Origin of the sequence: Glutamicibacter sp. NPDC127525, assembly GCF_042672105.1 — a bacterium.
Taxonomy (GTDB): Bacteria; Actinomycetota; Actinomycetes; order Actinomycetales; family Micrococcaceae; genus Glutamicibacter.
In genome coordinates this window covers 56373-112737 of sequence record NZ_JBHXVN010000008.1, presented here as the reverse complement: position 1 = coordinate 112737, position 56365 = coordinate 56373, and the positions used below count along the sequence as shown (strand labels likewise).

The 56365-nt window shown below is 62.4% G+C and carries 56 protein-coding genes, 1 tRNA gene and 1 other RNA gene (2 of these 58 only partly in view); 40 read left to right on the top strand and 18 right to left on the bottom strand.

Features of this window, described 5'->3' with window-relative positions:
- From ACFVHU_RS16525 to ACFVHU_RS16460, 14 genes are all read left to right on the top strand, one after another.
- Positions 1 to 287: the 3' end of a CpaF family protein gene (locus tag ACFVHU_RS16525; protein ID WP_105662564.1), read on the top strand. The gene continues 934 nt to the left of window position 1, outside the view; the window shows 287 of its 1221 coding nt (coding positions 935–1221); its start codon lies beyond the left edge, outside the window; it ends in the stop codon at positions 285 to 287.
- A gap of 2 nt (positions 288 to 289) precedes the next feature.
- Positions 290 to 1141 carry a type II secretion system F family protein gene (locus ACFVHU_RS16520; protein WP_388025386.1) on the top strand — a complete coding sequence of 284 codons (852 nt, stop codon included), beginning with the start codon at positions 290 to 292 and terminating at the stop codon, positions 1139 to 1141.
- Entirely contained in the window at positions 1138 to 2079 is a 942-nt protein-coding gene (locus tag ACFVHU_RS16515) for a type II secretion system F family protein (protein ID WP_388025385.1), read from the top strand. Before ACFVHU_RS16520 ends, ACFVHU_RS16515 begins: the two co-directional genes overlap by 4 nt.
- A gap of 63 nt (positions 2080 to 2142) precedes the next feature.
- Entirely contained in the window at positions 2143 to 2376 is a 234-nt protein-coding gene (locus tag ACFVHU_RS16510) for a hypothetical protein (RefSeq protein ID WP_388025383.1), read from the top strand.
- 6 nt (positions 2377 to 2382) lie between these two features.
- On the top strand, positions 2383 to 2802 hold the full coding sequence (locus ACFVHU_RS16505) for a TadE family protein (protein WP_105658363.1): 420 nt from the start codon (positions 2383 to 2385) through the stop codon (positions 2800 to 2802).
- Entirely contained in the window at positions 2795 to 3241 is a 447-nt protein-coding gene (locus tag ACFVHU_RS16500) for a hypothetical protein (protein WP_105658364.1), read from the top strand. The genes ACFVHU_RS16505 and ACFVHU_RS16500 overlap by 8 nt, the downstream gene beginning before the upstream one ends.
- A 49-nt stretch (positions 3242 to 3290) precedes the next feature.
- Positions 3291 to 3689 (top strand): hypothetical protein, encoded by a 399-nt coding sequence (locus tag ACFVHU_RS16495; protein ID WP_388025381.1) that lies wholly within the window; start codon positions 3291 to 3293, stop codon positions 3687 to 3689.
- Positions 3690 to 4080: 391 nt separating this feature from the next.
- Positions 4081 to 5196 carry a peptide chain release factor 2 gene (gene prfB, locus ACFVHU_RS16490; protein WP_105658366.1) on the top strand — a complete coding sequence of 372 codons (1116 nt, stop codon included), beginning with the start codon at positions 4081 to 4083 and terminating at the stop codon, positions 5194 to 5196.
- Positions 5197 to 5476: 280 nt separating this feature from the next.
- Entirely contained in the window at positions 5477 to 6274 is a 798-nt protein-coding gene (ftsE, locus tag ACFVHU_RS16485; RefSeq protein WP_105658367.1) for a cell division ATP-binding protein FtsE, read from the top strand.
- Complete coding sequence (gene ftsX, locus ACFVHU_RS16480; RefSeq protein ID WP_105658368.1) at positions 6271 to 7185, top strand: permease-like cell division protein FtsX; 915 nt, start codon at positions 6271 to 6273, stop codon at positions 7183 to 7185. The genes ftsE and ftsX overlap by 4 nt, the downstream gene beginning before the upstream one ends.
- Positions 7186 to 7238: 53 nt before the next feature.
- Positions 7239 to 8702: a M23 family metallopeptidase gene (locus tag ACFVHU_RS16475; protein ID WP_105658369.1), complete on the top strand. Its 1464-nt coding sequence runs from the start codon at positions 7239 to 7241 to the stop codon at positions 8700 to 8702.
- A 54-nt stretch (positions 8703 to 8756) separates the two neighbouring features.
- Complete coding sequence (gene smpB / locus ACFVHU_RS16470) at positions 8757 to 9236, top strand: SsrA-binding protein SmpB (RefSeq protein ID WP_105658370.1); 480 nt, start codon at positions 8757 to 8759, stop codon at positions 9234 to 9236.
- Between the two features lie 113 nt (positions 9237 to 9349).
- Positions 9350 to 9718, top strand: a transfer-messenger RNA (tmRNA) gene (gene ssrA / locus ACFVHU_RS16465).
- A 177-nt stretch (positions 9719 to 9895) separates the two neighbouring features.
- Positions 9896 to 10369, top strand: a complete 474-nt coding sequence (locus ACFVHU_RS16460) for a DUF2568 domain-containing protein (RefSeq protein ID WP_166650814.1) — start codon at positions 9896 to 9898, stop codon at positions 10367 to 10369.
- 47 nt (positions 10370 to 10416) lie between these two features.
- Here the strand turns inward: ACFVHU_RS16460 and crcB are convergent, their stop codons facing one another.
- The 7 genes from crcB to aroA all read right to left on the bottom strand — a co-directional run bounded on the left by crcB (position 10417) and on the right by aroA (position 15687).
- Positions 10417 to 10797, bottom strand: a complete 381-nt coding sequence (crcB, locus tag ACFVHU_RS16455; protein ID WP_105658372.1) for a fluoride efflux transporter CrcB — start codon at positions 10795 to 10797, stop codon at positions 10417 to 10419.
- Positions 10797 to 11258, bottom strand: coding sequence for a CrcB family protein (locus tag ACFVHU_RS16450; RefSeq protein ID WP_105658373.1), 462 nt, complete (start codon positions 11256 to 11258; stop codon positions 10797 to 10799). The genes crcB and ACFVHU_RS16450 overlap by 1 nt, the downstream gene beginning before the upstream one ends.
- The gene (locus ACFVHU_RS16445) at positions 11255 to 11740 is read right to left on the bottom strand and encodes a universal stress protein (RefSeq protein WP_166650813.1); all 486 of its coding nucleotides are present in this window, start codon (positions 11738 to 11740) and stop codon (positions 11255 to 11257) included. The genes ACFVHU_RS16450 and ACFVHU_RS16445 overlap by 4 nt, the downstream gene beginning before the upstream one ends.
- Before the next feature lie 74 nt (positions 11741 to 11814).
- A complete protein-coding gene (locus tag ACFVHU_RS16440; protein WP_105658375.1) occupies positions 11815 to 12444 on the bottom strand; it encodes a metal-dependent transcriptional regulator in 630 nt (209 codons plus the stop codon).
- Between the two features lie 14 nt (positions 12445 to 12458).
- Complete coding sequence (locus tag ACFVHU_RS16435) at positions 12459 to 13265, bottom strand: inositol monophosphatase family protein (protein WP_105658376.1); 807 nt, start codon at positions 13263 to 13265, stop codon at positions 12459 to 12461.
- Positions 13266 to 13279: 14 nt separating this feature from the next.
- Positions 13280 to 14371 carry a ribosome small subunit-dependent GTPase A gene (locus tag ACFVHU_RS16430; protein ID WP_105658377.1) on the bottom strand — a complete coding sequence of 364 codons (1092 nt, stop codon included), beginning with the start codon at positions 14369 to 14371 and terminating at the stop codon, positions 13280 to 13282.
- Positions 14371 to 15687 (bottom strand): 3-phosphoshikimate 1-carboxyvinyltransferase, encoded by a 1317-nt coding sequence (gene aroA, locus ACFVHU_RS16425; protein ID WP_388025423.1) that lies wholly within the window; start codon positions 15685 to 15687, stop codon positions 14371 to 14373. Before aroA ends, ACFVHU_RS16430 begins: the two co-directional genes overlap by 1 nt.
- Positions 15688 to 15982: 295 nt before the next feature.
- Here aroA and ACFVHU_RS16420 point away from each other — a divergent pair, with 295 nt between their 5' ends.
- Together ACFVHU_RS16420 and rsrA are read left to right on the top strand one after the other, a co-directional pair.
- A complete protein-coding gene (locus ACFVHU_RS16420; RefSeq protein ID WP_166650812.1) occupies positions 15983 to 16636 on the top strand; it encodes a sigma-70 family RNA polymerase sigma factor in 654 nt (217 codons plus the stop codon).
- Position 16637: 1 nt separating this feature from the next.
- The gene (rsrA, locus tag ACFVHU_RS16415) at positions 16638 to 16898 is read left to right on the top strand and encodes a mycothiol system anti-sigma-R factor (RefSeq protein ID WP_105658379.1); all 261 of its coding nucleotides are present in this window, start codon (positions 16638 to 16640) and stop codon (positions 16896 to 16898) included.
- 70 nt (positions 16899 to 16968) lie between these two features.
- Here the strand turns inward: rsrA and ACFVHU_RS16410 are convergent, their stop codons facing one another.
- The 3 genes from ACFVHU_RS16410 to ACFVHU_RS16400 form a co-directional block, all read right to left on the bottom strand.
- On the bottom strand, positions 16969 to 17043 hold the full coding sequence (locus ACFVHU_RS16410; RefSeq protein WP_369299107.1) for a 50S ribosomal protein bL37: 75 nt from the start codon (positions 17041 to 17043) through the stop codon (positions 16969 to 16971).
- 98 nt (positions 17044 to 17141) lie between these two features.
- Complete coding sequence (locus tag ACFVHU_RS16405; RefSeq protein ID WP_105658455.1) at positions 17142 to 17747, bottom strand: GDSL-type esterase/lipase family protein; 606 nt, start codon at positions 17745 to 17747, stop codon at positions 17142 to 17144.
- Positions 17748 to 17962: 215 nt separating this feature from the next.
- Positions 17963 to 21721, bottom strand: coding sequence for a multifunctional oxoglutarate decarboxylase/oxoglutarate dehydrogenase thiamine pyrophosphate-binding subunit/dihydrolipoyllysine-residue succinyltransferase subunit (locus ACFVHU_RS16400; protein WP_105658380.1), 3759 nt, complete (start codon positions 21719 to 21721; stop codon positions 17963 to 17965).
- A 429-nt stretch (positions 21722 to 22150) separates the two neighbouring features.
- On the opposite strand from ACFVHU_RS16400, the gene ACFVHU_RS16395 reads away from it, so the two are divergent.
- The 5 genes from ACFVHU_RS16395 (at position 22151) to ACFVHU_RS16375 (ending at position 27072) form a co-directional block, all read left to right on the top strand.
- Positions 22151 to 23467: a hemolysin family protein gene (locus ACFVHU_RS16395; RefSeq protein ID WP_133834481.1), complete on the top strand. Its 1317-nt coding sequence runs from the start codon at positions 22151 to 22153 to the stop codon at positions 23465 to 23467.
- The gene (locus ACFVHU_RS16390) at positions 23460 to 24533 is read left to right on the top strand and encodes a hemolysin family protein (RefSeq protein ID WP_166650811.1); all 1074 of its coding nucleotides are present in this window, start codon (positions 23460 to 23462) and stop codon (positions 24531 to 24533) included. The genes ACFVHU_RS16395 and ACFVHU_RS16390 overlap by 8 nt, the downstream gene beginning before the upstream one ends.
- Before the next feature lie 130 nt (positions 24534 to 24663).
- On the top strand, positions 24664 to 25497 hold the full coding sequence (locus ACFVHU_RS16385) for a metal ABC transporter ATP-binding protein (protein ID WP_388025376.1): 834 nt from the start codon (positions 24664 to 24666) through the stop codon (positions 25495 to 25497).
- 9 nt (positions 25498 to 25506) lie between these two features.
- On the top strand, positions 25507 to 26364 hold the full coding sequence (locus ACFVHU_RS16380) for a metal ABC transporter permease (protein WP_388025374.1): 858 nt from the start codon (positions 25507 to 25509) through the stop codon (positions 26362 to 26364).
- A gap of 78 nt (positions 26365 to 26442) precedes the next feature.
- Positions 26443 to 27072 carry a maleylpyruvate isomerase family mycothiol-dependent enzyme gene (locus tag ACFVHU_RS16375; RefSeq protein WP_388025372.1) on the top strand — a complete coding sequence of 210 codons (630 nt, stop codon included), beginning with the start codon at positions 26443 to 26445 and terminating at the stop codon, positions 27070 to 27072.
- Between the two features lie 45 nt (positions 27073 to 27117).
- Here the strand turns inward: ACFVHU_RS16375 and ACFVHU_RS16370 are convergent, their stop codons facing one another.
- Complete coding sequence (locus ACFVHU_RS16370; RefSeq protein WP_388025371.1) at positions 27118 to 28578, bottom strand: HNH endonuclease; 1461 nt, start codon at positions 28576 to 28578, stop codon at positions 27118 to 27120.
- A 114-nt stretch (positions 28579 to 28692) separates the two neighbouring features.
- Positions 28693 to 29118: a Fur family transcriptional regulator gene (locus tag ACFVHU_RS16365; protein ID WP_105658386.1), complete on the bottom strand. Its 426-nt coding sequence runs from the start codon at positions 29116 to 29118 to the stop codon at positions 28693 to 28695.
- A 152-nt stretch (positions 29119 to 29270) separates the two neighbouring features.
- Here ACFVHU_RS16365 and ACFVHU_RS16360 point away from each other — a divergent pair, with 152 nt between their 5' ends.
- The 4 genes from ACFVHU_RS16360 to ACFVHU_RS16345 are packed head-to-tail and all read left to right on the top strand — an operon-like array spanning position 29271 to position 31650.
- Entirely contained in the window at positions 29271 to 29975 is a 705-nt protein-coding gene (locus tag ACFVHU_RS16360) for an MBL fold metallo-hydrolase (RefSeq protein WP_133834478.1), read from the top strand.
- Positions 29972 to 30808: a sulfurtransferase gene (locus ACFVHU_RS16355; RefSeq protein WP_388025369.1), complete on the top strand. Its 837-nt coding sequence runs from the start codon at positions 29972 to 29974 to the stop codon at positions 30806 to 30808. The genes ACFVHU_RS16360 and ACFVHU_RS16355 overlap by 4 nt, the downstream gene beginning before the upstream one ends.
- Positions 30809 to 30837: 29 nt before the next feature.
- Entirely contained in the window at positions 30838 to 31266 is a 429-nt protein-coding gene (locus ACFVHU_RS16350) for an HIT family protein (RefSeq protein ID WP_105662573.1), read from the top strand.
- A 3-nt stretch (positions 31267 to 31269) separates the two neighbouring features.
- On the top strand, positions 31270 to 31650 hold the full coding sequence (locus tag ACFVHU_RS16345; protein WP_105662574.1) for a hypothetical protein: 381 nt from the start codon (positions 31270 to 31272) through the stop codon (positions 31648 to 31650).
- On the opposite strand, the gene ACFVHU_RS16340 is transcribed toward ACFVHU_RS16345, so the two are convergent.
- Positions 31647 to 32081: an Lrp/AsnC family transcriptional regulator gene (locus ACFVHU_RS16340; RefSeq protein ID WP_105658391.1), complete on the bottom strand. Its 435-nt coding sequence runs from the start codon at positions 32079 to 32081 to the stop codon at positions 31647 to 31649. The two genes, ACFVHU_RS16345 and ACFVHU_RS16340, sit on opposite strands and share 4 nt — an antisense overlap.
- A gap of 81 nt (positions 32082 to 32162) precedes the next feature.
- On the opposite strand from ACFVHU_RS16340, the gene ACFVHU_RS16335 reads away from it, so the two are divergent.
- Together ACFVHU_RS16335 and ACFVHU_RS16330 are read left to right on the top strand one after the other, a co-directional pair.
- The gene (locus ACFVHU_RS16335; RefSeq protein ID WP_388025366.1) at positions 32163 to 32939 is read left to right on the top strand and encodes an AzlC family ABC transporter permease; all 777 of its coding nucleotides are present in this window, start codon (positions 32163 to 32165) and stop codon (positions 32937 to 32939) included.
- A 44-nt stretch (positions 32940 to 32983) separates the two neighbouring features.
- Positions 32984 to 33247, top strand: coding sequence for an AzlD domain-containing protein (locus tag ACFVHU_RS16330; protein WP_388025422.1), 264 nt, complete (start codon positions 32984 to 32986; stop codon positions 33245 to 33247).
- Here ACFVHU_RS16330 and hrpA read toward each other — a convergent pair.
- Positions 33242 to 37201 (bottom strand): ATP-dependent RNA helicase HrpA, encoded by a 3960-nt coding sequence (gene hrpA / locus ACFVHU_RS16325; RefSeq protein WP_388025365.1) that lies wholly within the window; start codon positions 37199 to 37201, stop codon positions 33242 to 33244. The genes ACFVHU_RS16330 and hrpA overlap by 6 nt on opposite strands.
- A 398-nt stretch (positions 37202 to 37599) precedes the next feature.
- Between hrpA and ACFVHU_RS16320 the strand changes: the two genes are divergently transcribed.
- The 3 genes from ACFVHU_RS16320 (at position 37600) to ACFVHU_RS16310 (ending at position 40396) form a co-directional block, all read left to right on the top strand.
- A complete protein-coding gene (locus tag ACFVHU_RS16320) occupies positions 37600 to 38595 on the top strand; it encodes an ABC transporter substrate-binding protein (RefSeq protein WP_105658395.1) in 996 nt (331 codons plus the stop codon).
- A gap of 99 nt (positions 38596 to 38694) precedes the next feature.
- Entirely contained in the window at positions 38695 to 39612 is a 918-nt protein-coding gene (locus tag ACFVHU_RS16315) for an ABC transporter permease (protein ID WP_105658396.1), read from the top strand.
- Positions 39605 to 40396, top strand: a complete 792-nt coding sequence (locus tag ACFVHU_RS16310) for an ABC transporter ATP-binding protein (protein ID WP_133834474.1) — start codon at positions 39605 to 39607, stop codon at positions 40394 to 40396. The genes ACFVHU_RS16315 and ACFVHU_RS16310 overlap by 8 nt, the downstream gene beginning before the upstream one ends.
- A 262-nt stretch (positions 40397 to 40658) precedes the next feature.
- On the opposite strand, the gene ACFVHU_RS16305 is transcribed toward ACFVHU_RS16310, so the two are convergent.
- From ACFVHU_RS16305 to ACFVHU_RS16290, 4 genes are all read right to left on the bottom strand, one after another.
- Complete coding sequence (locus tag ACFVHU_RS16305; RefSeq protein ID WP_388025363.1) at positions 40659 to 40784, bottom strand: hypothetical protein; 126 nt, start codon at positions 40782 to 40784, stop codon at positions 40659 to 40661.
- Positions 40785 to 41610: 826 nt separating this feature from the next.
- Positions 41611 to 42093, bottom strand: a complete 483-nt coding sequence (locus ACFVHU_RS16300; RefSeq protein WP_133834473.1) for a hypothetical protein — start codon at positions 42091 to 42093, stop codon at positions 41611 to 41613.
- 276 nt (positions 42094 to 42369) lie between these two features.
- Positions 42370 to 43206, bottom strand: a complete 837-nt coding sequence (locus ACFVHU_RS16295) for an SDR family NAD(P)-dependent oxidoreductase (protein WP_332487232.1) — start codon at positions 43204 to 43206, stop codon at positions 42370 to 42372.
- Between the two features lie 182 nt (positions 43207 to 43388).
- Positions 43389 to 43464: transfer RNA gene (locus ACFVHU_RS16290), tRNA-Arg, on the bottom strand.
- Positions 43465 to 43630: 166 nt separating this feature from the next.
- Between ACFVHU_RS16290 and argS the strand changes: the two genes are divergently transcribed.
- The 10 genes from argS to ACFVHU_RS16240 all read left to right on the top strand — a co-directional run.
- The gene (argS, locus tag ACFVHU_RS16285; protein ID WP_388025361.1) at positions 43631 to 45274 is read left to right on the top strand and encodes an arginine--tRNA ligase; all 1644 of its coding nucleotides are present in this window, start codon (positions 43631 to 43633) and stop codon (positions 45272 to 45274) included.
- Between the two features lie 6 nt (positions 45275 to 45280).
- Positions 45281 to 46702, top strand: a complete 1422-nt coding sequence (gene lysA, locus ACFVHU_RS16280; RefSeq protein ID WP_105662580.1) for a diaminopimelate decarboxylase — start codon at positions 45281 to 45283, stop codon at positions 46700 to 46702.
- Positions 46703 to 47989 (top strand): homoserine dehydrogenase, encoded by a 1287-nt coding sequence (locus tag ACFVHU_RS16275; RefSeq protein WP_388025358.1) that lies wholly within the window; start codon positions 46703 to 46705, stop codon positions 47987 to 47989. It begins immediately after the preceding gene.
- 1 nt (position 47990) lies between these two features.
- Positions 47991 to 49091 (top strand): threonine synthase, encoded by a 1101-nt coding sequence (thrC, locus tag ACFVHU_RS16270; RefSeq protein ID WP_388025357.1) that lies wholly within the window; start codon positions 47991 to 47993, stop codon positions 49089 to 49091.
- Positions 49092 to 49221: 130 nt separating this feature from the next.
- Positions 49222 to 50154 (top strand): homoserine kinase, encoded by a 933-nt coding sequence (thrB, locus tag ACFVHU_RS16265; protein ID WP_388025356.1) that lies wholly within the window; start codon positions 49222 to 49224, stop codon positions 50152 to 50154.
- 335 nt (positions 50155 to 50489) lie between these two features.
- The gene (gene rho / locus ACFVHU_RS16260; RefSeq protein ID WP_388025355.1) at positions 50490 to 52730 is read left to right on the top strand and encodes a transcription termination factor Rho; all 2241 of its coding nucleotides are present in this window, start codon (positions 50490 to 50492) and stop codon (positions 52728 to 52730) included.
- Positions 52731 to 52918: 188 nt separating this feature from the next.
- Positions 52919 to 53992 carry a peptide chain release factor 1 gene (gene prfA / locus ACFVHU_RS16255; protein WP_105658405.1) on the top strand — a complete coding sequence of 358 codons (1074 nt, stop codon included), beginning with the start codon at positions 52919 to 52921 and terminating at the stop codon, positions 53990 to 53992.
- Positions 53993 to 53999: 7 nt separating this feature from the next.
- Entirely contained in the window at positions 54000 to 54857 is an 858-nt protein-coding gene (prmC, locus tag ACFVHU_RS16250; RefSeq protein WP_388025353.1) for a peptide chain release factor N(5)-glutamine methyltransferase, read from the top strand.
- Positions 54858 to 54891: 34 nt separating this feature from the next.
- Complete coding sequence (locus ACFVHU_RS16245; protein ID WP_388025351.1) at positions 54892 to 55575, top strand: L-threonylcarbamoyladenylate synthase; 684 nt, start codon at positions 54892 to 54894, stop codon at positions 55573 to 55575.
- Positions 55572 to 56365 carry the 5' portion of an MraY family glycosyltransferase gene (locus tag ACFVHU_RS16240; RefSeq protein WP_332488148.1) on the top strand. 328 nt of this gene lie beyond the right edge of the window, so the window shows 794 of its 1122 coding nt (coding positions 1–794); it begins with the start codon at positions 55572 to 55574; the stop codon falls past the right edge of the window. The genes ACFVHU_RS16245 and ACFVHU_RS16240 overlap by 4 nt, the downstream gene beginning before the upstream one ends.

Sequence of the window (56365 nt, the reverse complement as noted above, 5' to 3'; positions counted from 1 at the left end):
TTTGCACTTTGCCGTTGCTTGCAGGACCAAATATCACCAGCGACTTCACCATCAAGACCGTGGCTGCATGCATTGACCTTGTGGTTCATTGCGTGCGGAGTCCACAGGGCCATCGCTATGTCAACGAGATTCTCAGCGTGCGCAACCGCGTGGAGGAAGGGCAAATTGAGTCCTCGACGCTATTCGAGCGGCAAGCCGATCGCCTGCTGCCGGCTCGGGGAGCCGATTGGTCCCATGAAAAGTTTGATGTCGCTGGAATCAATATTGCCGAATTGATGGCGGTGTAGCGGTGGTTGCTTTCTTTGCTCTCCTTGGCGGGCTAGGCATTGCCCTCATGGTTGACTGGTTGCTCTTCGCCCCGTGGGCAAAATCGCCCAAACGTAGCTCGGCCATCAAGAATGCTCTTTTGCATGCAGGAATGAGCAATCTGGCTCCGGCAAAATTCATCGTGATTTGCCTGGTCTGCGGGCTGACTTCCGCGTTGGTGACGTTGGGACTCACCGCTTCGTGGCTCTTCGCCTTGGTGTTTAGCATCTTCGGTTCATTCGCACCATGGGTCTACCTGCGCCATCAAGCCACCAAGCGCCGCACAGAATTGCAAGAACAATGGCCAGAGGTGGTTGATCACTTGCGAAGTGCCATCCGGGCGGGCCTATCTCTTCCCGAAGCATTGAGCCAATTGGCTGTCGTCGGCCCGCAGGTATTGCGTCCGCTATTTCGGGATTTCGCATTGGACTATCGAGCCACAGCGAACTTCTCCGTGGCGCTGGACCAGCTGGGCGAACGCTTGGCAGACCCGGTAGCCGACAAGATTCTCACGACATTGCGGATTACGCGTGAAGTCGGGGGCACCGACTTGGGGCATACGCTCACAACTTTGTCGGCATTCTTGCGCGATGACGTGAGAACACGAGGGGAACTCGCTGCCCGCCAATCATGGATTGTCTCGGCAGCGCGTTTGGCAGTCGCCGCGCCATGGATCTTGCTGTTGGTCTTGGGCACCCAGGAAGCTGCGAAGGATGCATATATGACGTTCGGGGGAGTGATAGTGCTATGCCTGGGCATGCTGGTTTCCCTCGTTTGCTATCGAATCATGCTCCGGCTGGGCACCTTGCCAGTAGAAGAACGAGTCCTGGCATGAACAGCTATACACCGTGGGCGGCGCTTTGCGGTTTGGGACTTGGCATAGGCCTTTGGCTGGTCTTTGTGAACCTGCCGGGCTGGCGAAGAATGGCCTTCGCTGATCGTATTGCGCCCCATGTTCGCGTTGGCGTTCGAAGCTCACGCATGCTGGAAGACGCATGGCACTCTGACTCCGGGCACTCGGCTTTAGGCCAACTCGCTGCCCCCATGTTGCTGCAAATCAAGAAGCTGGCTAGCCTACACAGTCCTTCGGCAAGTACTCTTCGGAAGCGTCTGAACGCTGCCGGATTGGACATGAGCGTAATTGACTACCGGTCTCAAGAAATTGTTTATGCTCTGGCAGGCCTAGTAGCAGGATCTGCGCTCATGGCCTTTGCCGCCGTTCAGTATCATGTCTCTTTGATCCTATCGGTGCTAGTCGTTATTGGTTTCGGGATTGTTGGCTATGCATTGCGTGGTTGGTGGCTTGGCGAACAGATCCATCGGCGGGCCAGGAAAATATTGACTCAGTTTCCAACCGTGGCCGAAGTGCTGGCGCTAACTGTCGGCGCAGGCGAATCAACCACCGGGGCCATCGAAAGAATTTCACGAATCTGCCACGGGGTGATCGGTGACGAATTCACCAAGACTTTGAACGACATTCACGCAGGCACACCGATGGTCCAAGCGATGCAGAATATGTCCGACCGGATGCAAGTTGGAGCCATGACGCGATTTGTCGATGCAATCGTTGTTGCAACAGAGCGAGGCACACCATTGGCTCAAGTGCTCAGAGACCAAGCACAAGATGTCCGCGATGCGTCCAAACGAGAACTTATGGAAGTTGCAGGAAAACGCGAGATTTCCATGCTGGTACCGGTCGTGTTCGGAATTCTTCCTCTCACGATCGTTTTCGCCGTATTCCCCGGTCTGGCGTTATTGGAGATGAGTTATTGATCGGAGCATAGAAAAGCTTGAATCTCCCACTTTGAAATCCTTTAGCAAGTTAGAAGGGCCGTCATGAATCACATACAAGAAATGATGCTCAAACTGGTATTGCAAATCACTGCAACCGGTGAACTACTCTTTCGTAAGGTTTCCCCGAAACTCAGGGATAGCAGAGGCGACGTGCCCGGATGGGTCATGATTACACTCATGTCCGCGTTGCTGGTTGCCGCCTTGCTGGCCATTGCAGGGCCTAGGCTGCAGGACCTGTTCAACCAAGCGATCGATCGAGTTTCCGGATTGGGATGACCGCGCATGTGGTCGAGTGCGGGGTCTCCTGGAAATTCGGAATCTGCGGAACTTGTAGATTGCGAGAACGGGTCTGCTGTAGCCGAATTTGTCATGGTCACAACGTTGCTTGTGGTCATCGCAATGACGCTCATCCAACTCGCGTTGGTACTGCATGTGCGCAACACCCTGATTGACGCAGCATCGAACGGCGCCCATTACGGTGCTTTGGCCAATCGGTCAGTATCCGACGCTCGAAGCAGAACTCGGATGTTGATCACCGAAAGCTTGCATGGCGGATTTGCCCGTGACATTGCTGTGAGCACAACCCGCGTTGGTGATAGCCAGTTGGTAACCGTATCTGTTAACACGAGGGTGCCCTTAATCGGGTTCTTGCCCAACGGGTGGGATTTGCAGGTTCAGGGAGAAGCTGTGCGTTATGGGTAGAGCCAAGTATCTCGCTGCCGCGATGCACAAGAGAATCCGGGCCGAAGATCGCGGCAGCGCGATAGTGGAGTTTATTTTTGCTTCAACTGTCTTGCTGATTCCCATGGTGTACCTGATTCTGGCCGTCGGACAGCTGCAAGGCGGTAGCTATGCCGTGGTTGGAGCTGCTGATCATGCAGCGAAGGTTTTCGCCGCCGCCGATAACCCCGCCCAGGCAAGGTCAGATGCGCACGCAGTCGTACGAAGAACCATGAACAACTTTGGATATGCCGACGCTCGCACATCGATTAGTTGCGACAAGGAATGCTTGAGTCCGGGCAGTGTCGTCACTGTGACGGTAGCGTTGGATGTTCCCCTTCCTTTCGTTTCCGACTGGGCAGAGGTATCTGCTTTCACCGTGGATTCTTCAGCCTCGCAAAGGACTGATCGCTTTGGCTAGGACAAAACGCGCTGCCCTGAATCCACGGGACGAGGATGGACAATCCTTAGTGCTGGCAATCGGCTTGTGCGCCATCACTTTGCTGACAATTTCAGTGGTGCTAGCAGTCAGCGCAGTCAACCTCAAAGCGCGTCAGCTGTTGTCAATTGCCGACGGGGCGGTCGTGGCTGCCGTGGATGAATTCGAATTTTTTGCGGACAATGGCGACCCGAGGATTCAGTTGGACCAGCAGCGCGTGCAACAAGCCGTGCAACAGTACCTTTCGGATGTGGGTGCGGCCGGCCGCGTCGACAATTTACGCATTGGCCGGGTGCAGATCACGCCTGATGGGCAAGGCGCGAATCTCGTGCTGCAGGGCTCGGTGCAACCGCCGATAGTGGGGTGGATCGTTCCAGACGGAGTACCAATATCTGTAGATTCATCAGCAAGAACTGTACTGAGCAGGTGAACACCTCCGCGCAGAGCAGCATGGATGTTCCAGGGAAGCGGGAAATGCACAAGTACGGGGAAGCAAGAGAAAGAACGTGTCAGCGAGCAACGCTGCTGCATGCCCCAGGAGCGGAATCCAAGAAGGATGGATCCAGCGCAACCGGATCCATCATTTTTGCGGTAGTTCGGGCTTCTTTGGAAGCTTGCGGACCCCACCTCCAAATCCCAGTTCAGAAATACTGTTCGAGAACTGACTGGCCGGATTCCCGATCGACCCGTGGATGCAAGCCTTGCAAGTTGGCTAGGGGTTCCACAGCGCGATTTTCAGTGAAAACCTTGATTGGAACTTCTTTTCGGCGATAGCACCGGACTCATTGATCAATGGCTAAATGACGTAGTCTTAGAGGACCATGGCAAAAACTGACTTCTCCGCTGAAATCCGCTCACTGCGTTCTACATTCTCCGCAATTGAAGACGTGAGCGATGTCGAGCAGATCAAAGCTGACATCGCAGTCCTCTCGGAGGAAGCTGGCGTTCCGAACCTCTGGGATGATCCGGCCGCCGCGCAGATCGTTACCAGCAAGCTATCGCATCGCCAGTCTGAGCTGGAACGGCTGACCCGGCTGAAGACCCGCATCGACGATTTGGAAGTCTTGGTTGAGCTTGCTGAACTTGAAGACGACGATGATACGTTGCACGAAGCGGATAGAGAGCTCGTCAGCGTCCAGAAGTCCCTTGCCGAACTCGAAATTGTTACCCTTCTCAACGGTGAATTCGATGCTCGCGGAGCGGTTGTCACGATTCGCTCCGGTGCCGGCGGCGTTGATGCCGCCGATTTCGCAGAGATGCTTTTGCGCATGTACCTGCGCTGGGCTGAACGCCGTGGTTACAAGGCCACCGTTATGGATACCTCGTATGCCGAGGAGGCCGGCCTTAAATCGGCAACCTTCGAAATCGACGCACCGTATGCCTTCGGCACACTCTCGGTAGAAGCCGGCACGCACCGTCTGGTTCGTATTTCACCATTCGATAATCAGGGACGTCGCCAGACGTCGTTTGCCGCAGTGGAGGTCGTGCCGCTGATTGAGCAGACTGACACCATCGAAATCCCTGAATCTGAAATCCGCGTGGACGTCTTCCGTTCCTCTGGCCCTGGCGGACAGAGCGTTAACACCACCGACTCTGCAGTACGCATGACGCATATTCCTACCGGAGTTGTCGTCTCGATGCAGAACGAAAAGTCGCAGATCCAGAACCGTGCTGCCGCACTTCGAGTTCTGCAATCGCGGTTGCTGCTTCTGAAGAAGGAACAAGAAGACGCCCAGAAGAAGGAATTCGCCGGAGATGTGAAGGCATCTTGGGGCGATCAGATGCGATCCTATGTGCTTAATCCGTACCAAATGGTCAAGGACCTGCGTACCGAACATGAAGTCGGCAATACCCAGGCAGTACTTGATGGTGAAATTGACGATTTCATTGATGCAGGCATCCGCTGGCGTGCAGGACAGCGTCGCCCTAGTAAGTAAGCGAAATCGCGAATTCCAGCTGGTCTAAACGCTTTTGCCACAGAGGGTGTAAGTATCATCACCGTTACGAACTCCGTTTCGCTAATTCCAGCTAGTCATGCCTAAGCTGGGCATTCTGCGTTAGCTGTATGTACGGCATGAATCTCGCAACACACCTTATATTTCGGCTGGTTAGCTACCTGGCACCGATAGTGTTTGGAAGACTGGCGCACCAAAAGACGTTTGATCTCGAGATTGGTATTCGTGGGTCGCGCCCCGACGAAGACTAGCGATTGAAGACATGATTAAATTCGAAAACGTCTCGATGGTTTACGAGCCAAAGCAGCAGAATGCAGCTTTGGACGATATAAACATCGAGATAGACCGTGGCGAGTTCGCCTTCTTGGTTGGCGAATCCGGTTCGGGTAAGTCGACCTTCCTCAGCTTGGTGCTGCGCGAAAAGCGCTCCACCGACGGATCCGTCTACGTGGCGGGACAGAACCTCAACCGCATTCCGAGCCGCCGTGTGCCTAAGCTGCGCCGTGACATCGGTTTCGTTTTCCAGGACTTCCGCCTGCTGCGCGAGCGCACGGTCTTCGACAACGTCGCGTTCGCCATGGAGGTCATTGGAGCTTCACGGGCCCAGATCCGCGAGCGTGTGCCAGATGCACTTAAAATGGTCGGCCTTGAAGATAAGGCGCGTCGCAAGCCAACTGAACTTTCCGGTGGCGAGCAGCAACGCGTCGGCATTGCCCGCGCCATTGTGAACAGGCCCTCGATCCTGCTTGCCGATGAGCCTACGGGTAACCTCGACCGCAAGAACAGCATCGAAGTCATGAACGTGCTCAACCGCATTAACCAGAACGGTACGACTGTCCTGATGGCTACGCACGCACATGAACTGGTGAGCGAATACCGCCACCGCGTTATTGAACTGAGTCGCGGGCAGGTCATCCGCGATGAAATTGATGGACAGTACGCCCCGATGACCACCGTGGTGAACCAGGACGGTTCGCGCGAACTGCTCGTCGGCGATTCCGCCGTGGAGTACGACGAAGAGTCACAGGTTGCTGAGGACAAGAAAGACGAGGACCAGTGAGACTAGGATTTATTCTCCGCGAAGCGGCGAAGGGCCTGCGGCAGAATGTCGTCATGGTCGTCTCTGTGGTGCTGGTGACTTTCGTATCGTTGACCTTCGTCGGTGCCTCGGTATTACTGCAGCTCCAGATCAACCAGATGAAGGGCTACTGGTACGACCGCATGGAAGTTGCGGTGTACCTCTGTGATGACACGAGCACTTCGCCCAACTGCGCTGGTAGCGCGGTTTCCGAAGAGCAGCGCCAGAGCATTGAAGAGATGCTCAAATCAGAGCAGCTTGCGCCGTATATCAAGGAATTCGCCTACGAGTCGAAGGACCAGGCATACGAAAACTTCCTCGACCAATACGAGAACTCGGCATTGGTTGACCAGGTCACTGCTGAGCAGCTGCCCGAATCATTCCGCGTCGCACTGGTAGATCCGGAGAAGTATCCGGTGATCAACGAAGCGTTCTCCACGGTACAAGGCGTTGACTCGGTCATTGACCAACGGGAACTGCTTGAAAAGGTCTTCCAGTTGGTGCGCGTGGCATCCGCCGCCGCTGCTGTCGTTGCAATCGTGATGATTGTTTGCGCGGTGCTGCTGACCGGTACGACTATCCAGCTCTCAGCCATGCACCGGCGACTCGAAACAACGATCATGCGACTGGTTGGTGCATCGAAAGCAACGATTCAGCTGCCGTTCATTATCGAAGGAGTCATCGCGTCGCTGATTGGTGGATTGCTGGCTTCTGGCACCTTGTGGTTGCTGCTGAAGTTCCTCGTCGAGGATAAGTTGGCCAATGAAAACGTCGGTGTAGCGTTCATCTCCACCAGCGAAATATGGCTAGTTGCTCCGATACTCTTGATTATTGGTATCGTTTTGGCCACAATTTCATCAGTGGTAACGTTGAAGCGTTACCTGAAGGTTTAGCTGAAACGTTATCTAGGCTTGAACTGAAGTACGCAATTTCTAAAAGGAGCTTTATGCTGTCGAACGCAGTGCGACGTAAATTCTTACGCGCCTCCATCGGTGGAGCAATGGCTCTCGCGCTCACGCTGCCCGCAGGGTTGGTAGCCGCCGATGAGCTGGACGACAAGAAAGCTCAAGTCGAAAAGAACATCGATACCCTCGAGAACGACATGGAATTCTTGGATGCCGACATTCAAGAAACCGACAGGAAATTGCGTGACCAGCAAGCACAGGTTCCTGTAGCCCAGCAGGCATTGGCTGACGCGCAAAGCCGCGTAGCCAATGCGCAGGCCACCCTTTCCGATCTCAACAACCGCTTAATCAGCGCGCAAGCGACTCGTGATGAAGTGGCTAAGCAGATCGAGGAAAACGCGGCTAAGCTTTCCGACGCTCAAGATGCGATGGCGCAGATCGCTTCTGAGGCTTATAAGCGCGGCGGCGTTTCTGGCGGGCTGGACATGATCCTCAACATGGATTCGGCGACCAAGATGGCCGATGGCCTGGACATGGCCAACCGCGCCATGGAATCCCAGAATGCCGCATACAATGACCTGGCCCAGGAACAAGCCAGCAATGAAAGCAACAAGCTTCGCCTGGTTGCTGTTGAAAAGGAAATTTCCTCCCTGAAAGCCCAGGCTGAGGAAGCCTTGGCGCAGGAGCAGGCGGCGCGAGATGCTGCGCAGAACGCCAAGAACGAACTGGATGCGCTGGTTGCCAGCACCGAAGAACTCAGTGCTGAACTTGAAGCGCAGAAGCCGCGTATCCAGGCGAAACTGCAATCGCAGCAGAAGGAATACGCCGCGGTCAACCAGCAGATCAAGGAACGCCAGGAGCGCTTGATCAGGGAAGCTGCCGAACGCAAGCGCAAGGCAGAAGAAAAAGCGCGCCGCGAAGCAGAAGCCGAGCGAAAGCGCATCGCCGAGGAAAAGGCGGCCTACGAAGCTGAGCAGGAGCGCAAGGCAGCAGAAGCTCGCGCAGAGAAAAAGGCCTACAAGAAGAAGGCCTATGTAGCACCCAAATCCGAGCCAAAGGCACCGACATATGCCGAGCCAAGCAGCTGGGGTTTGGTTAAGCCCACTACCAGTAACCGATTGACCTCGACCTTCGGGTGGCGCCCGACTCCAGCTGGAACAATCGACTATGGCGGCCGTGGCGGCTATGTCCACGCAGGCATTGACTGGGGATTCGGCGGCCAGTGCGGCTCGCCAATCACGGCTGCTGCCTCCGGTGAAGTGTGGATGGCCGGTTGGGGCGGATCCTCGGGTAACAAGGTCACCGTTTCTCACGGCGTCATCAAGGGCAAGGCCCTGGCCACCAACTATCACCACATGTCCCGCATCGCGGTAAGCGTCGGCCAGCATGTGAAGCAGGGCCAGGTTATAGGCTACGTTGGCACCACCGGCAATTCGACCGGCTGCCATCTGCACTTCGAAACGATCATCAATGGTTCACATGTGAACCCCTTGGGACTTCTCTAGCGCTAGACTTGTAATCTGTGCGCGGGAATCCGCCCGCGACATGCAAGGAGTAACGTGGCTAAGAAGAATCAAGAAGATCGAGTAATCGCGAGCAACCGCAAGGCGCGCCACGATTTCGAAATACTCGACACCTTCGAAGCTGGCATGGTGCTCACGGGTACTGAGGTGAAGTCGCTTCGCGAAGGCAAGGCCTCGCTGGTTGACGGTTTCGGCCAGTTCTACCGTGGCGAGCTGTACATCGAGAACGTCTACATCCCCGAGTACCTCAATGGATCGTGGACCAATCACGCGGCCCGTCGTCGCCGCAAGCTCTTGCTGCACCGCCAGGAACTGCTCAAGATCGAACGCAAAATCAGTGAAGCCGGCCTGACCGTCGTCCCGCTGAGCTTGTACTTCAAATCCGGTCGGGCGAAGCTGGAGATCGGCGTTGCCCGCGGTAAGCGCGAATACGACAAGCGCCAGACCCTGAGGGAAAAGCAGGATAATCGCGAGGCGTTGCGTGCCATGCGCGAACGCAACCGCGGAAACGCATAAGGCTAGCTTGTGGCGCATTTCGCATTGGGGGAAACCCGGGCAGTGCGCTATGATTGGTAGACACGCCCTAGGGTGTGGTTGTACCCGGGAGACCGGGACTGACAACAAAATACGGGGATGATCGGTTTCGACGGTGTGAGTCGCGACAGATGAAGCGGGCCGAGGACGCAAAGTTATCTCGTAAACGCCCTTTGCAAACCAATAAGTGCCGAATCAAAGCGCACTGACTTCGCTCTCGCTGCCTAAGCAGCCAGACGGTCCGTTAGCCAGGGGACGCTATCGCCCCTGTTCCTAACGTCATTTAGATAGCCAATGTATCCAGCGGATGTTGCCGCTTCTGGATACACATTTAGGCAACTGTGCCCGGATCAACCACATGTTTGCGTGATGGTTGGGGCAGAGAAAATCCGCAGCAAACTGCGCCCGGAGAAGACCTGGCAACACCACATCGGACGGGAGTTCAATTCTCCCCATCTCCACAATATCCAGCTCCGGAGCCAGGCCCATAGGTCTGGCTCCGGAGCTTTTTGTTTGTTTCGGAGTCCGCAGTCACATCGCGAGCCTGTTCGCGGGATGGAGAATTTACACATAGACTTGAAATGAAAGTCCAAGGCTTTCGAAACGACAGCGTGTGCAGAAACGGAGTGAGATTGAAGTCGATGGGTAAAAACAGTTCCCAGCGGGTATCGCCTTTCCTTTCAGCAAGCTATGCGGCAGTTGCCTTCCTCTTGGAAGTAGGATTGCTTTTCGCCGCGGCACTAGCCGCTATCGCTTTCATCCCATGGCCGACAATTCCAGCAATCCTTGTAGTAGTTGTCCCGCTGCTGATCCTCTGGTCGATTTTCTTCTCGCCGAAAGCCGTCATCAAGTTGAGGCTGCGAACCCGTCTGCTCCTGGTCCATATCATTTACCTCATCGGAGCCTACGTGCTGTGGCTGAGCGTCGACCATTCCTTCTACGATCAATCGCAGATTTGGGCCATCGGAATGCTTGCGTTGACCGGCATCAGCGCCATTCTGGTCATCGCCACCGGCGGATACGTGGTCCCGCACGATCGAACCAAGCAGCCACCGAAGCAAGTTCCGAGCCGGGCACGAGCGGGTGCTCCCAAGGGACGCCGGGCAGCACGCTAGAACTGATGGAATGCCAAGCCGAAAGGCTTGGCATTTTTCGTTTGCGGCTAGAAGAGCCCAGCAACGTGGTAGCCGAGCAATGCCGCGAGCACCGCTCCAGCGAGGGTCCCCAATGCATTGGCCAGGCTGGCTGCGAGGCGGCCGGCCTGGAGCAGCCGGACAGTTTCGAAACTGGCCGCCGAAAACGTCGTGTAGCCGCCGAGCAATCCTGAACCTATGGCCGCAAGCCATTGCGCCGACAACAACTGCTGGGCCATCAGCCCGGTCAGCGCACCCAGCGCGAAGGAGCCGGAGAGATTGACCAGGATCGTGCCCCAGGGCAGCGGGGCCGGAAGCCACCGCTTGATCAGGGCATCGACCACGAAACGCAGGCAGGCGCCAAGGCCGCCGCAGAGCGCAACGATAAGAAATAAGCCGGGGGAGAGCACTAGTGAAGCCCTCCCGATTTCCGGGCCATGCGCCTAGCACCGGCGGCGATTCCGCACCAGGTTGCCAATGCACCGAAGAACACCGTGAACAGTGCGTAACCCAGGGCATGGAGCGCTGCGCCGGATGCGAACATCTGCATGCTGCCGGTGGCCAGCGCGCTGTAGGTCGTGAAGCCGCCCAGGAAACCGGTGCCCAGCAGCAGCCGCAGCCGGTGACGCTTGCCCTCGTCGAGGCCGGGATGCGAAAGCGCCTCGAGCAGCAGGCCGAGCAGGAACGCCCCCAGCATGTTGGCTAGGAAAATCGCGATCGGGAAACCGCCGGGATCTGGCAGCAGCAGGCCCAGGCCTTGCCGGCAGGCAGTACCGGCAGCGCCGCCAAGGAATACCAGCAGCAGGAAACGCGGGTTGAGGAAGGAACCCTGCGCGGGGCGCTGGGCCATGGGTGTTGGCGGACGGGTCATGAATTGCGAATCTGTTCTGCGCGGCGTGGCGGGACGAGGAGCACCGGATGGCGCTGTCGATGGGTCAGATGCACCGCTACCGAACCGTTGAGCAGTTCCCCAATAGTGTTGGCCATGGAACGCTCCCGAACCCCGAGCACAATCAGCGCCGCATCATGCTGCAGGGCAAGATGCGACAGCTGCTGACCGGGGCCACCGGCCGCGGCATGCGCCTGCCATTCCAGTCCCGATCCGCCGAGCTGGGCTTCGAGCTGCTGCAGAAGCCGTGCCGGGAAGCGCTCAATTGCTTCGTCCCCGGATTCGGGATCCAGCGGTGCGCTGCGGATGGTGCCATCGGGAAGCTCTTCGAGCGGATAGCGGGTGGGATCCACGTGGACGCAAAGCAACCGCGCTCCGAGCGCGCCTGCGAGGTCTGCGGCTGCGTCCAGAACGTGGGGATCGAGGCGATCCGGGATGCCCAGGATGATCGGTCGTGTCTCCAATGGCCCTCCCTTTGGCAGTGGGGCGCACCGTGCAGCGCGTCGCTGCTTTTAATTCTTGCACAGCCGGCAATCAGCTAGGCTTTGCGCACCCAGATCAGCGAAGCCTCAATGAAATCCAGCTGATGCGGCAGCTCGATGACCGCCCCGGGAACCAGCCCCTGGGCGGCGGCACGACGCAGGAACTGGGGATCTTCATCGCTGATCCGGTCGATGACGGCCCGGGCACCGGAGAAGCGGTCAAGCCGGATGGCCCCGGAGACCGGCAGTTCCCCTTCCGCGCTGGGAATCGCGTCGCCATGCGGATCGTGGCGCGGGTGGCCCAGCCGGGCTTCCAGGGCGTTGATGAAGCGGTCGGTGACGGTGTGCTCCAGGGCCTCGGCCTCGTCATGCACCTCATCCCAGCCGTAGCCCAGCTCATCACGCAGGAAGGTTTCCAGCAGGCGGTGGCGGCGCACCATGCGCAAGGCCTCGCGCCGGCCGGTGCCGCTGAGCGTAATGGCCCCGCGCGGCACGTGATGGACCAGGTGCTTGGCTGCGAGCTTCTGCACCATGGCGGTGGCCGAGGCAGGGGACAAGCCCAGCTGGTCGGCCAGCGCGCCGGTGCCCACTTCGGTGTCTTCCCATTCGGTGAGCAGGTACACCGCCTTGAGGTAGTCCTCTTCGCTGGTGGTCAGCCCGGCCGGCCCGCGTCGTGCAGTTGCCATCGTCCTCGCGCTGCCTAGCTGCGGTTCAGGTAGGGAAGGATCGCCTCGTGCAGCTTGCCGTTGGTGGCCAGGGCGTTGCCGCCATGGCAGCCCTCTTCTCCGGCCACCGAGGTGAAGCGGCCCCCGGCTTCGCGTACCACCGGCACCAGGGCGGCCATGTCGTAGAGCTCCAGTTCGGGTTCGAAGGCCGCATCGACCGCGCCTTCGGCCAGCAGCGCGTAGGACAGGAAATCCCCGTAGCCGCGGGTGCGCCACGCGGTATCCAGCAGTTCCAGGAAGCCCTCGAGCTTGCCGGCCTCCTTCCAGCCGTTCAGCGAGGCGTAGGCCAGCGAGGAGTCAGACAGCTCGCTCACCGAGGAGACCTTGATCTGGCGGGTGGCGGTGGTACCGGCGGTGGCACCCGGTTCGGTGACGTACGCGCCCAGGCCGCTCGCGGCATGCCAGCGGCGGGTCATGGCCGGGGCGGAGATGACTCCCAGCACCGGTTCGCCGTCGATCTCCAGCGCGATCAGCGTGGCCCAGACGGGTACGCGGCGCACGAAGTTCTTGGTGCCGTCGATCGGGTCGATGACCCAGCGCCGGGAGCCGGTTCCGTGCACGCCGAATTCTTCGCCGAGCACCGAATCATCGGGGCGGTGGGCGGCCAGCTCGGCCAGGATCAGCTGCTCGGCGCCGCGGTCGGCGTCGGAGACCGGGGTCATGTCCGGCTTGGATTCGACCACCAGGTCGTTGGCGCCGTAGCGGGCCAGGGTGAAGGCGTCGACCTTCCCGGCCAGAGCCAGGGCGAAGTCGAGATCTTGCTGCAGGGTGTATTCAGCCATGGTGTTGCGGGCGCCTAGAGCGCGCCGAGCTCCTTTTCGTGCGTGGTTTCCTCGGTGGTGACCAGCCGGCGGTAGGAGGCCAACCGGTCAGCGGCCTGGGTGCCTTCGGCATTTTCGGCCCAAGCTTCCAGCGCGCAGCCCGCCTCGCCGGCGGCATGGGTGCAACCGCGCGGGCAGCCGGTGGCGATTTCTGCCAGGTCCTCGAAGGCGGCCAGGATATTGTCCCGGTCTACCAGTCCCAGCCCGAAAGAACGGATGCCGGGGGTGTCGATCAGCCAGGATCCAGGGGTGTCGCCCAGGCGCAGTGCCAGGGCGTTGGACGAGGTATGGCGTCCGCGGCCGGTGACCGCGTTGACGTGCCCGGTGGCGCGGGTCGAACCGGTCAGGGCGTTGACCAGGGTGGACTTGCCTACTCCGGAGTGGCCCAGCACTACCGAGACGCAGCCGGAGAGGATCTCTTCGAGTTCGGCCAGCGCGCCGGCATCCAGCCGGGCGCTGGAACCGTCGGCGCCGCGCGCGTCCACGCCGGAGGCGTCGGCAGTGGTGGTGCGGGAGATGACCACGGGGAACTCCAGTCCCTCGTAGTGCTTGAGGAAGTCGGCCGGATCCTTCACATCCGCCTTGGTCACGCACAGCACCGGCTGGATGCCGGCGTCGAAGGCGGCGACCAGCGCGCGGTCCACGAAGCCGGTGCGCGGCTCGGGATTGGCGGCGGCCACGACGATGACCAGCTTGTCGACATTGGCGACGACCACGCGCTCGGTGGCGTCGGTGTCGTCGGCGCTGCGGCGCAGCAGCGTGGTGCGCTCTTCGATGCGGATCAGCCGGGCCAGGGTATCGGGCTTTCCGGAGGTGTCGCCCACCAGTCCCACCAGGTCCCCGGGCACGATCGCCTGGCGGCGCAGCTCGCGGGCCCGGGCGGCGATGACGATGCGCTCCGTGGCGGTGTCCTCATCCAGGATTGCGGTGTAGCGGCCGCGGTCCACGGTGATGATGCGGCCGATGACCGCCTGTTCGTAGGCCGGGCGGTCCTTGGTGCGCGGACGGCTGCCCTTCTTGTTGGGGCGGACGCGGACCGAGGATTCGTCGTAGTCGGAGTAGCGCATTAGCCCTGGCCCTTTGCGGTAGCCGCCATGCGGGACCATAGCTGCGGGAAATCCGGCATGGTCTTGGCGGTGGTGGCGATGTTTTCCACGCGCACCCCGTCGATGGCCAGGCCCAGCAGGGCACCGGCGGTCGCCATGCGATGGTCCTCGTAGGAATCGATATCCGCTGCCTGCAGGGCTCCGGGAACGATTTCCAGCGCGTCCGCGGTGGCGGTGATTCTGGCGCCCACCTTGGACAATTCGGTTTCCAGCGCGGCCAGCCGATCGGTTTCATGGCCGCGCAGGTGCCCGATGCCGGTCAGCTTGCTCGGCGAATCGGCCAGCACGCACAGTGCTGCCAGGGTAGGGGCCAGCTCGGAGGCATCGGCGTAGTCGATGCCGCGGATGACTCCGGTTCCGCGCACGGTGAGCACGCCGTCGCCGCCGTGGCTGACTTCCGCTCCCATCGCGGCCAGTATTTCTCCCCACTTGCCGCCGACCTGGGTGGTCCTGGCAGGCCAGAAGGGCACGCGCACGGTGCCATGGCTCGCCAGCGCGGCGGCCAGGAACGGTCCGGCGTTGGACAGGTCCGGTTCCACGGTGACGGTGAAGCCCACCAGCTGGCCCGGGGCGATGCTCCAGCCGCGCGCATCGGCATCGACGCTTACCTCTACGCCCAAATCGCGCAGGGTCTGGACGGTCATCGCGATGTGGTCCGGGGAAGCGATAGGCCCCGGCGCGGCGCGCAGCTTCAGCCCGCCGGGCAGTGCCTGGCCAACCAGCAGCAGCGCGGAGATGAACTGGGAGCTGCCCGACGCGTCGATGACCACTTCGGCATCCTGCTTCAGCTCGCTGGCATCAATGGTGAAGGGCAGCATGCCGGTGCTCCCGGCGTAGTCGATGCGGGCGCCCAAGGCTGCCAGCGCGTCCAGTACCGGGGCCATGGGCCGCACGCGGGCCGCGGCGTCGCCGTCGAAGGCCACCTTGGCGCCGGCGACGGCAGCCAATGGGGGAACGAAGCGCATCACCGTGCCCGCCAAGCCGCAGTCGATCGCCAGCGGTCCGGCGGCCAGCTGGCCCGGGGTGATGTCCACGGTGGTGGAGCCGTCGGCCTGCTCGGTGCGCTTGATCCCGACCCCGAATCCGGCCAGGGCGCTGAGCATCAGCTCGGTGTCGCGGCTGATCAGCGTGTTGTGGATCGTGGATGGCGAGGAGGCCAGGGCCGCAAGGATCAGGTACCGGTTGGTCAGCGACTTCGAAGCTGGCACCGGGACGGTTGCATCCAGTCCGGCGGCGGCATAGGGCGCTGCCCACCAGTTCTTTTCTGCGTCGTGCAGCTGATCGAGGGGGCTCCCGGGGGCGCTTGCAGTGCTGATTGGTAGATCCTTAGGCTCGAGGCTTCAATTCGGGGCCGCTGGCAGTACCGCAAGTACTGTGCGCCCACTGCCTAATTCTAGCCGAGATCGGTGCGGGAATAAGGCTTTAGCTCCGCTGGTTATACCTACTGTGACGATACGACAGGACACTTCAAACGCCGGCGGCACCGCTTGCGCCGTCGCCGAGCAACCGCGGCCGGCCCGGGCCCGCGCTGGCACGCGCATAAAGCCGTTCGAACGCGTAGACTCGGCAGTGATGAACAACAAGAGTGTGGACGAGAATTTGCCCGATGTGGCCTCCGAGTCCGAGCAGCAGCGCCGCGAACGCTTCGAGCGTGACGCGATGCAGTACGTGGACCAGCTCTATTCGGCTGCCCTGCGCATGGCGCGCAACCCGTCGGATGCCGAGGATTTGGTGCAGGAGGCCTACACCAAGGCCTATTCCGCCTTCCACCAGTACAAGCCGGGCACCAACCTGAAGGCCTGGCTGTACCGCATCCTGACCAACACGTACATCAATTTGTACCGCAAGCGCCAACGCGAGCCGCTGCGCACTTCCACCGATACGGTCGAGGATTGGCAGATGGCCCAGGCCATGGAGCATTCGCCGACCGGCTTGCGCTCGGCCGAGGCCGAGGCGCTGGACCACCTTCCGGATTCGGATGTGAAAGCCGCGCTGCAGTCGATCGGCGAGGATTTCCGCATGGCCGTCTACTTCGTGGATGTCGAGGGCTTCAGCTACAAGGAAGCCAGCGAGATCCTGGGCGTGCCGATCGGCACCGTGATGTCCCGGTTGCATCGCGGACGCAAGAACTTGAGGGAACTGCTGGCCGATTACGCAGCAGATCGTGGGATCGCCACCGGCACCCAGAGCAAGAGTGCCGCCAAGGCTGACCGAGGAGCGAAATAAGATGGATTGCAATTCAATGGGTGATTGCGCCGATGACCGCATCGTCCGCATCTACGAGTACCTCGACGGGGCGCTGACGCTCGATGACCTCAAGGAGGTCAAGTCCCATCTGGATGGCTGCCCGGAATGCACCGAGCAGTACGATCTGGAGTGCATCATCCGCTCGGTGGTGCGCCGCAGCTGCCAGGAGCATGCCCCGCAGACCTTGAAGGCCAGCATCATCGCGCGGATCTCGCAGATCCGCGTGGAATCAGGCCACTAGCACGGCAAAGAGAAACCCCGTATCTTCCGAGTTGATCTCGAAGGGTACGGGGTTTTTTTGTTCGCTTCGCTTAGCTGTTTGGGCGCTTGCCGTGGTTGGCACCGCCACGCTTGCGATCGCGACGCTTACGAGCGCGCTTCGACATGGTGACTCCTTAGAGGGAACAATATTGCTTCCCGAAAATTCGGGCCGGCTCATAGTCTTTCACACTTCCGGCCCATTTTCCTAACGGACCGGCGGTCCCTAGCCCTCGCCTGGCTCAGGCAACTCCAGCCAGGAATACCAGCCGCGGTGCAGCACCAGCCAGGCCATCAGCCCGTAGCCTGCCTGGCCGGGCACCCCGCCGGACGCGTTCAGATCGGCACGCCACTGGGCATGGGAACGCAGGGGCGTGAAGGTATCGACGTAGTGGTGGTTGCGGCGCAGCGCCACATCCGAGTAGACGCGGTTCAGTTCTGCCACGCGCTGGTTGCGCGCATCATCCAGGCCCGGGGCCGGGCCGACCAGCAAGGCCTTGATGTTCATCTGCGAGGCCGAATCCAGGATGTTGGCCAGGTTCAGCCGGCTGCGCGCGGTGGTGACATCCAGATCGACGTCGCGGTCCGAGAGCGCGATGACCAGGCGGTTTTCGTATTGGTCGCTGAATCGGCGGGAAGCTTCCCCCAGCCAGCGTTCGGCCAGCGCTTCGGATCCCTCGGCCGGGGAAGCCAGGACGAAGGACTGCAGGCGCAGGGCCGGATCCTGGGTGCGGGCCACGACGCGGCCGAACCAGCCCAGGCCCCGCGGGTCGCCATGTCCGGCCAGTAGCTCATCTCCGATTGCGGTAATTCGGATTGTGCGTAACTCCAACTGGGCGACCTTTCGTTGGCTCAAAAATGATGAATCGCTCCCCACCTTAGCAGTCGGAACGCTGGCATCGGGGGAGGCGGTCATTGGTTAAACCCCACAATTCCCTGCGAAAAACCAGCGCCGGGGTTAAAGCGCTGTTGCCGGCGAACGTCCGAGGTGGAACCCCCGGATAGTTCGCCGGCAACAGTTGGCCAGCAGCGTTCAGGCGATGCGGTCTAGCGGGCGAAAGCCTGCTGGATCAGCACTGCGTTTTCTGCGTCGTGGCGCTTTGCATTGCCAGCGGAGGTCGCAGCCGATGCCGGGCGGGAGATCAAGGTGATCTTCTGCTCCAGTGCCGGTGCAACGTACAAGCCGAAGAACGGCCATGGACCCTGGTTCGCAGGCTCGTCCTGGACCCAAGCCACCTCGGCGTTCGGGTACTTGGCCAGTTCGGCAGCGATCTGCTCGGCCGGAGCCGGGTAGAGCTGCTCGACGCGTACCAGCGCCGTCTTGGTGTCGTTCGCCTTGGTGCGAGCGGCCAGCAGATCGTAGTAGACGCGGCCCGAGCACAGCAGCACCTTGTCCACGGCGTTCGCATCGGTGATCGACGCATCGCCGATGACCTCGCGGAAGCCTCCGGTGGTGAAGTCCTCTACCGAGCTGGCCGCGGCCTTCAGGCGAAGCAGCTGCTTCGGGGTGAAGACGATCAGCGGCTTGCGCGGACGGGCGTAGGCCTGGCGGCGCAGCAGGTGGAAGTGGTTTGCACCGGTGGAAGGCTGGGCAACGACCATGTTGTTCTCGGCGCACAGCTGCAAGAAGCGCTCGATGCGGGCCGAGGAGTGATCCGGGCCCTGGCCTTCGTAGCCGTGCGGCAGCAGCATGACCAGCGAGGAGGACTGCGACCACTTCTGCTCTGCGGAGGAGATGAACTCGTCGATCACGGTCTGCGCGCCATTGACGAAGTCGCCGAACTGCGCTTCCCACATGACCAGTGCATCCGGGCGTTCTACCGAGTAGCCGTACTCGAAGCCGAGCGCGGCGTATTCGGAGAGCAGGGAGTCGTAGATCCACAGCGGTGCCTGGTCTTCGGCCAGGTGGTGCAGCGGGTACCACTCGGTGTCGTTCTCGCGGTCGTGGAAGACTGCGTGGCGCTGCACGAAGGTGCCGCGGCGCGAGTCCTGGCCTGCCAGGCGGACCGGCACGCCTTCCATGGTCAAGGTGCCCAGGGCTGCCAGTTCTGCGAAGCCCCAGTCGATGCCGCCTTCGCGGGACATCTTCTCGCGGCGCTCGAGCAGCGACTTCAGCTTGGTGTGCATGGTGAAGCCGGCCGGGATATCCAGGTGGGCGGCACCAATCTTCGCCAGCGTCTGGGCGGTGATGGCCGAGCCGCGTGCGCCGTCGACGGTGTTCTCGTCGGCAGCCTGGGCGAATGGCTTCTCCAGGTCGTTGATGGTCGAGCCCGGGGTGATGATCGGGATCGGCGAAGTCTGGGCCGCATGCGTCTCGGCGAAGATGCGCTCCAGGTTCTCCTTGTACTCGGCCAGCACGTTCTCGGCTTCTTCCTGCGTGATGTCGCCGCGGCCCACCAGGGCCTCGGTGTACAGCTTGCGGGTCGAGCGCTTGGCTTCGATCAGGTTGTACATGATCGGCTGGGTCATCGAAGGGTCATCGCCCTCGTTGTGGCCGCGGCGGCGGTAGCACACCAGGTCGATGACGACGTCCTTGCCGAACTTCTGGCGATACTCGAAGGCCAGCTGGCCCACGTGCACCACTGCCTCCGGGTCATCCCCGTTGACGTGGAAGATCGGAGCCTGCACGGTGCGTGCAACGTCGGTTGCGTACACCGAGGAGCGCGAGGAGCTCGGCGCGGTGGTGAAGCCGATCTGGTTGTTCACGATCACGTGGACGGTGCCGCCGGTCTTGTAGCCGGGCAGCTGGCTCATGGCCAGTACCTCGGAGACCACGCCCTGGCCGGCGAATGCGGCATCGCCGTGGACCAGGATCGGCAACACGGTGTTCTTCTGGTTCAGGCGGTCCAGCTTGGCGCGGGTGATGCCCTCGAGCACTGGATCGACTGCTTCCAGGTGCGATGGGTTGGCAGCCAGGTAGATCTTGGTCTGGTTGCCCGCATCCGAGGTGTACGAACCCTCGGTGCCCAGGTGGTACTTCACATCGCCCGAACCCTGGACCGAGCCCGGGGTTGCGGTGCCTTCGAATTCGCGGAAGACCTGTGCGTAGGTCTTGCCGGCGATGTTGGTCAGCACGTTCAGGCGGCCGCGGTGGGCCATGCCGATCGCGACCTCGTCCAGCTGCTCGTCGGCTGCGTCGGAGATGATCGCATCCAGCAGTGGAATCAGCGATTCGCCGCCTTCCAGCGAGAAGCGCTTCTGGCCGACGAACTTGGTCTGCAGGAAGGTCTCGAAAGCCTCGGCGGAGTTCAGCTTCGACAGGATGCGCAGCTGCTCTTCGCGGCTTGGCTTGGCGTAGCCGGACTCCAGCTTGGCCTGGAACCATTCGCGCTCTTCGGGGTTCTGCAGGTGCATGTACTCGGTGCCGATGGTGCGGCAGTAGGCATCGCGCAGCACGCCGAGGATGTCGCGCAGCAGGCCGCGGTCCTTGCCGCCCAGGCCGCCGGCCAGCCATTCGCGGTCCAGATCCCACAGGGTCAGGCCGTAGGAATTGATGTCCAGGTCCGGGTGCTTGCGCTGGACGTACTCCAGCGGGTTGGTATCGGCCATCAGGTGGCCGCGCACGCGGTAGGAGTTGATCAGGTGCTGGATGCGGGCAACCTTGTTGACCTGCAGGTCGATGTCGACCTGGTTGTCAACGGCCCAGCGAACCGGCTCGTAAGGGATGCGCAGCTGCTCGAAGATCTCGTCGTAGAAACCCTGCTCGCCCAGCAGCAGCGACTCGACCAGCTTCAGGAATTCGCCCGAACCTGCACCCTGGATGACGCGGTGGTCGTAGGTGGAGGTCAGGGTGATGTGCTTGCCGATACCCAGGGCGGCCACGGTCTTCTCCGAGGAGCCGCGGTACTCTGCCGGGTATTCCAGTGCGCCAACGCCGATGATCGCGGCCTGGCCCTTGGACAGGCGTGGAACCGAGTGAACGGTGCCGATGCCGCCTGGGTTGGTCAGTGAAACGGTGGTGCCTGCGTAGTCGTCAGCGGTCAGCTTGTTGCCGCGGGCGCGCTTGATCAGGTCTTCGTAGGTGGCCCAGAACTCGTTGAAGCTCAGGGTCTCGGCAGCCTTGATGTTCGGCACGGCCAGCATGCGGGTGCCATCCGGCTTCGGCATGTCGATCGCGATGCCGAAGTTCACGTGGGCTGGCTGGATCGCAGTTGGCTTCTTGTCGATCACGTCGTAGGTGACGTTCATCGACGGGATCTGCTTCAGCGCACGGATCACGGCGAAGCCGATCAGGTGGGTGAAGGAGATCTTGCCGCCGCGAGCGCGCTTGAGGTGGTTGTTGATGACAATGCGGTTGTCGATCATCACCTTCGCCGGTACGGCACGCACGGTGGTGGCCGTAGGCACGGTGAGGGAGGCATCCATGTTGGTTGCGATGGCCTTCATTGGTCCACGCAGCGGGGTGCGCTTTTCCTCACCGAAAAGTTCGGTGGACGGCGTAGCCTTCGGAGCCTGTGCCGGGATCGGCGCAGTCTTCGGTGCTGGCTCGGCCTTCTTGGCTTCAGCGGCCGGAGCTGGTGCTGCCTTGGCAGCCGGTGCTGGTTCGGAGGCACGGGCCTGGGCTGCGGCGCGTGGCGCGCCCTGCCCGTTGGCTGCAGATGCTGCGGCTGGTGCTGCCGCTGCTGGCGCCGGCTGCGCTGCCGGTGCTGCTGGTGCCTTCTTTTCGGCGGCGAGAGATTCGAAAATATCCCACCATTTCTTATCTACCGAGTTCTTGTCGACGAGATACTGTTCGAACAGCTCGTCTACTAGCCACTCGTTTCCACCAAACTCTTCAGTAAGTCGGTGGTGTGCTTGCTCTGGCACGTGCAACGCCTCTTCCCTGATTTCTACGTTGTTCTAGCTTGAGCCGGTGGTCTTTCGAGGACGTGATACGACCACTGCGGCCCACAAGATTTCTAGACCTGCGCACCAGTCTAGTGACTTTTCCGCCCACTTGGCCACGGCACGTATGTAATGTCACGAAAGTGTTGCGCCTAACATGCCGTTCAGCGTATCCAAAGCACCGCTGGGCGAGCATGTGTCGAAGTGGTGCGCAATGGCCCTTCGTTCGATAGACTAATTCGCACTATGGAATCCCACTCTCCAAGCCGGTGTGCCGCCCAAGGGCGCAGTGCCGGCCACAACAGTCCATGTTCAGGAAGTTCCGCCTCCCTTTTGGAGCCTTCTAGTTGCCGCCCTGTCGGCACTGGAACTGAACTTCGCACGCCAGTGAATAGGCGGCGGTAAACGCCTATGGAATGGCTCTCAATACTTTTCGGCCTGCTGCTGATTCTCGGCACCGGCTTCTTCGTGGCCGTGGAATTCTCCTTGGTCGCCCTGGATAAAAGCACCGTGCAGCGTGCCGTAAATGACGGCGAGCGTGGCGCTAAGCCGCTGCTGCAGTGCCTCACCTCCCTCTCTACCCAGCTGTCCAGCTGCCAGCTGGGCATTACGCTGACCACGCTGCTGACCGGCTACGTGCTTGAACCCGCAATGAGCGCGCTGCTCGAGCCGTTGATGGAACAATTCGGCATTCCGGCCGCAAGCTCGCTGGCCATTGCCGTGGTGATCTCGATGGTCGTTGCCACCTTGCTTTCGATGCTGATCGGCGAACTGGTCCCGAAGAACATGGCAATTGCCCAGGCGATGAAGGTTGGCAAGCTGCTGGCCCGCCCGCAGCTGGTTTTCACCGCCATCTTCAAGCCGGCCATCATCGTGCTCAACGGCTTCTCGAATGCGGTACTGCGCAAGTTCTTCGGACTCGAAGCCAAGGAAGAAATCTCCGCGGCCCGCTCCTCGCAGGAACTGGCATCGCTGGTCCGCCGTTCGGCTCAGCTGGGCACCTTGGATGTGCAGACCGCTCGCTTCGTGGAATCCACCATTGAATTCTCCGAGCGCACCGCCGCCGACGTGATGACCCCGCGAACCTCGATGTCCACCATTGATTCCGAGGCGGCTCTTTCCGAGCTGATCGAAGTCAGCGCGGACACCGGATTCTCGCGTTTCCCGGTCACCACCGGCTCCACCGATGAAATCCAAGGCATCTGTCACGTCAAGGCAATTGTCTCGGTGCCCCGCGAACGCCGCGCAGCGCTGCAGGTCGGCGAGTTCGCCCGCGACGCGCTGTACGTTCCGGAAACCATTCACCTCGATGTGCTGCTTGAGCAGTTGCGCGCCGCCGAATTCCAGGTCGCGATCGTGATGGACGAATACGGTGGAACCGCTGGACTGGTGACCCTTGAAGACCTGGTCGAAGAAATCGTCGGCGAAGTTTCCGATGAGCACGACGAGGACGAAGAGGAAGCGGTCACCCAGCCCGACGGCAACTGGCTGTTCCCGGGCATGTACCGCCCGGACCAGATCAACGAGAACTTCGATACGGACGTCATCCCGGAAGAGTCGACCTACGAAACCATCGGCGGCTTCATGCTCGCCGAATTGGGCCGCTTGGCTGACCTCAATGACCGCGTCGCCACCGAGCATGGCACCTTCACGGTGACCGAGCTCGATGGCCGCCGCATCTCGCAGGTTCGTTTCGAACCAGCAGTGCAGGAGGATGGCAATGAATGACTTCATGGGCCTGGTCTGGCTGATTGTCTTGCTGGCTGGCAATGCCTTCTTCGTTGCCGGCGAATTCGCGGTGATGAGTGCGCGTCGTTCGCAGATTGAACCCTTGGCCGACGAGGGCAATAAGCGGGCAAAGATCGCGCTGTACGCCATGGAGCATGTTTCGATCATGCTCGCGGTGTGCCAGTTGGGCATTACCGTTTGCTCGCTGCTGATCCTGAATATTTCGGAGCCGGCGATCCACCACCTGCTGGCCGAACCGCTGACCATGATCGGCATGGCCGAATCAGCTGCGGACACCGTAGCGTTCCTGATTGCCTTGATCCTGGTGACCTTCCTGCACGTGACCTTCGGCGAAATGGTGCCGAAGAACATTTCGGTTTCCGTTGCGGACAAGGCCGTGCTGCTGCTGGCCATGCCACTGGTCGGCCTGTCCAAGGTGCTCAAGCCGATTACGGCGTCGCTCAATGGCGTGGCGAACCTGGTGCTGCACGCCTTCGGTATCGAACCGAAGGATGAGGTGGCCAGCTCGTATACCGCCGCTGAAGTCCGATCGATCATCGATGCTTCATCCGAGGAAGGCGCGCTGGATGAGGACGATGCCGCACGCTTGACCAAAGCGCTGGAATTCTCCTCGGTTACCGCGCGCAGCTGCATGGTTCCGCTGGATGACCTGTTCACCTTGGAATACGGGCAGACGACCGCGCGCGCTTTCGAGAAGAAGGTCGGCAAGACCGGATTCTCGCGCATGGTGATCACCAAGAACGAGGTTCCGGTGGGCTACTGGCATGTGAAGGACGTGATGCTCATCGATGATGCCCACTCCACGCAGCCGCTGCTTGATTTGCCATTGCACCCGCTGGGCCGGTTGGAGCAGGACACCGAAATCGAGGCCGCCCTGGAAGCGATGCGGCAGGAAGGCAACCACCTTTCGGCGGTTGTCGACGAGTCGGGGGCAACGCTCGGCGTGCTCTTCCTGGAGGACGTGATCGAGGTGCTGGTCGGTGAAATCACCGATACCACGCGAAAACGCGTCAACCCGCCTCGCAGCGAAAAACGGGCAAATTAGCTCAAGCTCACCCCTGAGTGCATATTGCGAATGACTCGCAACTGATACGATTGACTGCGGCACCCATTGCGGGTGCCGCAGTTTTTCGTTGCCGGCCCATCCTCAGCCAGCGCAATCCAGAAAGCAGTCAATGACAGAGACCCCCATCGTCAGGTTTGAAGACGCGCGCCTTGCCTATGGCTTCCGCGTGCTCTGGGATGAACTCAACCTATCCATAGCGGCGGGGGAGTTCCTTGCAGTTCTAGGGCCCAACGGCTCGGGCAAGACCAGCTTCATCAACACGATGCTCGGCACCACCGCGCTCAATCGAGGCAGGGTCTCGATCGCCGGGGAGGCCGTGCGCCGGGGGTCGGCTGCCGTGGGGTTGATCCCGCAGCAGCGCCCCTTCGGGGACAACGTTCCCCTGCGCGCTCGCGACCTGGTCGCACTGGGACTGGATGGAACCCGGCCCGGGATTCGCGTGGCCCGCAGGGCCGTGCGCAACAAGGTCGACGAACTGCTGGAACTGGTCGGCGCTACCGCCTACGCCAACCGTGCGGTGTCCGACCTTTCCGGAGGCGAGCAGCAGCGCCTGCGCGCAGCGCAGGCTTTGGCCAGCGATCCCCGGGTCCTGCTATGCGACGAGCCGCTGCTCTCCCTGGACCTCAATCACCAGCAGGCGATCAGCGAAGTGATTCACCGCCAGGCCGCAGAGCGCGGCAGCGCGGTAGTCTTCGTGACGCACGAGATAAACCCGATCCTGCCCTATGTCGACCGCGTCTTGTACCTGGCCGAAGGTCGCTTCCATCTGGGCAGCGTGGATGAAGTCATGCAGTCTGCGGTGCTCACCGAACTTTACGGTGCTCCGGTCGAGGTGCTGCGGGTCAATGGCCGCATCGTGGTGGTCTCGGGCGATGGCAATCGGGCATTGCCGGCCGATGGGCACGACCACGTTGAAGAAATCGATCTAGAGACCGGAAAGTAGGAGCAGGACATGGACTTTTCGGATCTCATCGAGAAGGCGTTCAACTTCCAGGATTACGGACTGCTGCTTCCGCTGGTGACCAATTCCCTGATTGCCGGTGCAGTCCTGGGCGTGGTTGGCGGTCTGATCGGCATCTTCATCATGATGCGGGACATGGCTTTCGCCGTGCACGGCATCGCTGAGCTGTCCTTTGCGGGGGCGGCCTTCGCCTTGCTCATCGGCGCCGACGTGGTGACTGGCTCGGTGTTCGGGTCCATGATCGCGGCGCTGATCCTTGGCATTCTCGGAACCCGGGCGAGGGATCGGAATTCCATCACCGGCGTGCTGATGCCTTTCGGCCTTGGCCTGGGCATCTTGTTCCTGTCACTGTATGAGGGGCGAAGCGCCAATAAGTTTGGCCTGCTGACCGGCCAGATCGTGGCCGTGGATGACGTGCAATTGACAGGAATGCTGGTCCTTTCGGCGTTGGTAGTGATCGCGCTGCTGGTTATTTGGCGTCCGCTGACCTTCGCTTCGGTGGACCCGGTGGTTGCCAATGCCCGGGGCGTGCGCACTGCTGGCCTGTCCATCGTCTTCATGATGATCCTGGCGCTGGCTGTAGCGGTGACGATTCAAGTGGTCGGTGCCTTGCTGGTGCTGGCGCTGCTGATCACGCCCGCCGCAGCCGCCATGCGCGTGAGCTCCAATCCGGTCATCACCGTCGTGCTCTCCATCGTGTTCGCGGAACTGGCTGTCGTGGGCGGCATCCTTCTTGCCCTGGCTGGTTCCTTGCCGATCAGTCCATATGTGACCACGATTTCGTTCGTGATCTATGTGGTCTGCCGCGGAATCGAAGCGGTGCGTTCCCCTCGCCGCCACCAAGTCTAGGAGCTGCATTCGGCCAGCGCGCCCCCGCTGGTTCCGGGCCCGGTTGACTAGCAAGCAGCCGAACCTCCAAGCTGGAGCATGAGCAAAATTCCAGCCAGTGAGATCTGGCCATTGGTGCATGCCGAACGCCTGGCCCTGATCGACGATCTGGGAACTTTGGATCCGGATCAGTGGGAAGTTCCCTCCCTGTGCGATGCGTGGAGCGTCCATGACGTGGCTGCTCATTTGGCAGATAACGCGCGTGCGACTTTCTTCCGCCTGCTTGCCGGGATGGCCAAGGCCGGATTCAGCTTGGACCGCCAGAACGACAATGGCGTGGCCGCCGAGAAGGCCGCGACTCCCGATGGGACATTGCGCAGGCTCGTCGAGGTCGCGGCTTTGCGGGCCACTCCACCGGTTCCGCTTGCCAGCAGGTTGGTGGAGGAAATCGCCCATGGGGAAGACATCCGTCGTGCCGTGGGCCTGAAACGGGACTATCCTGCAGAATCCCTGGAGCCAGCAATCAAATACCAGGCAGCGACCCCGCAGGGTGTCGGGGGTGCCAAGGAATTAGCGAGCAGGGTCCAGCTGTGCAGCGAAGACGAAGACTTCCGGCTGGGCATCGGCCCGCAGATCGCAGGACCGCGCCTTGAACTGCTGATGCTGGTTTCAGGCCGAGGCAAGCACGCTGTGGGCCTGACGGGTCCGGGGCTGGCCCTCGTGCGGTAAATTGCAGAATAGGGAGGGGCCGCGCGGCAGAACGCGCGCCGCTGCCTAGGTTTCAGTAGTTCCTGGTCCGTCGGGCCTGGTGAGCCGTTCCTTGAAATCAGCGAACCATTTCGAGTCGCGCATTAGTTGCGGGAATGGCTTGTGCATGATTCCAGTTGCCGGTGGCGCAGTGGATCGATAGGACATCGCCGAGCCCGGACAGATCATCATCGAGTGCCGATCGCGGAAAGCGGTGTACTCGTACCAGCCGTCGGCCTGCTTTGCCTTGTTGCAGGTCGCGCAACGGCCCGAGGCGTTGGCCACGGTCGTCTTGCCGCCACGTGCATACTGGAGCACGTGGTCTGTTTCTTCGACCAGCCCGTCGCAGAAGGGCGTTCGGCAATGCCGATCGCGAATCCCGATGAACCTCTTGAGCTTATCCGGGAAGATCCGGGCTTTGGAATCCATCGCGATCAGTTCCTGGTCCCCGGGAGCGGTGTAGAGACGAGTTATCTCCGTCATCACTTCGATCCGCTCAATATTCTCGGGGGTGAGTTCGGCTTCCATTTCCGCGAAGGTCAGCTCGTTGGGAATCTGGTGGCCGCCAATGAGTTCCCGCGCAGTCTGCGCGGGGATGAAGCCGTAGCCTTCCAAGTGGGCCGGTTCGCGATCACCCATGAACAGCGCTCTATCGGTCATGACCAGTCCGAGCTGGACGTTGATCTTCTGCTCATTGTTTTCATCGAAGAACATGTAGCGGGCCAGCAGATCGGCCTGGATCTGGGAGCGGGTGCGGGCATCGCCCTTGCGCTTGATCCTGCATGACTGGTTTCGCAGCGTCATCTGCAATCCGGTTCCGCCAACGATAGGCAGACGGGCCTGGAGGAAGACGCACCCTGCTTCCCGATCGGTGCGGAAGCGAACGTAGCGTTGCTGGTTGGCTTCCTTCAGCTTCTTGTCTTCCCGGTCCGATGCGTACTTGATCGTGAAGCTGGTGACCGTCTCCTTGATGCGCTTGGGGCCCATGGATTCGAACATGTCTGGATTCTGCCCGTAGATCGCATCGAACTCGGTGCGGCGCAATGGCCGGACTTCCTGCAGCGGGGTGAGCATTGCATTGATCTGCGCTTCGGTGAATTCACCACGGGAGAATGCGGCAGCGATATTCGGGGTGTCCTCGAAGAGGATGCGGCAATTGGCCAGGTAGTTCCTGGAGCCTCGTTGAGTCTGCTTGCGGGCGATGGCGACGCGGCTGGCCGCTCCGTGGACCTGGTCATCGATGTTGGTGCCGCGCTCTTCATTCTCGCGCAGGACTTCCTTCTCCAACTGGTGAGCCAGGCCGGCTTGCTGATAGCGCAAGGATGAGACCAGTCCTTCGACGGACTCGATAACCCGGGCGCACGCGGCCTTGCCGCCGTGGTCATGGAACCATGACAGGTCGTTCTGCAGCTGGATCAGGTGGGATTCGAAATCCGGCTGATCTGCTGGGCGGGCTAGGCTGTTTCCTTGCGCCTTTGCTTCGAACATAGTACTAGTATACGCCCATTGCTCGAATATGTCTTCGAATGATTCAGCTGTGGATTACCGAATTCTTGGGGCGCCGAACAGTCCGCTGGACCCAGGTCCAGGCAGCGGAAAGGGCTACGAGGCAGCGGGGGCGCCAGCCTTGGCTTTGGCACGGCAGTCGGCGCAGAGGCCGTAGATTTCCACGGTGTGCTCGGGATCGGAGAAGTCGTGCTCCGCGGCAACCCGAGCGGCCCAGCGCTCGACGGAAGGGGCAAGTACCTCGACGGTTTTGGAGCAAACGCGGCAGACCAGATGATGGTGGTGGACCTCGGTGACGCACTGGCGGAAGCGGGCTTCGCCATCTCCGCTGCGCAGCACATCGACCAGGCCATCGTCGGCCATGGACTGCAGCAGGCGGTACACGGTGGCCAGCGAAACCTTTTTCTCCGAATCCTGCAGCCAACGATGCAGCTGCTGGGCGGTGGCGAAATCATCGACCTCGCCCAGTGCCTCGGTGACGGCCAGGCGCTGCTTGGTGACCCGGGTTTCTGGCTGGGACATCGACGTGCACCATTCCTTGAGTTTGTTGCGGACCGGCGATGAGCCAGCGAACTGGGCCAATCACCTGCGGTTTCCCTCAATTTTAGCCAACTTTGCGTTGCAATGCGTGTCTGGCTCTGGCATGGGCGGGGCGCTGAGCCTACGCTAAGGATATGCGCATCAAACTTAGGGGCCATTCCTGCTTGGAAGCGAGCACGATCGACGGCAAGGTCTTGCTGGATCCGGGCGGATTTTCGCAGCTTGACGACGCGTTCGACGGCATCAATGCCGTGCTGGTCACCCATGAGCATGCTGACCATGCCGACCAGCCGGCCATTGCCGCCGCGCTGGAGGCGAATTCCATCCTGGAGCTCTACGCGCCGGCCGCGCTGGCGCAGGCGATGCGCGACCAGCTGCCGCCAGCGGCCCAATCCCAGGTGGTGACGGTGCGAGCCGGGGCCGACTTCATTGTCGGCGGCATTCGCGTACGGACTTTCGGAGGCACCCACGCCACCATCCACCATTCCATTGCAGTGGTTGCCAACGTGGGCTACCTCCTGGGGGACCGCGCGGTAGGCCAGCTGGAGGTCTTCCACCCGGGCGACAGCTACCAGGTGCCGGTGGGGGCGCAGCCGGATGTGCTGCTGCTGCCGGTGATGGCCCCGTGGGGCAAGATGGCCGAGGCTGCCGACTTCGCGGTGGCCGTGGATGCGAAGTGCTGGATGCCGATCCACGACGGGCTGCTCAACGCCGACGGACTGGGGCTTTTCGATCGCCAGCTCGGCGCGATCGCCCAGCGGGCAGGATGCAGCTATGTGCGCTTGGAACCTGGAATCGAACATCATCTCGACGAGTTGCTGGGAGGCACCAACGAATGAACCCCTTGATAAGCGCCGCGCAGCTTCGCGAAATCCTGGACGCCGGGGGCCAGCCGGTGCTGCTCGATGTGCGGTGGGTCCTGGGCCGCGACGACGGGGCGCAGAGCTACGCTGCCGGGCATATCCCCGGCGCGGTGTTCGCTGACCTGGAAAAAGAGCTTTCCGGTGCGCCGGGCGAGCATACCGGCCGCCACCCGCTGCCTTTGCCGGCGGACTTCGAGCAGGCCGCGCGCGGCTGGGGCATCAACGCCCAGAGCCACGTGGTGGCGTACGACAACTCCGGAGCCCTCGCCGCGGCCCGGGCCTGGTGGCTGCTGCGCCATGCCGGATTCGACCGCGTGCAGGTGCTCGACGGCGGGCTCGGGGCCTGGACGGACGCCGGCGGAGAGCTGGCGCTGGGCTACGAGCAGGCCGCCAAGGGCAGCGTTTCGCTGTCGTGGGGCCGGATGCCGGTGGTGGAGTACGAGGAGCTGGACACCTTGCCCGGCACCCTGATCGACTCGCGGGCCACCGCGCGCTACCTGGGCATCGAGGAGCCCATCGACCCGGTGGCCGGGCATATTCCCGGTGCGCTGAACCGTCCCACCACCGACAACCTCGACGCGCAGATGCGTTTCCGGGCGCCGGAGGTGCTGCATTCCAGCTTCGTGACGCTGGGTGCCCACAGGCCGGGATCGGCCGCCTACTGCGGTTCGGGGATCACCGCGGCGCACCAGGTATTGGCCGCGGCAAGTGCCGGGATCCCGCTGGGGCTCTTCCCCGGCAGCTGGTCCGAATACTGCTCCTACCCGGGTGCGCCGGTCGCTACGAGCGACGAGAAGCACCGCCACTAGAATTCAGCCATCGAGCAAGAAAGGCAGCAATGAGTACGCTGTTCACCAAGATCATCAACGGGCAGATCCCGGGCCGCTTCGTGTGGGAGGACGAAACCTGCGTGGCGTTCTTGTCCATCGGGCCGCTCTCCGACGGGCACGCACTGGTGGTTCCGCGCGAGGAAATCGACGAGTTCACCGATGCCTCCGACGAGCTGGTTGCGCACCTGACCCTGGTCGCGGCCAAGATCGGGCGCACCCAGAAGCGCGTGTTCTCCGCGCAGCGCGCGGGCCTGATGATCGCCGGATTCGAGGTGCCGCACCTGCATGTGCATGTCTGGCCGACCAACTCGCTGGCGGACTTCGACCTGTCCAATGCGGCCGATAACCCGGATCCGGTGGCCATGGACAAGAACGCGCAAGCGCTTCGCGCGGGCCTGCGCGAAGATGGCCACGGGGAATTCGTGCCCGAGGCCTAGCCGGTGCAATTCATCCGCTACCAGGGCACCGAGCCCAATCACCGCGGCGTGCACCTGGGGATTTTCGCGCTGGCCAATTCCCTGGGCCACGGCGGGAAGCTGAGCGCCGCCGAACACGCCATCTGGCGTGCGGGCAACGACTGGTACGACGCTGCCTATCCGAACCCGAGCCGCACCCATCGGGCAATCTACGATCATGCGATCAACCCCGGGGCCGTGGCGTGGTTCAAGGGCAGCGCGCAGCACCTGCTGGAGCGCGTCGAGCCGTATTTGCGGTTGCTCGACGCGCACCGGATCGGCTGGGAGAAGCTGGAAAGCAGTGCTCCGGGCACCATCATCTACGAAGATGACGTGCAGGTGATCGCCACGCCCGCAGTGCCCTAGCCCTTCACCCGGCGCATGGTCATGTGGGAGGTGACGCGGCGGACCGCCGGCAGCGCGGTCAGCTTGGGAATCAGGTCCCGGTCGTAGGCCTCGGCATCGGCCACCTGGATGCGCAGGAAGTAGTCGGGCTGGCCGTAGAGGCGGCGTATTTCGGTAACGCCGGCAACGGTGTCCACCGCCTTCTCGAATTCGTCGAGGCTGTGCTCGTTGTTCATTTCGACGTCAATGGCCACGGTAACCTCGAAGCCCCTGCCATAGGCCTTGGGATTGACGATCGCCTTGTAGCCATGGATGATTCCCTCGGCCTCCAGGCGCTGGACGCGGCGCAGGCAGGGAGCGGGGGTCAGGCCCACCCTGCGCGAGAGCTCGAGGTTGCTGATGCGGCCGTCATTTTCCAGTTCGGCAATAATTGCGCGGTCAAGATCATCCATGCATCTATTATTGCCGATCCAACCCGTCGGTTGGCTAGAATTGGCAACCATATTTGGCTTGGAATTTCCTAATATTGCTTCATGAGCGAAAAACTGGCAATTAAAGGTTCCCGGCCTTTGTCCGACGAGGGCCGATGGCAGCAGATCAGGCTGGGCGCGAAAAATGTGCTTCCCGCCAGTCTGGCGGTCATGCCATTGGGCCTGGCCCTGGGCGTGCTGCTGGTGCGCTCGGGATTGCCCTGGTGGTCAGCTCCCTTGCTTGCCGGGCTGGTGTTCGCCGGTTCCCTGGAATTCCTCTTGATCGGGCTGCTTGCCGCCGTGGCGCCGCTGTCCCATATCGCCCTGACCACGCTGGTAGTCAATTTCCGCCACGTATTCTATGCGATCTCTTTCCCGCTGCACCGGGTCAAGGGCCAGGGGGCGAAGTTCTACAGCATGTTTGCGCTGACCGATGAGGCCTATGCGCTGACCCTGCAGGCCGAGCGGAAGGACTATTCCTCGACGCGGATCCTGGCCATCCAGAGCCTGTTCCATGCAAGCTGGACCACCAGCGTGCTGGGCGGATCGCTGCTGAGCGCAATGATCCCCGAATCCATCAGGGGTCTGGAATTCGCGGTGACCGCATTGTTTGCCGTGCTGGCGATCGAAGCGTTCAAGGCCTACCGCAGTGTGTCGCTGTCCATGCTGGCGCTGATCAGCGCCGTGGCGGCCAGCTGGATCGCACCGCAGAGCATGATGGTGGTAGCCATGGCGATTTTCCTGGCCGGACTTGCGGCGGCCTACCTGCTGCGACGGCGCACCGGCACCGCTCAGCAGGCCGGCGGGCAGCAGGCGGGAGAAGCAGCCGATGCCCGATAGCCTCTACCTCTTCTCGGCCATCGCGTTGAGCACCGACCTTCGGGCTGCGTGCCTTGCCCTTCGCCTTCATCGCCAAATTGCGCAGCAACGCGTTCATCAACTACCTGGCGCTGCGCATGCCCTTGGGAATCATGGTGGTGCTGGTTGCTTCCACGGTGCCTGCCGGCATTGCGGATCCGGCCGTGGCGTGGCCGGTGGCCACCGCCCTGGCGGCCACCGTGGTGCTGCACCTGCTCAAGTCCAATGCGGTGCTCAGCGTGCTGGGCGGTACCGCCGTCTACGTTGGGATCCTCAGCTGGCCGCTATAGCTGCGCCAGCGAATCCTTGATCGCCTTGCGGATGCGCTTTTCGCTGACCGAATAGGCGGTGCCCAGCTCTTGGGCGAACAGCGAAATGCGCATTTCCTCCAGCATCCACTTCACCTGGGCCAAGTCCGCCGGCACCCGGGCTCCGGGCGGAACCCGATCCAGGGCGGTATCGTATTCGTCTTCCAGCTTCTGGATCACGACCAGGGCCTGGGAATCACGGGTGACCGCACCTGCGCGCAGCTTCTCCAAGCGCATCTCGAGGCCCTGCACATAGCGCGGCAGGCGCATCAGGTTCGCTGCCCCGGTGGCCGCGATGAAGCCCGGATAGATCAGCTGCTCGAGCTGGGAGCGGATATCGGTGACTGCCGCGAACATCGCCAGGGAGTTGGTGCTCTTCAGATCCTTGTTGATCCGGGTCGAGGAGCCGAAGACCTTCGCCACGATCGCGGTAATCGTGAAGACCGTGTCGATCTGCTCGGCGCGCACCGTCTCGAACAGCGCCTCGAATTCGGCGCGGTTCATCGGCAGCTTCTCGGGCACCAGCTGGTCTACCGCGGCCATGGTGCAATCGGCAATCAGCTTCTCGATGGACCCGTGCGGGTTCTGCGTGAACACCAGCTTCTCAGCGTTCTTCAGGTGCGAAATCACGAACTTCCCGGCAGGCGGCAAGCGCAGCATCAGCAACCGGATGACACCGGTGCGGTGCGCCGCATCGCGCTCGGCCTGGGTGCGGAAAACACTCAGGTCGACCTTTTCGCCGGTGTCCATCAGCCCCGGATAGGCGGTGATCTGCTGGCCCATCACCGTGGTGGTGACCTTGGCAGGCAGCGTATCGCCCAGGGTTTCGCCTGATGATTCCAGCTGCGGCCAATGATCCAGCGACTTCTGGTCCCAGGCGCCGGTGGCCGCCGCTGCGGTGGCCGCGGCGCCCTTCTTCTTGGACTGCGCCTTCGACGCGGCCGCAGGCCTGCCAGGCACCCCCGGCTTGCCGGTGGCGACACCGGGGGAGTTGACCCCGCTGGCCAGCGCGGCGCGGTTGGCCGCGGCGAACTTGTACTGCAAGGCGGCCAGGTCATCGCCGCTGCCCAGCGCCTTCCCCGAAGCATCGGTGACGGTGAAGCCGAAGCGCAGGTGCGCGGGCAGCGTGGAGAAATCGAACACCGAAGGCTCGACGACCATGCCGCGCAGCCGGCGCAGCACCAGCGCCAGGGAATCGGCCAGGTCATCGGCCGCCGGATCGAAGTCCGCCTCCAGCATGGCCAGCGCCTTGGCCGCCACATCCGGGGCGGGCACGAAGTTCTTGCGGATGGCCTTGGGCATCGAACGGATCAGCGCGGTGAGCAGCTCGTGGCGCAACCCCGGAATCAGCCAGGCGAAGCGCGCGGGATCCAGCTGGTTCAAGAACACCACCGGGACCGTGAGCGACACGCCATCGCCTTCTCCTGGGGCGGCCGCCGGGTTGTACTCGTAGGACAGCGGCAAGTGGATGCTGCCCAGCTGCCAGGTGGTGGGGAACGCGGCCTCGTCAACCGCATCGGACTCGGCCAGCAGCGCCTCGGGGTCGAAGTCCAGCAGCGAGGGATCGGTGGCGCGGGCCTTCTTCCACCAGCGGTCGAAGTGGCGCTCCGAGTAGACCTCGGCGCCCACCCGGGCATCGTAGAAGGCGAACAGGTCTTCATCGGAAATGCGCAGGTCATGGCGGCGCATGCGGGTTTCGAGCTCTTCGACTTCTTCGAGCAGCGCCCGGTTCTTGGCGAAGAACTTATGGTGGGTGCGCCAATCGCCCTCCACCAGCGCGTGGCGGATGAACAGCTCGCGAGCCAGGTCCTTATCCACCCGCCAGTAGTGGAACTGGCGGCGCGGGATGATCGGCAGGCCGAAAAGCGTGACCTTCTCGTAGCCCATGACCGAACCGGTGCGCTTGGACCAGTGCGGCTCGGAGTGGGTGCGCTTGAGCAGGTGCGGAGCCAGCTCTTCCACCCATTCGGGGGAGATGGCCGCGTTGGTGCGGGCCCACAGCCGCGAGGTTTCCACCAGCTCGGCGGACATCACCCAGGTCGGGGACTTCTTGAACAGGCCCGAGCCGGGGAAGATCGCAAAACGGGTGCCGCGCGCGCCCAGGTAGTCGCGCTTGCGCTCATCGTAGAGCCCGATGTGCCCCAGCAGGCCCGACAGCAGCGACTTGTGCACCTGGTCCTCATTGGCCGCCGGGTCGATCGGGGCGGCCGCCATGGTGATGCCCAGCGGCTTGGCCAGCTGGCGCAGCTGGGTGAACAGGTCCTGCCACTCGCGCACGCGCAGGTAGTTGATGAACTCGTTCTTGCACAGCCGGCGGAAAGCGGAGGAGGACAGGTCCTTCTGCTGCTCCTGCAGGTAGGCCCACAAATTCAGCAATGCAATGAAGTCGGACTTGTCATCGGCGAAGCGCTTATGCAGCTCCACCGCACGATCACGCTGCCCGGTCTCCTCGCTGGGACGCTCGCGCGGGTCCTGGATGCTCAGCCCGGCAGCCAGCACCATCACTTCCTTGGCGACCCCGCGCTGTGCGGACTCGACGATCATCCGGCCCAGGCGCACATCCAGCGGCAGCACCGCCAGCGCCCTGCCGGTTTCGGTCAGCTTCGCGGCCTTGTCCTGCTCCAGCGCACCGAGCTCGCGCAGCAGGTTCACGCCATCGGTGATGGCCTTGGCTTCGGGCGGCTGGACGAACGGGAAGCTGGCAACCTCGGCGGCCGAAGCGACCACGCCCATGGAGATCATCTGCAGGATCACGCTGGCCAGGTTGGTGCGCAGGATTTCCGGGTCGGTGAATTCGGGACGCGCCTCGTAGTCGGGCTCCGAGTACAAGCGGATGGCGATGCCCTCCGACACGCGGCCGCAACGTCCCGAACGCTGGTTGGCGCTGGCCTGGGAGACGCGCTCGATGGGCAGGCGCTGCACCTTGGTGCGGTGCGAGTAGCGCGAAATGCGGGCGGTGCCGGTATCGATCACGTACTTGATGCCCGGCACCGTCAGCGAGGTCTCGGCGACGTTGGTGGCCAGGATGATGCGCGGGGCGCCACCGGGGTGGAAGACCCGGTGCTGCTCGGCCAGCGACAGCCGGGCGAACAGCGGGAGCACCTCATAGCGCGGCAGGCGCTTATTGGCGGTGACCATGGCGCGCAAGGCTTCGGCCGCGTCGCGGATTTCGCGCTCGCCGGAGAAGAAGATCAGGATGTCCCCGGGCGCTTCGCCGCTCAGTTCCTTGACCGCGTCGGTGACCGCATCCAGTGGGTCGCGTTCTTCCTCCAGCGTGTTCTCCGCGGCCTCGTCCGCGTCGACATCGAGCTCGGCCTGCAGCGGGCGGTAGCGCAATTCGACGGGGAAGGTGCGCCCGGAAACCTCCAGGATCGGGGCAGGCTCGACGCCGCCGCCGGGCAGCGGCTTGCCGAAGTGCTCGGCGAAGCGCTGCGGGTCGATGGTGGCGGAGGTGATGATGATCTTCAGCTCGGGGCGCTTGGGCATGATCTGCTTGAGGTAGCCCAGCAGGAAATCGATGTTCAGGCTGCGCTCGTGGGCCTCGTCGATGATGATCGCCGAGTATTTCTTGAGCAGCTTGTCGCGCTTGATCTCGGCTAGCAGGATGCCGTCGGTCATCACCTTCAGCTTGGTCTTGCGCGAAACCTCGCCGGTGAAGCGCACGTGGAAGCCGACTTCCTCGCCGATTTCGGTGCCCATTTCCTCGGCGATGCGCTCGGCCACGGTGCGCGCGGCCAGGCGGCGCGGCTGGGTGTGCCCGATCATGCCCTTCTCGGCCAGGCCGAGCTCGATGAGCATCTTGGGAAGCTGGGTGGTCTTGCCCGAACCGGTTTCGCCGGCGATTACCACGACCTGGTTTTCGCGGACCGCGGCGAGGATGTCCTCGCGGCGGGCTGAAACGGGAAGGGCTTCGGGATACGTAATGCTGAGCGCCATGATGTTCCCATTCTATTCGCGCCACGCATTTTCGTGGTGGCCGCCGGGCCGAAGCCCGATTCGGGGCAGGAAATGTGCTCCCGGACGCATTGCTCCATGAGTCAAATTTTCAGATTGTCCAAGCAATTGTCGACAAGTTCGGGCCGGTAAATACAAAACTTCCAGATTCTGCTTCCCAGCGGAGCATTTGTGTCCACAAGAATCCGTATCAAGATGCAAACGTCTAGGAATCGACCTTGATTGTAGGCAAGGTGAGGTCGTTCACATGTAAGATCGGGGGTAATCATCGATGTGATGCCTGGACGGTTCCCGCATGCTGCGCACCAGTTGCGCTTCATAACCAGGCTTCCGCGCTATCGGTGGGAATCACTCGCAAGGGAACTTTGAAAGGAACTTCAATGAAGAGCTTCACCGCCATGAAATTCGCTGCCATCGCAGCAGCTGGCGCACTGGCCCTGACCGCCTGCGGCGGCAGTGGCGAGCAGGGCACCGCGGAGGGCGGCGACGAGGCCGTCAAGATCGGCATCTCCCAGTTCGTCTCGCACCCTTCGCTGGACGCAGTGGTCACCGGCTTCAAGGCAGGCATGGAAGAAGCCGGCTACACCGGCGAGAAGATCAGCTACGACGAGAACAACGCCGAAACCGATCAGGCTACCAACACCTCGATTGCCGGCAAGCTCGCCGCTGATTCGGATATCGACCTGGTGCTGGCAATTGCTACCCCATCGGCCCAGGCTGCGGCGCAGGCGATTACCAAGGTTCCGGTGCTCTTCTCCGCTGTGACCGACCCGGTTGATGCCAAGCTGGTCGCCTCCAATGAAGCTCCGGGCGCGAATGTCACCGGCACGTCGGACATGAACCCGGTCGACGAGCAGCTGCAGTTGCTCAAGGACCTGGTGCCCGATGCCAAGAAGGTCGGCATTGTCTACTCCTCGGGTGAAGCCAACTCCGCAGTGCAGGTGAAGATGGCCAAGGAAGCAGCCAAGGGCCTGGGTCTGACCATTGAAGAAGCCGCAGTCTCGGCGTCCAGCGAAGTACAGCAGGCCGCCAGCTCGCTGGATGTCGACGCGTACTACGTTCCGACTGACAACGCTGTCGTTTCCGCCCTGGAAGGCCTGCTGCAGGTTGCCGAGAAGAACGGCGTGCCGGTCATTTCGGCTGACGGCGAGTCCGTCAAGCGCGGCGCTACCGCAACCTACGGCATCAACTACGAGAAGCTGGGCGCGCAGACCGCTGCCATGGCCGTGAAGCTGCTCAAGGGCGAGGCCGAGCCGGCAACCCTGCCGGTGGAGACCATCTCCGAGGTCGATCTCTACCTGAATGAAGATGCCGCCAAGAAGGCAGGCATCGAATTCACCGACGAGATGAAGTCCGAAGCCGTAGAGGTCTACTAAGCCCCGGCAACAACTTACCGACGCAAGGCGAGGCGCATAACCTGGTGCCTCGCCTTTCGTCGTGATTACCTGCAAAACTTACAACTCAAGGATCCACACATGATCACAGCGGTTGAACTCGGCCTGATTTACGCCATCATGGCGCTCGGGGTGTACCTGACCTTCCGTATCCTGGACTTTCCCGACCTGACTGTCGACGGCAGCTTCACCACCGGTGCCGCCGTCGCCTCGGTGGGCATCGTGAACGGGATGAATCCCTGGCTGGCCACCGTGCTGGCCTTCTTCGCCGGCATGGTTGCCGGTGTCATTACCGGCCTGCTGCATACCAAGGGCAAGATCGACGGCCTGCTCGCCGGCATCCTGACCATGATCGCGCTGTACTCGATCAACCTGCGCATCATGGGCAAGGCCAACACCCCCTTGCTGGGGGAGGAGACCCTGATCAGCCCGATGCGCGTCTCGGGCCTGCTCGGCTCCTGGGCGTCGGTGGCCATCCTCTTTGCCGTCTGCCTGGTCTTCGTGGCAGCGATCGTCTGGTTCCTGCACACCGAGCTGGGCATGGCCATGCGGGCCACCGGCGACAACCAGGAAATGATCCGTTCCTTCGGCGTGAGCACCGACAACCAGAAGATCCTGGGCCTGGCGCTGTCCAACGGCCTGGTGGCGCTGTCCGGAGCGGTCATCGCCCAGTACCAGGGCTTCGCCGATATCGGCATGGGCATCGGCCTGATCCTGATCGGCCTGGCCTCGGTCATCGTCGGCCAGGCGATCTTCACCCAGCGCTACATCTGGCTGGCCGCCATCGCGGTGGTCTTCGGCGCAGTGATCTACCGCCTGGTGATCCAGATGGCCCTGTCGGCAGGCCTGGAGGTCAACGACATGAAGCTGATCTCCGCGGTCCTCGTCGTCGTCGCCCTGCTGCTGCCGAAGTGGAAGGGCTTCCAGAAGATCATCAAGAACTTCAAGCGCACCCCAGCAGCAGTTGAAACCAAGGAAGAGGTTCGCACCAATGCTTGAAATCAAGAACCTGTCGCGCACGTTCTTCCCGGGAACTGTCAACGAGCGCAAGGCGCTGCGCAACATCAACCTGAACCTGTCCGACGGTGAATTCGTCACCGTCATCGGCTCCAACGGCGCCGGCAAGTCCACCGTGCTGAATATGGTTGCAGGCAAGCTGCAGCCCGATGCCGGTTCGGTGTCCATCGCGGGGAAGAACGTCACCAGGATGGCGGACTACACCCGCGCCAAGTACATCGGCCGGGTATTCCAGGACCCGATGGCCGGCACTGCGCCGACCATGTCCATCGAGGAGAACATGGCTCTGGCCTACGCCCGCGGCCGTTTCCGCGGCCTGGGCCTGGGCGTAGGCTCCAAGCGGCGCGAGCTGTTCGTCGAGGAACTCAAGAGCCTGGAACTCGGTTTGGAAGGCCGCTTGAAGACCAAGGTGGGCCTGCTCTCGGGCGGCCAGCGCCAGGCGCTGAGCTTGCTGATGGCCACCTTCTCCAAGCCCAAGATCCTGCTGCTCGATGAGCACACCGCGGCCCTGGATCCGCAGCGTGCCGCGCTGGTCTCGCGCCTGACCAAGGAAATTGTCGAACGCCACCAGCTGACCACGTTGATGGTGACGCACAATATGGAACAGGCGTTGCAGCTGGGCACCCGGCTGATCATGATGCACGACGGGCAGATCATCCTGGACCTGGACCAGGAAGAGAAGTCCAAGATGACCGTCAAGGGCCTGCTGGAGGAATTCAGCAAGATCAAGGGCGCACAGCTCGATGACAAGACCATGCTGCAGTAGCAGCTGGCCAGTATCCGTGCAGGCTCCGCACCCGATGGGTGCGGGGCCTGTCGGGTTTAAGTCAGCGGTTTGCGCAGGCGGTGCTCGACGCGTCCCGAGCTCCGGTCGATGACTTGCTGTCCTGTCCATTGGTACCCGCAACGGCGATAGAGCCCCCTCGGCACGTGCATCGCCGGCGATCAGCAGACTGGAGATGGCTGGGGCAGTGACCAGCAGGATGGATCAGTTCTACACCTGTCGGCCTGCCTGCGCTGTCAAGATCCTAGTTCACGAGGTACGGCATAGTGGAAGACTCGATTTCTGCCGTTTCAACTGCTGGTTCATGAGAGAGCGCGACATGCGCGGCCGCAGCTCTGGCATCGTAGGTGGCATTAATGGGTTTACTCATGCAGCTGATCTTCGATACTCAATATGAATTTGAGAAATATTCATGCAGTTAAAGATGCATTGCTATAAACCTGCCTAGGATTAACACCTTCTGCGAAACGAATGGTGGACTATTGAGAACCCGTAGCGCGTACATAGCTGCAGCGACAGGAGTCGTCGGTCTGGCTCTCATCACTGGATTGCTGTCGGGTTGCTCTTTGACTGGGAAATACTCCGATGAAACCTGCGATGGCCGCAAACCCGTCAGCTCGTTAGAGCAGGCGGGCACGGAATTGGTAGTTGCTGCGTATGCTGGCGATCGCACTGGAGTTTGCCGGGTTACTTCGCCATTTCCAGGAGGAAACCTGGATGACGAGTTGGTCAGCCAGACTCGGCAGATTCTAGAGAACCACGGCATTACACCTGAAAATGTGTCGGTCGTGGTTGGAGAGCAGTTTGGAAGCGCAGTATCCGTTCACCTGACTGACGGTAACCAGTATGCTCGGCACTCACTGTGGGTCGGTGGCCATAGTATCCGTGAGGAAGGATTCACTATAGGGCTACCGGAGGAACTGTATCCTGCTGCGCCCGAGCATCCGGCATCCCAGTCATCCACGGTTGATCCCTAAGCTTTGCAATTCTAGTGATTCAGGATTCTTGGCATCCGGGTATCTCGTAAGCGCGATACAAAGCGAAATTTTCCCGGCTATTGCTCTAAGTGGAGCTTTGGTTGCCTCTCGGCAATGCCGGTTAGGCTTTCGCCGAATCATTAGCGCGGACAGTCAGCTGCCGCGCGATGTCTTTAGGCTTTTCGCCTAGTGTCCAAATGAAACATCGGAAACGCCTGTTTATTCTTCATTCGTGGCATAAACAGTGACCCAGACTCCCACCGGCTCTTTGAATTCGAGCTGTACCTCATTGGTGTTGATTTGATGTGCCGGGGTAGAAAGACTCGTATATATTTCTGAATTCGAATCGCAACCACTCGCACCGGTTTTTGATCCACCTAGCAGGATAATCTCCCAAGGGGACGTTGCATCACATGAAATTATGAAGCCAACTGAATCAAATCCTCCGGGAAGATCCCCGAGGCGCAGAGTGGTCGAGCCCACGGAATGAGTTTCATTGAGAATCTGGAAGGAGTCTTCGCTCTGGGCGAGGAATTCGGCATGCTTCTTTAGGGGATCTGGCGATTCCGAGGTGCTGGCCGACGTATCTGACGAAGGAATCTCTCCAAGCGCTGTCTCAGGGGAAGTCGAAGGGCTGCATGAAGACAGTGCCAAAGCAATCACAGAAGCAAGTGAAATGATTCCAAAGAGGCGTTTCGTCATGTGTCAAGATTATCTTTTAGCGGGATAAAATCAAGAGTTCATGAGAGTACTTCGATTTCCCGCGTTTTCGCTCGGGTAGTTTGCCGAGGAACTCTTGAATGGCAGCGATGCGAATTCAGTGTCGAGTGGATGGGGTATCGCTCTTTCCATCAAGCGGTGGGCAGTTAGCGGCCGCGGGCAATTTGATGCGGGTATCGCCATCTCGGATTGGTGACGAGCCCGGTCCATGCCGGCAGTAGTTCCCGAATAGGCCGGTCGGGTCGACTCCGAGATCCCCTATGTGCAGTTCTGGATTTGAAGCAAGGTCGCCGAGCGGTCCCAGAGTTGCTTCGCTAGTACCTCATCATGGATCAGCGGGTTGACCTTCGACGCGATCTTTCCCGACTCGTAGTAGGCGCCCGGTTCGAATTGCACGCCAGGCTTCGCCTCCGCAAGCCAGACGAGCTGGTCGGCACCCTTGGTCGAGTCGACCGTGAAGAAGCGCCTAAGCGGACCGTGGTAAAGGAACTTCAATAACCCCTTGGAGTCCGAGGCGAAACTGGTGCCAACGATTCCGGGGTGGAACGCCACGGCGTTAATCCCGGAACCGCCAAAGCGCCGCTGTAATTCCGAGGTGAACAGAATGTTCGCCAACTTTGCATTGCCGTAGGCGGCCCTCGGTGAGTAGCTGTTTTCGCCCTGTAGGTCCGCAATGTCGAATTTGGCCATGAGACGCGCAGCCATGCTGGCGGTCTGAATGACCGTGGCACCCGAATCGATTAGTCGTTGCAACAACAGATTCGTGAGCAGGAAGGGCGCTAGATGATTGACTTGGAAAGTCTTTTCGAATCCATCCACGGTCAGTTCGCGCTCTGCCTTGATCCCGCCGGCATTATTAGCCAGCACATCAATTCGGGGATACTTCTGGAGCAACTGCGTGGCCAGGCCGCGTACCTGTGCGAGCTGGCTGAAGTCTGCCACGAAATAGCTGGCGCCTAGCTCATGGGCGATGGCCTGGGTTTTGGTTTGCGACCGACCGACAACGACAATCTGGTGCCCCTGTCGTGACAGTTCTCGGGCCGATGCGGCCCCGATCCCGTCGCTGGCTCCGGTAATGAGAATGGTTTTTTTCATGGTGCCCTTAAGCGCTTGTCGGTTTATCCGAGTTTAGGGCCTAGCCGAAGCTAAAGGTTGTGGCGACGGGGAAGCTGCCAGAAAATGCTGGCAGGAGAAGATTCGTGGCCTCGCGCGAGCAGCGGCGTGAGAAAAAGAGCGAAAAAATAGCAGGCCCTGGTAACCAGGACCTGCAATTTAGGTGGTGCCCCTGAAAGGAATCGAACCTTCGGCCTTCTGCTCCGGAGGCAGACGCTCTATCCACTGAGCTACAGAGGCGTGTTGCTGGGCAACAGGAAAAATACTATCAGGTCGTCACTTGATCTGCGCAATTCCAGCACCTTGGCACGCATGTGTTGCAAAAGTCACCGGGTTGGGCCAGTCTCACAGGCGATGCAAGTCATGAATGCTGAAGAAGCACGGCAATTGCCGGTATTCTTGAACGGTGACTCCTGAAGAACTCTCCGCAGCAATATCCGCATGCCTCACCGAAGCCGTAGCCGCCGGCGAAATCTCCGTCGAGGTGCCAGAGACCGTACGCGTGGACCGCCCGAAAAGCCGTGAACACGGCGACTGGGCGACCAACATCGCGCTGCAGCTGGGCAAGAAGGCCGGCATGGCCCCGCGCGACTTCGCCCAGATCCTGGCCACCCGACTTGCTTCGGTCCCAGGAGTCGGCGCCGTGGACATCGCAGGTCCCGGCTTCCTGAACATCACCCTCGAAGCCGGCGCTGCCGGCGAGCTGGCCCGCACCATCGTCGAGGCGGGTTCCGCCTACGGCAGCAACGAGGCCCTGGCCGGCCACGTGGTCAACATGGAATTCGTTTCCGCGAACCCCACCGGCCCGCTGCACATCGGCCACACCCGCTGGGCCGCGCTGGGAGATGCCATCTCCCGCGTGCTGCGCGCTTCGGGCGCTTCGGTGACCAGCGAGTACTACATCAACGATGCCGGCAACCAGATGAACGTCTTCGCCCGTTCGGTGTACAACCGCATCCACGGCCTGCCAGTGCCAGAGGGCGGCTACCCGGGCGAATACATCAAGGAACTGGGCGACGCCGTCCTGGCCCAAGCCCCGCAGCTGCGCGAGCTGGACGAAGCAGAAGCCATTCCTGGCCTGCGCGACGCCGCCTACAAGGCGCAGCTCGAAGACATCAAGTCCACCCTGGCCGACTTCGGCGTCAGCTTCGACGTGTTCTTCTCCGAAACCACCTTGCATGAGGGCGGTGCGGTGGCTGACGCCGTGGCCCGCCTGCGCGAACAGGGCCACATCTTCGATCTGGAGGGCGCGGTTTGGCTGCGCACCACCGACTTCGGCGATGACAAGGACCGCGTGCTGATCCGCGCCAACGGCGAGCCGACCTACTTCGCCGCCGATGCCGCCTACTACCTGTCCAAGAAGGACCGCGGCTTCGAAGAGAAGATCTACCTGCTGGGCGCCGACCACCACGGCTACGTCAACCGCCTGAAGGCGATCGCCGCCTGCGCGGGAGATGACAAGGACAAGAACATCGAGGTGCTGATCGGCCAGCTGATCTCCGTCAACGGAGCCAAGCTGTCCAAGCGCGCGGGCAACATCATCGAGCTGCGCGATTTGATCAACTGGATCGGCGCCGACGCGCTGCGCTACTCGCTGGCCCGTTTCCCGGCTGATTCGCCGATCGCGCTGGACCCCGAGCAGCTGAAGAAGAACACCAATGACAACCCGGTGTTCTACGTCCAGTACGCCCATGCCCGTTCGTGCGCCGCGGCCCGCAATGCCGCCGCCAAGGGCGTGACCCGTGACGGCTTCGATGCCGCGCTGCTGACCGACCCGACCGAAAACGAGCTGCTGGCCGTGCTCGGCCAGTTCCCGTCGGTGGTTGCCGGTGCCGCGGAATTCCGCGAACCGCACCGCATTGCCCGTTACCTGGAGCAGGTCGCCGGCGCCTACCACTCGTGGTACGCCGCAACCCGCATCACCCCGGTGGGCGAAGGCGAAGCGGTCGCGCCGGTGCACGGCACCCGGCTGTGGCTGAACGACGCCGCCACCACCGTTTTGGCAAATGGATTGGAACTGCTGGGCGTTTCCGCCCCAGAGAGGATGTAAGACCTTATGGCCGTATCGCCGCTAGCCCCGCAATGGCTGCAATTCCCGGAAAACATCAACGCACTTCGACAGATCGAGTGGGCTTCGGGGGTTTCCCGCGAGGCTGGCGGCGAACTGTCCATCCAGGGCCTTCCCGTCTCCCAGCTGGCCGCCGAGTTCGGCACCCCGCTGTTCGTGCTCGATGAGAACGACTTCCGCGCCCGCGCCCGGGGTTTCAAGACCGCCTTCGACGACGCGTTCAGGCAGCTGTGCGGGGGAGTCGACGTCTACTACGCCGGCAAGGCATTCTTGTGCACCGAGGTGGCCCGCTGGGTGACCGACGAGGGCCTGCGCCTGGATACCTGCTCCGGGGGCGAACTGGCCGTGGCCAACGCCGCCAAGGTGCCCGCTGCCAACCTCTCGCTGCACGGGAACAACAAGTCGGCAGCCGAGATCACCCGCGCCATCGAAATGGGCGTCGGGCGCCTGGTCATCGACTCGCTGGACGAGCTTGACCGGGTGATTTCGATCGCCGACGCCATGGGCCAGAGCGCGCAGGTCATGCTGCGCATTACCCCCGGCGTGCACGCCTCCACCCATGAGGCCATCGCCACCGCGCACGAGGACCAGAAGTTCGGGCTGTCCATCCTGGACGATGCCTCCGGCACTTCTCCTGCGCTGCGTGCGGTCGCCCAGGCGATCGAGGCGCAGAACATCAACCTGCTGGGCCTGCACGCCCACATCGGTTCGCAGATCTTCGAGGCCGAGGGCTTCGCAATGGTCGCCCGCACCATGCTCGGCCTGCTGGCCAAGATCCGCTCGATCCATGGTGTTTCCCTGCCCGAGCTGGATCTGGGCGGCGGCTACGGCATTGCCTACACCTCCGAGGACCACCCCTCCACCCCGGCCAAGCTGGCCGGGCAGATGGCCGAAGTGGTCTCGGCGACCTGCGCCGAACTCGAGCTGGAATGCCCGCGCATTTCCATCGAGCCGGGCCGCGCCATCGCCGGCCCGAGCACCTTCACCCTCTACGAGGCCGGCGTGCGCAAGGACGTCCAGGTGGAAGACGGCTCAGGGGCGCTGCACCCGCGCCGCTACCTTTCAGTGGACGGCGGGATGAGCGACAACCCGCGCCCGGTGCTCTACGACGCGCAATATACCGCCGTGCTGGCTAGCCGTATGACGCAAAACGACGCAATTATTTCTCGTGTAGTTGGGAAACATTGCGAGTCAGGTGACATAGTCGTGAAGGACGTTTACCTGCCCGATGACGTGGCGGCCGGCGATTTGATCGCCGTTCCGGCCACCGGCGCCTACTGCTGGGCGCTGTCGAGCAACTACAACTACCTCACCCGCCCCGCGGTGGTAGCGGTACGCGATGGCCAAGCCCGCCTGATCGTGCGCAGGGAAACCGAAACAGACTTGTTGGCCCGTGACATGGGAGTTTAATTGAGCGGCGAAAAGAACCTGAAGGTAGCCCTGCTGGGTTGCGGCACGGTCGGAGCCCAGGTGGCCCGGATCCTGCTGGAAGATGCAAACGAACTGGCTGCCCGCTCGGGCGCCGGCCTGCAGCTGATCGGCATTGCCGTGCGCAACCCGGATGCCAAGCGCGATGCAGTGCTGCCCCAGGAGCTTTTCACCACCGACGCCCACGGGCTGATCGCCCAGGCCGATGTGGTCATCGAACTGCTCGGCGGCATGGAGCCGGCCGGCGAATACATCGCCGCCGCCCTTGCCAAGGGTGCCAGCGTCATCACCGGCAACAAGGCGCTGATTGCGCTCAAGGGCGCCGAACTGAACGCGATCGCTGCCGGCAACGGCGCCCAGCTGCGCTATGAGGCCGCGGTGGCCGGGGCCATCCCGATCCTGCGCCCGATTGCGGACTCGCTGGCCGGGGACCACATCACCAAGGTGATGGGCATCGTCAACGGCACCACCAACTTCATCCTCGACGCCATGGACACCACCGGTGCCGCGTTCGACGACGTGCTGGCCGAAGCCCAGGCGCTGGGCTATGCGGAAGCCGATCCAACCGCCGACGTGGGCGGGCACGATGCCGCCGCGAAGGCCGCGATCCTGGCCTCGCTGGCCTTCCACACCACCGTGTCCTCGGACCAGGTCTGGACCCAGGGCATCACCGAAGTCAGCGCCGCCGATGTCGCGGCCGCGGCCGCCGCCGGCTACGTGATCAAGCTGCTGGCCATCGCCGAGCAGGCCGAAGCCGGGATTTCGGTGCGCGTCTACCCGGCGCTGGTGCGCCGCAACCACCCGCTGGCTACCGTGCATGGCGCGTTCAACGCCGTGTTCGTCGAAGCGCAGAACGCCGGCGACCTGATGTTCTACGGGGCTGGAGCCGGTGGCAACCCGACCGCGTCGGCGGTCATGGGCGACGTCGTTGCCGTGGCCCGCCAGATCGCTGCCGGAGCCCCGCTGCCCAACGGCTCGGTTAACCAGGCGCCACGGATGCTGGACTTCGAGGCCATCGACACCCGCTACTGGATTGGCCTGTCGGTCAAGGACCAGTCCGGCGTGCTGGCCGCCATCGCCACCGTCTTCGGCGAGCACGGGGTCTCCATCGAGTCGATGAGCCAGCAGGTGGACGCCGAAGCCGGCGCGCAGCTGCGCATCCTGACCCACCAGGGCACCGAAGCGGCCCTGGCCAGCACCGTCGAGGCGCTGACCGCGCTGGACGCGGTGCACTCTGTTCTATCCGTTATGCGAGTTGAAGGAAACTAACGTGGCTCACCAGTGGCGCGGAGTGATCCGCGAATATGCCGATCGCCTGCCAGTAGACGAAAACACCAAGGTCATCACCCTGGGCGAGGGCGGCACCCCGCTGGTCTACGCCCCGGCGCTGTCGGCGCAGACCGGCAACGAGGTGTACCTGAAGGTCGAGGGCATGAACCCGACCGGTTCCTTCAAGGACCGCGGCATGACCATGGCGATGACCGCCGCGGTGGCTGCCGGCGCCAAGGCCGTGGTGTGCGCCTCCACCGGCAACACCTCCGCTTCGGCCGCCGCCTACGCTACCCAGGCAGGGCTGAAGTGCGCGGTGCTGGTGCCCGATGGCAAGATCTCCATGGGCAAGATGTCCCAGGCGATCGCCCACGGTGCGGACATCATCCAGATCGACGGCAACTTCGACAACTGCCTGGAAGTTGCGCGCAAGCTCAGCGAGAACTACCCGGTGTTCCTGGTGAATTCGGTGAACCCGGCCCGCATCCAGGGCCAGAAGACCGGCGCCTTCGAGGTCGTCGACTTCCTGGGCGACGCCCCGGATTACCACCTGCTGCCGGTAGGCAACGCGGGCAACATCACCGCGTACTGGAAGGGCTACAAGGAGTATTCCTCCAAGTGGACCAATGAAGCGGGCAAGGTGCTGGAGCCGGTGTCCACCAAGACCCCGGTCATGTGGGGCTTCCAGGCCGCCGGGGCCGCCCCGATCGTGGCCGGCCACCCGATCACCGAACCGGATACCATCGCCACCGCCATCCGCATCGGCAATCCGGCATCCTGGGAACAGGCCGAAGCCGCCCGCGACGAGTCCGGCGGGCAGATCGACTCGGTCACCGACGAGCAGATCCTCGAAGCCCACCGCTGGCTTTCCAGCCGCGAAGGCGTCTTCGTGGAGCCAGCTTCGGCAGCCGGCGTGGCCGGCCTGCTCAAGCACCACGCCGCCGGCACTGCGCCGACCGGCAAGAAGATCGTGATCACCGTGACCGGCCACGGCCTGAAGGACCCGGACTGGGCCCTGAAGCAGGCCGACGGCTCGGAAGTTGCGCCGAAGAAGGTGGCCTTCGACGTGGTCGAGGTCGCCGGCGCGCTGGGCCTGGCCTAGCAGCTTTTCGCCGGCCAGCCGCCGGCAGCACGACGGCCCGCCGCGTCATTGGCTCTCCCGGACCGGGGGAGCCAAGCGCGGCGGGCCGTTGCGCACCTGATACCTATCGCACCGAATTCTTGAAGGAACCATGACGCAGCAGATCGCCCTAGGCCAGAAGTTGATCGTTTCCCCGCCGGCCACCTCAGCCAACCTCGGTCCTGGCTTCGATTCGCTGGGCCTGGCCCTGGAATACCGCGACCGCCTCGAAGTGCGCACCGCGCAGTCCAGCAGTGTCGAGATTTTCGGCGATGGGGCGCAGCAGCTGCCACGCGATGAGTCGCATCTGATCATCAAGGAAATGCACCGCTACTGGAAAGACGCCGGTTTTGAACCGGTAGGCGTCCAGCTGGTGGCGCATAACAACATCCCGCACGCGCGCGGCATGGGATCCTCGGCCGCGGCGATTGTCGCAGCCTACGCCGCCGCCGATGCGCTGCTTCCGGCCCAAGCCCGTGGCGGGACCGAGCGGATCTTCCAGTCGGCTGCAGCGTGGGAAGGGCACCCGGACAATGTGGCTCCGGCGGTCTTTGGCGGGCTGAGCATCTCTGCCACCGATGCCGCCGGCAGCTTCAGCTCGGTGCAGGTGCCCCTGCACCCGGACCTGCGCGCAGTGCTGGCGATCCCGTCCAACGGCTTGTCCACCGAGGTCGCGCGCGGCGCGCTGCCTGCACGGGTCGACCACGCGGTAGCCGCGGCGAACAGCGCGAGCGCCGCGCTGCTGATCCATGCGCTGAGCAACGATCCGCGCCAGCTGCTGGGCGGCACCAAGGACTACCTGCACCAGGACTATCGCGCCGCGGCCATGCCCGAAAGCGCGGCGCTGATTGCCAAGCTGCGCGGTGCAGGCCTGGCCGCAGTGGTTTCCGGTGCCGGACCGACCGTGTTGACCCTGGTGGCCAGCGATGAACAGGTCGCTGCCGTGCAAGCGGCCATCGATGAATTCTCTGCAGGATCTCCAGTGTCTTGGCGTGCTGAAGTTCCCAAGCTGGCCGCCAACGGTGTTACAGTAGAAGTGCTGTAACACCATGGCAGGCCGGATAGCTGGGCAGTAGCCCGGTCCGAATCCTTTGTGGCCAGTGTTGATGCGGATAAATTCGGTTCTCGAACCCCATTTCATCCGTCCAGCCGTCCCGGATCTTCCTGCAGTTCGCAGCAACTTTGATATCCCGCATTCAGGTACGTCTTCGTGCCTAGGAGATGTCAGTCTCTCTAATCCACTGCAGTTTTGCCCCGAATTCTGGGCCATCTTGCGGGGAGAAAGTGAAGTAGCCACGAAATCTTCGGCTGCTGAACATCATTTACGGCATAGTGGGCCTGCCTTGAAGCGGCCCATCCTACGAGTCAGAAGGAACTTTCGTGACCGAAACCACGAGCCTCAACGAAGGCGTGGACACCAAGACTTCCGAAAACAAGAGCGCCGGACTGGCCTCTTTGAAAATGACCCAGCTCCAGCAGTTGGCTTCGCAGCTGGGTATCACCGGCGGTTCGCGGATGCGCAAGGCTGATCTGGTCAAGGCCATCGGCGACCACCAGCGCGGTGGCTCCGTTGCCGCCAAGGACGCCAAGGCCGCACAGGAAGCGAAGTCTGCCAAGACCGAAGCTCCCGCAGCGAAGGCTGAAGCTCCAGCCGAGCAGGCCAAGGAAACCAAGACCCGTGCACGTCGTGCGCCAAAGGCCGCGGCCCAGGCGCAGGCTGAGACCGAGAGCGCACCAGAGGCCGGCGCAGCTGCTGAAGATCCGGCGGAAAAGCCAGCTCGCGCACGCCGCACCTCGCGCCGCGTGACCGACTCGGGCAAGGTTGCGGCTCCTGCCGAAGCCAACGAAGCCGCTACTGAGGCTCCAGCCGAGAACCAGGCAGCAGCCGAGGAGTCCAAGGCTCCACGCCAGCGCCGCAACTCGCGGAACAACAAGCCGGTTGACCAGCCAGCAGAGCAGGCAGCCGAGCAGGCCGAGGCACCGGCGGAGAACGCCGAGAGCAACGGCGAAGCACGCGAAGAGCGCCGCGAGCGCGGCAACCGCCGTGAGCGTGGCAACCGCCGCGATCGCAACACCGAGCGCACTGAGCGCACCGAGCGCACCGAAGTTGCCGAGTCGGAGAACGCTGAAGAGCGCACCGACCGCCGCGAAGAGCGCCGCGAGCGCAACAACCGCCGCAACGAGCGCAACAACGACCGCAACGAGCGCAACAACGACCGCAATGAGCGCAATAACGATCGCAACGATCGCAACAACGACTCGAACGACTCGGAGAACACCGAGGACCGTTCCGAGCGTGGCGACCGCAATGACCGCCGCGAACGCCGCGAGCGCAACAACGACCGCAACGATCGCAATGACCGCAGCAACCGCCGCGAGCGCAACAATGATCGCAACGATCGCAACAACGACCGTAACGATCGCAACAACCGCAACCGCCGCAACCGCCGTGATGACGACGAGCCGCAGCTGAGCGAGGACGACGTCGTATTGCCGATCGCCGGCATCCTGGACGTGCTGGAGAACTACGCCTTCGTGCGCACCTCCGGCTACCTGCCCGGCCCGAACGACGTCTACGTCACCCTGGGCCAGGTCAAGAAGTACAACCTGCGCAAGGGCGACGCCATCGTTGGCGCGATCCGCCAGCCACGCGAGGGCGAGACCCCGAACCCGCGCCAGAAGTTCAACGCCCTGGTGCAGCTGACTTCGGTCAACGGCAAGAAGCCAGAGGACAACCGCGAACGCGTCGAGTTCAACAAGCTCGTCCCGCTGTACCCGACCGAGCGCCTGCGCCTGGAAACCGATCCGAAGCTGGTCGGCCCGCGCGTCATCGACCTGGTCGCGCCAATCGGCAAGGGCCAGCGCGGCCTGATCGTTTCGCCTCCGAAGGCCGGCAAGACCTTGATCCTGCAGGCCATTGCCAACGCGATCACCATCAACAACCCGGAAGTGCACCTGATGATGGTGCTCGTTGATGAGCGTCCCGAAGAAGTCACCGACATGCAGCGCACCGTGAAGGGCGAGGTCATCGCCTCGACCTTCGACCGCCCGGCCGATGACCACACCACCGTGGCCGAGCTGGCCATCGAGCGCGCCAAGCGCCTGGTGGAAATGGGCATGGATGTCGTGGTCCTGCTGGACTCGATGACCCGCCTGGGCCGTGCCTACAACCTGGCCGCTCCGGCCTCGGGCCGCATCCTCTCCGGCGGCGTCGACTCGGCAGCGCTGTACCCGCCGAAGCGCTTCTTCGGTGCAGCCCGCAACATCGAGAATGGAGGCTCGCTGACCATCCTGGCTACCGCCCTGGTGGAGACCGGTTCCAAGATGGACGAGGTCATCTTCGAGGAATTCAAGGGCACCGGCAACATGGAGCTGCGCCTTTCGCGCCAGCTGGCCGAGAAGCGCATCTTCCCGGCAGTGGATGTCAACGCTTCCTCGACCCGACGCGAAGAGCAGCTGATGAGTGCCGAAGAGGTGCGCATCATGTGGCGCCTGCGCCGCATGCTCTCGGGCATCGATCCGCAGCAGGCACTGGAAGTGCTCACCGGGAAGATCCGCGAAACCGGATCGAACGCGGAATTCTTGATGCTGGTCAACAAGACCACTCCAAACAAGGATTAGCACCACCCACCGCCATGGCGTCCAGCCAGCTTGCCGCACCGGCAGCTGGCTGGACGCCATCGGCGCGTAGTGACACCTCGCACGCCGGCCCCGGCCGGCGCAGCGTTTAGAATTGAATTCCAGCAGTGCCCCAGCCGCAATAGCCGGCGGCACTGCGCGGAAAACGCCAACAAGGAAGCACACCCACCATGTTCGAGTCCGTCAAGTCGCTACTAGAAGAGCATGCCGCAATCCAGGCGCAGCTCTCGGATCCAGCGGTGTACGCCGACCAGGCGCTGGCCCGCAAGCTCGGCCGCCGCTCGGCACAGCTGAACGGCATCGTCGAGGCCTACAACAAGTGGCACGCCGCCACCGAGGACCTGGAAGCAGCCAAGGAAATGGCTGACGAGGATCCGGACTTCGCAGAAGAGGTGGAAACCCTCACCGCCGCCCTGCCAGAGCTCGAGGAGAAGCTGCGCCGCCTGCTGATCCCGCGCGACGAGAACGACGGCCGCGACGTGATCCTCGAAGTCAAGGGCGGCGAGGGCGGCGACGAAGCAGCGCTGTTCGCAGCCGACCTGCTGCGCATGTACACCCGTTTCGCCGAGCACAAGGGCTGGAAGGTGGAGATGATCTCCTTCAACGAGTCCGACCTCGGCGGCTACAAGGACGCCCAGGTTGCCATCAAGGGCAAATCGAATGACCCGGCCGAAGGCGTCTACGCCCAGCTGAAGTTCGAAGGCGGCGTGCACCGCGTGCAGCGCGTGCCGGTCACCGAATCCCAGGGCCGCATCCACACCTCGGCTGCCGGCGTGCTGGTCCTGCCCGAGGTGGACGAGCCCGAAGAAGTCGACATCCACCAGAACGACCTGAAGATCGATGTCTACCGTTCCTCGGGCCCCGGCGGCCAGTCGGTGAACACCACCGACTCCGCGGTGCGCATTACCCACCTGCCCACCGGCATCGTGGTGGCCATGCAGAACGAGAAGTCGCAGATCCAGAACCGCGAAGCCGCGATGCGCGTGCTGCGTTCGCGCCTGCTGGCCCACCAGCAGGAGATCATCGACAAGGAGAACTCGGCCCAGCGTGCAAGCCAGATCCGCACCATGGACCGCTCCGAGCGCATCCGCACCTACAACTACCCGGAAAACCGCATTGCCGACCACCGCACCGGCTACAAGGCCTACAACCTCGACGCCGTGATGGACGGGGACCTGCAGCCGGTGGTTGAATCCTGCATCCAGATGGACGAGGAAGAGCGCTTGGCAGCGCTGGGCGAGTAACGACGCCTTGGAAGAACTCACTGCCGTGCGCCGCCAGGCGATTGCGGCGCTGGCCGACGCCGGGGTGCCAAGCCCCGGCGTCGACGTCGACCTGCTGCTGTGCCACGTGCTGGGCATTGACCGCTCGGAACTGAAGCTGCGCGAACTGCGTGGCGAGGGCCTCGACCCTGGATCCCGGGAGCAATTCACCGCCCTGGTGGCCGCCCGGCGCACCCGCATCCCGCTGCAGCACCTGACTGGCGTGGCGTACTTCCGCTACCTGGAGCTGAAGGTGGGACCGGGAGTATTCACCCCGCGCCCGGAAACCGAAACCGTGGTGCAGGTCGGCCTTGATTTCCTGGCCGGCCAAGGCATCGGCACCCCGCGGTGCATTGATTTGTGCTCGGGCTCCGGCGCCATTGCAGCGTCCGTGGCCAGCGAAGTGCCAGCAGCCAGCGTCTGGGCCGTGGAGCTCTCGGAGGATGCCATCGGCTACACCCGGGCCAACTGCGAGCCGCACCGGGTCACCGTGCTGCACCAGGATGCCACGGCGGTCCCCGGGGAACTGGAAGGCACCATGGACCTGGTGATCTCCAATCCGCCGTATATTCCGCCCAACGCGGTGCCGCGCGAAGTGGAAGTGCGCGAGCACGACCCGGAAATGGCGTTGTACGGGCTCGGGGAGGACGGACTGGACATTCCGCGTGCCATTACCGCCCAAGCCATGAAGCTCTTGCGTCCCGGCGGCTACTACGTGATGGAACACGCCGAAGTGCAGCACGAAACCGCGGCAGCCATGCTGCGCGCGGCCGGTTTCACGCAGGTAGCTGGCCATGAAGATTTGACCGGGCGCGCCCGCGCCACATCCGGCTACGCGCCGCAATAACCAAACCACACCCAGTGCATGAAAGAATGATCCCGTGAGCACAACATTTTCGGTAAGCAACGAGCAGGAACACGCTGAAGGCATCACCGCAGCCAAGGCCGCGCTGGCGGACAAGCGCTGCATCGTCTTGCCTACAGATACCGTCTACGGGATCGGCGCCGATGCATTCAGCGCCCAGGGCGTGGCGATGCTGCTGGCTGCCAAAGGCCGCAACCGCACCATGCCCCCGCCGGTGCTGATCGCCCAGAGTTCCACCATGGACGGATTGGCCAGGGACATCCCAGAGGCCGCGCGCAAGCTGGCCGAAGCGTTCTGGCCAGGCGGACTCACCCTGATCCTGCAGGCCCAGCCTTCGCTGACCTGGGATCTGGGGGAGACCCGCGGCACCGTGGCGCTGCGCGTGCCCAACGACGACACCGCCTTGGAACTCCTGGGTCAGACCGGCCCGCTGGCCGTGTCCTCGGCCAACCGCACCGGCAACGCGGCGGCGCTGGATGTCGAGCAGGCTTTCGCGCAGCTCGGGGAGTCGGTGGATGTCTACCTCGACGGCGGCCCGCGCGGCGAGGCCGGGGAAGAGGTCCTGCCATCGACCATCATCGATTGCACCGGCCAGAACCTGCAGGTGGTTCGCTCGGGCGCGATTTCCATTGAGGTATTGCGCGTGGTCGTCCCTGGCATTCTCGATTTGGGACAGGACGCACCGGAAACCGGCGCATGAGAACATACGTACTGCTCATAGCATTCAGCTTTACGGTTTCGTTCCTGCTCACCCCGATCATCCGCACCCTTGGCCACCGTTTCACCGGCAACCAGCTGGTGCGCGAACGCGACCAGCACGAAAAACCGATCGTGAAGTTCGGCGGCCTGGCGATTATCGCCGCTTTCGCCGCAGGGCTATGGCTGGCCAGCAACTTCCACTTCTTCCGCGGGGTTTTCGGCAATGACGACGCCATCCGCGGAATCGCCTACGCCCTGGGCGTCATCGTGCTCATGGGCCTGGCCGATGACATGTTCGACCTGAAGTGGTGGCTGAAGCTCGCCGGCCAGATCCTGATCGGCTGGCTGGTCGCCACCAACGGAATCGTCATCCAGTCCCTGCCCGTGGGTTCGTGGCAGATCGATGAGCAATGGATGCAGATTTCGGTGACCATTTTCCTGATCGTGCTGACCATGAACGCGATCAACTTCTCCGATGGATTGGATGGCCTGGCCGCGGGCCTGGCCGCCATTGGCGCGGCGACCTTCTTCGTGTACTCCTATGTGCTGGCTACGCACGTGAGCGCCGATGACTACGCGAACATCGGGGCCTTGCTCTGCGCCTTGCTGCTCGGTGCCTGCCTGGGCTTCTTGCCGCACAACTTCAACCCGGCGAATATCTTCATGGGGGAGACCGGCGTTCTCGCCATCGGCATGATCCTCTCGGTGGCCGCGGTGGCGGTGACCGGTGATGTGCAGGGCCTGGAGGCCCGGCGCTTCCGCAACATCCCGGCCTACATGCCGATGCTGCT

Excerpts from the sequence above, each read along its gene's own strand:
- ACFVHU_RS16515 (WP_388025385.1), top strand. The coding sequence starts at position 1,138 with ATGAACAGCTATACACCGTGGGCGGCGCTTTGCGGTTTGGGACTTGGC.
- ACFVHU_RS16510 (WP_388025383.1), top strand. The coding sequence starts at position 2,143 with ATGAATCACATACAAGAAATGATGCTCAAACTGGTATTGCAAATCACT.
- ACFVHU_RS16505 (WP_105658363.1), top strand. The coding sequence starts at position 2,383 with ATGTGGTCGAGTGCGGGGTCTCCTGGAAATTCGGAATCTGCGGAACTT.
- ACFVHU_RS16500 (WP_105658364.1), top strand. The coding sequence starts at position 2,795 with ATGGGTAGAGCCAAGTATCTCGCTGCCGCGATGCACAAGAGAATCCGG.
- prfB (WP_105658366.1), top strand. The coding sequence starts at position 4,081 with ATGGCAAAAACTGACTTCTCCGCTGAAATCCGCTCACTGCGTTCTACA.
- ftsE (WP_105658367.1), top strand. The coding sequence starts at position 5,477 with ATGATTAAATTCGAAAACGTCTCGATGGTTTACGAGCCAAAGCAGCAG.
- ACFVHU_RS16475 (WP_105658369.1), top strand. The coding sequence starts at position 7,239 with ATGCTGTCGAACGCAGTGCGACGTAAATTCTTACGCGCCTCCATCGGT.
- ACFVHU_RS16460 (WP_166650814.1), top strand. The coding sequence starts at position 9,896 with ATGGGTAAAAACAGTTCCCAGCGGGTATCGCCTTTCCTTTCAGCAAGC.
- ACFVHU_RS16450 (WP_105658373.1), bottom strand. The coding sequence starts at position 11,258 with ATGACCCGTCCGCCAACACCCATGGCCCAGCGCCCCGCGCAGGGTTCC.
- ACFVHU_RS16440 (WP_105658375.1), bottom strand. The coding sequence starts at position 12,444 with ATGGCAACTGCACGACGCGGGCCGGCCGGGCTGACCACCAGCGAAGAG.
- ACFVHU_RS16435 (WP_105658376.1), bottom strand. The coding sequence starts at position 13,265 with ATGGCTGAATACACCCTGCAGCAAGATCTCGACTTCGCCCTGGCTCTG.
- ACFVHU_RS16430 (WP_105658377.1), bottom strand. The coding sequence starts at position 14,371 with ATGCGCTACTCCGACTACGACGAATCCTCGGTCCGCGTCCGCCCCAAC.
- ACFVHU_RS16420 (WP_166650812.1), top strand. The coding sequence starts at position 15,983 with ATGAACAACAAGAGTGTGGACGAGAATTTGCCCGATGTGGCCTCCGAG.
- rsrA (WP_105658379.1), top strand. The coding sequence starts at position 16,638 with ATGGATTGCAATTCAATGGGTGATTGCGCCGATGACCGCATCGTCCGC.
- ACFVHU_RS16395 (WP_133834481.1), top strand. The coding sequence starts at position 22,151 with ATGGAATGGCTCTCAATACTTTTCGGCCTGCTGCTGATTCTCGGCACC.
- ACFVHU_RS16390 (WP_166650811.1), top strand. The coding sequence starts at position 23,460 with ATGAATGACTTCATGGGCCTGGTCTGGCTGATTGTCTTGCTGGCTGGC.
- ACFVHU_RS16385 (WP_388025376.1), top strand. The coding sequence starts at position 24,664 with ATGACAGAGACCCCCATCGTCAGGTTTGAAGACGCGCGCCTTGCCTAT.
- ACFVHU_RS16380 (WP_388025374.1), top strand. The coding sequence starts at position 25,507 with ATGGACTTTTCGGATCTCATCGAGAAGGCGTTCAACTTCCAGGATTAC.
- ACFVHU_RS16375 (WP_388025372.1), top strand. The coding sequence starts at position 26,443 with ATGAGCAAAATTCCAGCCAGTGAGATCTGGCCATTGGTGCATGCCGAA.
- ACFVHU_RS16370 (WP_388025371.1), bottom strand. The coding sequence starts at position 28,578 with ATGTTCGAAGCAAAGGCGCAAGGAAACAGCCTAGCCCGCCCAGCAGAT.
- ACFVHU_RS16365 (WP_105658386.1), bottom strand. The coding sequence starts at position 29,118 with ATGTCCCAGCCAGAAACCCGGGTCACCAAGCAGCGCCTGGCCGTCACC.
- ACFVHU_RS16360 (WP_133834478.1), top strand. The coding sequence starts at position 29,271 with ATGCGCATCAAACTTAGGGGCCATTCCTGCTTGGAAGCGAGCACGATC.
- ACFVHU_RS16355 (WP_388025369.1), top strand. The coding sequence starts at position 29,972 with ATGAACCCCTTGATAAGCGCCGCGCAGCTTCGCGAAATCCTGGACGCC.
- ACFVHU_RS16350 (WP_105662573.1), top strand. The coding sequence starts at position 30,838 with ATGAGTACGCTGTTCACCAAGATCATCAACGGGCAGATCCCGGGCCGC.
- ACFVHU_RS16340 (WP_105658391.1), bottom strand. The coding sequence starts at position 32,081 with ATGGATGATCTTGACCGCGCAATTATTGCCGAACTGGAAAATGACGGC.
- ACFVHU_RS16335 (WP_388025366.1), top strand. The coding sequence starts at position 32,163 with ATGAGCGAAAAACTGGCAATTAAAGGTTCCCGGCCTTTGTCCGACGAG.
- hrpA (WP_388025365.1), bottom strand. The coding sequence starts at position 37,201 with ATGGCGCTCAGCATTACGTATCCCGAAGCCCTTCCCGTTTCAGCCCGC.
- ACFVHU_RS16320 (WP_105658395.1), top strand. The coding sequence starts at position 37,600 with ATGAAGAGCTTCACCGCCATGAAATTCGCTGCCATCGCAGCAGCTGGC.
- ACFVHU_RS16315 (WP_105658396.1), top strand. The coding sequence starts at position 38,695 with ATGATCACAGCGGTTGAACTCGGCCTGATTTACGCCATCATGGCGCTC.
- ACFVHU_RS16310 (WP_133834474.1), top strand. The coding sequence starts at position 39,605 with ATGCTTGAAATCAAGAACCTGTCGCGCACGTTCTTCCCGGGAACTGTC.
- ACFVHU_RS16305 (WP_388025363.1), bottom strand. The coding sequence starts at position 40,784 with ATGAGTAAACCCATTAATGCCACCTACGATGCCAGAGCTGCGGCCGCG.
- ACFVHU_RS16300 (WP_133834473.1), bottom strand. The coding sequence starts at position 42,093 with ATGACGAAACGCCTCTTTGGAATCATTTCACTTGCTTCTGTGATTGCT.
- ACFVHU_RS16295 (WP_332487232.1), bottom strand. The coding sequence starts at position 43,206 with ATGAAAAAAACCATTCTCATTACCGGAGCCAGCGACGGGATCGGGGCC.
- lysA (WP_105662580.1), top strand. The coding sequence starts at position 45,281 with ATGGCCGTATCGCCGCTAGCCCCGCAATGGCTGCAATTCCCGGAAAAC.
- thrB (WP_388025356.1), top strand. The coding sequence starts at position 49,222 with ATGACGCAGCAGATCGCCCTAGGCCAGAAGTTGATCGTTTCCCCGCCG.
- prfA (WP_105658405.1), top strand. The coding sequence starts at position 52,919 with ATGTTCGAGTCCGTCAAGTCGCTACTAGAAGAGCATGCCGCAATCCAG.